This is a genomic window from Streptomyces sp. NPDC107498 (genome assembly GCF_055582805.1).
This window is the reverse complement of the sequence record NZ_JBVJPE010000025.1, coordinates 57,220-101,086: the sequence shown is the minus strand read 5'-3', so window position 1 is coordinate 101,086 and position 43,867 is coordinate 57,220. Positions and strand designations below refer to the sequence as shown.

Here is a 43,867-nt window from a genome sequence, read left to right as displayed (position 1 = left end):
CGCCCGGTTACATTCCGAACCCGGAAGCTAAGCCTTTCAGCGCCGATGGTACTGCAGGGGGGACCCTGTGGGAGAGTAGGACACCGCCGAACAATCATTGTGGGAAAGCCCCGCACCTCATGGTGCGGGGCTTTTCTGCGTTTACGGCACGAACGGATCTCCTTTCGGAGACCACGTTGTCGCCGGGTTCAGAGGCGGCCTGCTGCCTTCAGGGCGAGGTAGGCGTCCGCCAGGGCGGGGGCGAGGGTCTCGGGAGTGACGTCGACGACCGTGACGCCGTGGCGCTGGAGCTGGTCCGCAGTACGAGTGCGCTGGGACTGGGTCTGAGTGGCGGCCGCGGCCTCGTAGACGGCTTCGATTGCGCCGCGTCCCTCGGCCATGCGCGTCACATGGGGATCGGCGACGGAGGCCACCAGGACCGTGTGGCGCTGGGTGAGCTGGGGGAGGACCGGGAGGAGGCCCTCCTCGATCGGGGCGGCGTCGAGACCGGTCAGGAGAACGATCAGCGAGCGGCGGGGAGCGCGCGCCAGGGCCGTCGCGGCGAGACCGCGGGCGTCGGTCTCCACGAGTTCGGGTTCCAGCGGGGCGAGGGCGTTGACCACGGCCGGCAGGACGTCGCCGGCGGAGCGGCCCTGGACCTGGGCACGGAGGCGGCGGTCGTAGGCCAGGAGGTCCACGCGGTCGCCGGCTCGGGAGGCCAGAGCGGTGAGGAGGAGGGCCGCGTCCATGGAGGCGTCCAGGCGGGGGACGTCGCCGACGCGGCCGGCCGAGGTGCGGCCGGTGTCGAGGACGATCAGGATGTGGCGGTCGCGCTCGGGTCGCCAGGTGCGGACCGCGACGGTGGTCTGACGGGCCGTGGCCCGCCAGTCGATCGAGCGGGTGTCGTCGCCGGGGACGTACTCGCGGAGGCTGTCGAACTCCGTGCCCTCGCCGCGGGTGAGCACGCTGGTGCGGCCGTCGAGCTCGCGGAGCCTGGCCAGGCGCGACGGCAGGTGCTTGCGGCTGGTGAAGGGCGGCAGGACGCGGACGGTCCAGGGGACCTCGTGGTGGCCCTGGCGGGCCGCGAGGCCCAGGGGGCCGAACGAGCGGACCGTGACCCGTTCCGCGTGGCGGTCGCCGCGGCGGGTCGGTCGCAGGCTGGTGGTGAGACGACGGCGTTCCCCGGCGGGGACGGTCAGCCGACGGCGTGAGGAGGCCTGTTCGGTGCCGGGGAGCCAGCTGCTGGGCGGCCAGGCGTCGCGGACCTGGGCGCGGAGACGGCGGCGGGACGGGTTGGTGACGGTGAGCTGGACCTCTGCCTCGTCACCGAGTCGAACGGATGTATCACCACTTCGGGTGAATTGGAGCGTTCGTACTGGCGTGGCCAAGGCGTAGTCGCACAGAATTGCGAGGGAGAGGGGCGCGTTCACCGCGAGCATCCCCGCCCAGCTGGGGGCGAGGATGCCGACGGGGAGCGATCCGAGGGCGGCGAGCAGCGCGGTTCGTCCGGTGAGGGCCATGGGGCGCCGTTCTCAGCGGGGGACGGGGACGTGGGCGAGGATCGAGTTGAGGACGGAGTCGGGGGTGACCCCCTCCATCTCGGCCTCGGGCCGCAGGTGGAGGCGATGACGCAGGGTGGGGAGAGCGAGGGCCTTCACATCGTCCGGGGTGACGTAGTCCCGGCCGGTGAGCCAGGCCCAGGCGCGGGCGGTGGAGAGCAGGGCGGTGGCGCCTCGGGGGGAGACCCCGAGCGTGAGCGAGGGGGATTCACGCGTGGCACGACAGATATCGACGACATAGCCGGCGATCTCGGTGGAGACCGAGACCTTGGCGACGGCGGCCCGGGCCGCTTCGAGCTCGGCGGGGCCCGCGACGGGACGGACGCCGGCGGCCTTCAGGTCGCGGGGGTCGAAGCCCTCGGCGTGACGGGTGAGGACGTGGATCTCGTCCGCGCGTGAGGGCAGCGGGACCGTCAGCTTGAGGAGGAACCGGTCCAGTTGGGCCTCGGGGAGCGGGTAGGTGCCCTCGTACTCGACGGGGTTCTGGGTCGCGGCGACCAGGAACGGTTCGGGGAGGAGGCGCGGGGTGCCGTCGACCGTGACCTGTCGCTCCTCCATCGCCTCCAGAAGGGAGGACTGGGTCTTCGGGGGCGTGCGGTTGATCTCGTCGGCGAGCAGCAGGTTGGTGAAGACCGGACCGGGCTGGAAGGAGAACTCGGCGGTGCGGGCGTCGTAGACCAGGGAGCCCGTGACGTCGCTCGGCATCAGGTCGGGGGTGAACTGGACGCGCTTGGTGTCGAGTTCGAGTGCAGCCGCCAGCGAGCGGACCAGGAGGGTCTTGGCGACTCCGGGGACGCCTTCGAGGAGGACGTGTCCCCGGCAGAGCAGGGCGACGACGAGACCGGTGACGGCGGGGTCCTGGCCGACCACGGCTTTCGCGATCTCGGTGCGCAGGGCCTCCAGGGAGGCGCGGGCGCTGTCCGAGTCCGTGACGGTCTCGGAGGTCGGGGCGCTCATGAGGTGCGTACCTCTCTTTCGAGGGCGTCGAGTTGGTCCGCCAGGCGGATGAGGGCGGCGTCGTCGGCGGGAGCCGGGCCGAAGAGGAGGTTCCTGGGGTCCGCGGTCGTCTCGGGGAGGCGGACGGAGAGGGCAGGGAGGAGACGGTCGGGGGAGTGGGCGTCCTGGACGGGGACGCCGAGCAGCGGGGCGAGCCGGGCGCGGGTCGCGGTGCGCAGGACGGAGGCGGCGCGGTCGCGGGCGTTCGCCTTGCGGTAGAGGCGGGCGCGGCCCTCGGTGGCCTCGGAGGCGCGGAGGGCGACGGGGAGGCGCTCGGTGACCAGGGGGCCGAGGCGGCGGCCGCGCCAGAGGGCGGCCAGCAGGGCCGCGAGGGCGAGTTGCAGGGCGCCCCACAGCCAGCCGGAGGGGATGAGCGCGAAGAAGTTGCCCGTGGTGTCGTCGGCGGGTGTGTCGGTGGGGGCCGAGGTGTCGGAGAGGGAGGGGAGGTACCAGACGAGATGGGGTTCGGAGCCGAGGAGTTGCAGGGCCAGCGAGGCGTTGCCCCGTTGGTCGAGACGGGAGTTGTAGAGGATGTCGGGCGAGCCGAGGAGGACGGTGTCGGTGGTGCCCGTGCCGCTGCCCGTGTCGGGGAGGAGGAGCAGGGTGGGCAGGCCGTCGGAGCGGTAGCAGGCCTCGGCGGGGGTGCCGGGGGAGGTCTCGTAGCGCTCGCCGCCGAGGTCGACGCTGCCGGCGCGGGTGGCGGCCGGCAGGGCGCAGCCGGGGGCGCGCTCCTCCACCGGGGCGCTCGGGGCGCTGGTGATTCCGGGGGCCAGGGTGGTGAGGGAGGTGCGGCCCGCGCCGACGAGGACCGTGCGGGCGGCGGTGCCGGTCATGGTCGAGTGGAGGATGGACTGCTGGGCGTGCGTCAGCAGGTCGGGGGTGGTGACCAGGAGGGTGGTTCCGGTGTGCGTGGCCGCCGTGGCCTCGGCCAGGGTGGTGGCGAGGGTGACGGTGACGCCGCGGGCCTCGAGGAGTTCGGCGACGGCGCGGCTGCCGTGGGGGTCGGCGGAGCGTGGGTCGAGGGCGCCGTGGGCGTCGGTGGACCGGACCGTCGCGAGGGCGAGGCCGCCGGTCAGGATCAGGGCGAGCACGAGGACCGCGCCGCGGGCGCGGGTCCACACCTGGCGGGCGGAGGGGGCCGTCGAGGTGGTGCCGGTGACCGGGCGGCTCATGCGGGCGTCCCCGTGGAAGCGGTGTCGAGGGTGGGGCGGGTCCGTTCCAGGGCGGTGTCCAGTGCCTCGACGCGGCGGTACGCGGGTTCGTCGGCGGTGCGGCCGCCGTATGTGACGTCGTCGAAGGTGCGGGCCGCGAGGCGCAGATCGTCCGCGTGGGCGGGGAGGGAGCGGCCGGCTTCGGCGGCGGCCTCGTCGGCGGTGCGGCCGGGGCGGGGTTCGAGGAGGGCGCGTTCTTCGAGGGAGCGGACGACGGCCCGCATCCGTTCCTGGACGGCTTCGTTCCAGCGGCCGGCGGAGGCGTGGCGCGCGGCGGCCGTCCGGTGGTCCCGGGCGGTGCGGGGGCCGTCGACGAAGAGGGAGTCGCCGGTGGCGCCGGGGGTCCGGTGCGGGGTGCCGAGGCGCCACCAGAGGGCGGCGGCCAGGACGGCCACCACCAGGACGATGACGACGAGGCCGAGGACGCCGCCCGGGGTGGCCCCCGAGGCGGCGCCGAAGAGGTCGTCCAGCCACTCCCAGAAGCGGTTGAGGCCGCGCTGGAGGAGGTTCGGGTCGTTCTCGTGGTACCTCGGATCGGACAGCTCCCGCTCCGCCGCCTCGCGGGCGGGGACGCGGGAGATGTCGACCGGTGTGTCGCCGTCGGCGCGCAGCCGTGCCGGTGCCGCGGCCGTTCCCCCCGTGAACGTCACCGCATCAGCCCCCGACGGCGTGGGTGCCCGGCGCGGGGTCGTAGCCGGGGAGGCCCGCGGCCCGGGCCAGTTCGAGGTCCAGGGCTTCGCGGCGGATGCGCTGGTCCACGTAGAGGAGGACGGTCACGCCGGCCGAGATCGGGTAGGTGATCGCGCTGGTGATCACGCCGCCGATCCCCGTGATGATCAGGAACGGCCAGCCGAACGCGGTGGTGGTGCCGGACAGCAGGCCGGAGAAGCCCTGGCCGTCGACCGCGATGCCGATGATGGTGAACGGGATCGCGATGATCATGGCGAAGAGGAAGATCAGCAGCTGCGTCAGCATGATGATGCCGAAGATCCGCCACCACGAGCCCCGCACCAGCTTCGCCGAGCGCTTCAGGGCCGGGACGACGCCCCGGCGCTCCAGCATCAGGGCGGGGGAGGACAGGCTGAAGCGGATCATCAGCCAGACGACGGCCACGACGGCGCCCAGGCCGCCGAGGAAGGTCAGGGCCACGCCCGGGGCGCCGCCGATCAGGAGACCGGGGAGCAGTCCGAGGGTCACGAGGGCGGCGGCCATCGCCGCGAGGAGCAGGGTCAGGCCGAGGAGCTGGAGCAGGCGCGGGCGGGCCTCCTGCCAGGCGGAGCCCAGCGAGACCGGGCGGCCGAGGACCGCGCGGCTGATGACGACGGTCAGCAGGGCGGCGCTCACGAGCGACGCCATCATCGTCACGAGGAGCGAGGGGCCCAGGGCGATCAGGGAGGCCTGGGCGGAGTCGACGGACTGCTGCAGCTGCTCGGCGGGCGTGGCGTCGACATTGACCTCGGGGGGCGTCGGCACGAGGTACCGCTGGGCCACGATGTTGGCGATCTGCGAGATCACCGCGACCGTGACGGTGATGGTGAGGACCGTGCGCCAGTAGGTGCGGAGGGTCTTCACCGCGCCGTCGAGGATCTCGCCCATGCCCAGCGGGCGCAGCGGGACGACTCCGGGCTTCGCTGCCGGAGGCCTGCCCCAGTGGACGCCGGGCGGCGGGGCTCCCCAGTTCTGGGCGGGCGCCGGGGGCGGGGTCCGGTCGGTCGGGGGGGACCACTGGCCGGCGGGCGGCTGGTCCTTGGACCACTGGGGGGCAGAGCCGTTCGCGTCGGTCGAGGAGGGAGGGCCGGTGACCCCCGAGCCGTCCTGGCCGTCGGAGGGGGCGGATCCGGGCGAGGTCCAGCCCGGAGTGTCGTTCACGGTCGTCCACCTCGGAGGAATGGTCGCGGCGCCGGATCGGCGAACCGGCTCGGTCACGGCGGCCGACACCTGACACGGCGGCGGGCCGGGTGCCATCGTGCCACGCGGGGCCCGCCCATGGGCCGGAGCCCGCATCTCCTTCGTACCTTTGTCCGGACCTTCGCGGTGCGAGTGGCAGGGGGCACACGCTGCGGACGCCCGATCGGGTCGCGCGAACCGTGCGTCGGCGGAGCGTGCGGGCCGCTCCTCCACGGGGGCGCGGCTCGGGCAGGGGGGCTGGTTTCGGCGGCTAGACCTCGTAGCGCCTCAGGGCTCGTGCGGTGGGTTCGCCGGTGCGGTGCGGTGCGGTGCGCGTACGCGGTGCGGGCCTTGATCTCGCGCAGGGTGGTGGGTCGCCGGCCGGGGCCTCCGCAGCAGCTCTTGTGGAAGCCGATCCCCGCGTGCAGGAGGACCGACAGCACTCGCCAGGCGTCCTTGTCGCGTCGTCGGGGCGGCGCGAACGCCGAACCGGCGTGGATCATCGCCCGCGCACAGCGTGGACAGCGCCGTTCACGATCGGGACCGTGGAACTGCTTGTACGAGGCCCGGCACGGCAGGCACACGTAGGAGGTCTTGCCGTGGCTCATGGGGGCAGGGTAGGAGCTCGCTCGGCCGGGCTGCCAGGAAATTTTCTCCGCTGATGCGGGACGGCCTCCCCATGGGCCGCGCGGGGCGGCACGGGGTACGGTTCTGCGCGACCAGGGGGGACACGGGGGTGACATCCATGACCGACATCAACACCCATGAACACGGGCAGTCACCGACGGTTGATCAAGGACGTCGCCGCAGGTCAGTGAGGTATCTCACCAGCCGCCTCAGGACTGATACGGAAATGGGATGATGTCGATATGAAGGGACGCGTTCTTGTCGTCGACGACGACACCGCACTGGCCGAGATGCTCGGCATCGTGCTGCGGGGTGAAGGGTTCGAGCCGTCGTTCGTCGCGGACGGTGACAAGGCGCTTGCCGCTTTCAGGGAGGTCAAGCCCGATCTGGTGCTGCTGGACCTGATGCTGCCCGGGAGGGACGGCATCGAGGTGTGCCGGCTCATCCGCGCCGAGTCCGGTGTGCCGATCGTCATGCTCACGGCCAAGAGCGACACCGTCGACGTGGTCGTGGGCCTGGAGTCCGGCGCCGACGACTACATCGTGAAGCCGTTCAAGCCGAAGGAGCTCGTCGCCCGTATCCGGGCGCGGCTGCGGAGGTCCGAGGAACCGGCTCCCGAGCAGCTGACCATCGGGGACCTGGTCATCGACGTGGCCGGGCACTCCGTGAAGCGGGACGGGCAGTCCATCGCCCTGACCCCGCTGGAGTTCGACCTGCTGGTCGCGCTCGCGCGCAAGCCGTGGCAGGTCTTCACCCGTGAGGTCCTCCTCGAGCAGGTCTGGGGCTACCGGCACGCGGCCGACACCCGGCTGGTGAACGTGCACGTCCAGCGGCTGCGCTCGAAGGTCGAGAAGGACCCCGAGCGCCCGGAGATCGTGGTGACCGTCCGCGGTGTCGGTTACAAGGCGGGGCCGAGCTGACGTGAGCACGGGCAGTACTGCTCCGAAGCCCGGGGATCCGGGGGTCCGTACGGGGCGGACTGCCGGACCGGGGCGGGGGGGCTCGCGATTCGGCCGTCTGCTGCGCGCCGGGGGGCTCCTCCGGGACGGTGCGCGGGGCGGACCGGTCCTCCGGCTCTTCGCGCGCTGGGTCCGCCGGCCGCTGCTGCCCGCCGTGCGGCTGTGGCGGCGGAACATCCAGCTGCGGATCGTCGCGGGCACCCTGCTCATGTCCCTCGGAGTGGTGCTGCTGCTCGGCATCGTCGTCATCGGGCAGGTCCGCAACGGCCTGCTCGAGGCCAAGGAGAGGGCCGCCCAGAGCCAGGCCGCCGGAGGGTTCTCCGCCGCCCAGGACCGGGCGGCGACCACCCCCTCGGTGCCCGGACAGCAGGACGGCGGTCGGGCCGGCGCCTCCGTGAACTGGCGCTCCACGCTGGTCGAGCAGCTCGCCAGCGGTGGGCAGAGCGCGTTCAACGTGGTCGCGCTCTCCCTCGACACCGGTGACACCGCGAGCCGGGGCGCGCGTGCCTCCGGCGAGGTCGACCCGACCACGAGCATCCCGGCGGACCTGCGGCACTGGGTCGCGCAGGGCACCGGGACGTACCAGAAGTTCACGCGGATCCACTACACCAGCGGCAAGGCGTCCGAGTCGGGCCTGGTGATCGGCAAGCGGCTGAACGACGCCGACGGCGACCAGTACGAGCTGTACTACCTCTTCCCGCTGAACCAGGAGGAGGACTCCCTCACCCTGGTCAAGGGGACCCTGGCAACCGCCGGACTCTTCGTCGTCGTGCTGCTCGGCGCCATCGCCTGGCTCATGGTCCGCCAGGTCGTCACGCCCGTGCGGATGGCCGCCGGGATCGCCGAACGGCTCTCCGCCGGCCGCCTCCAGGAGCGCATGAAGGTCACCGGCGAGGACGACATCGCGCGCCTCGGCGAGGCCTTCAACAAGATGGCCTCCAACCTCCAGCTCAAGATCCAGCAGCTGGAGGAGCTGTCACGGATGCAGCGGCGGTTCGTCTCCGACGTCTCGCACGAGCTGCGGACCCCGCTGACCACGGTCCGGATGGCCGCCGACGTCATCCACGAGGCCCGCGTCGACTTCGACCCGATCACCGCCCGCTCCGCCGAACTCCTCGGCGACCAGCTCGACCGCTTCGAGTCGCTGCTCTCCGACCTCCTGGAGATCAGCCGCTTCGACGCGGGCGCGGCCGCCCTGGAGGCCGAGCCGATAGACCTGCGCCAGGTCGTCCGCCGGGTCATCGGCGGCGCCGAACCCCTCGCCGAGCGCAAGGGCACCCGGATCGTGGTCCTCGGCGACCAGCAGCCCGTGGTGGCCGAGGCGGACGCCCGCCGCGTCGAGCGGGTGCTGCGCAACCTCGTCGTCAACGCCGTCGAGCACGGCGAGGGCCGTGACGTGGTCGTGAAGCTCGCCGCCGCCGGCGGGGCCGTCGCCGTCGCCGTCCGCGACTACGGCGTCGGACTCAAGCCGGGCGAGGCCACCCGGGTCTTCAACCGCTTCTGGCGCGCCGACCCCGCACGCGCGCGCACCACCGGCGGCACGGGTCTCGGCCTGTCGATCGCCGTCGAGGACGCGCGCCTGCACGGCGGCTGGCTCCAGGCCTGGGGCGAGCCGGGGGGCGGTTCGCAGTTCCGGCTCACCCTGCCGCGTACCGCGGACGAGCCGCTGCGGGGATCCCCGATCCCGCTGGAGCCCGAGGACTCCCGGCGCAGCCGCGAGCAGGCGGCCGCCGGACGCGACCAGGAGAGCGGCCGGCTCATGTCGGTGCCGGCGCAGCCCGTGGGCGACCGGTCGGCGCTCGCCGTACCGCCGAGGCTGCCCGCGCAGCCGCGCGCGACCGTCGATCCGACGGCGCTGCCCGGCAGCGGCGCACGGGTCGTGGCGCGCGGGGCGACGGACGGCGACGGCGGTACGGGCCCGGCGGCGGCCGGGGGGAACGGGCATCTGGAGCAGGAGGACGGGACACGTGGGCGCTGACTCCCGAGCGGAGCACGCGGGGCGGGGACGGGGTGCACGCGCGGTGGTCCTCGCCGCGTGCGGCGGGCTCCTGGTGACCGGGTGCGCGACGATGCCCGACAGCGGGGACGTGCAGGCGGTGAAGGGCTCCAACACGGGTGACTCGCAGGTGCGGGTCTACGCCGTCGCCCCCCGGGAGAACGCGGACCCGGACGAGATCGTCGACGGCTTCCTGGAAGCCATGACCAGTGACGACTCCGGTTTCGCCACCGCCCGCAAGTACCTCACGAAGAAGGCCGCGCAGAGCTGGAGGCCGGAGCAGAGCATCACCGTGCTCACCACCGCGCCCGACCGCGAGCCGACCGCCCGCAACGCCGACCCCGACAACCAGGGGCGTGCCTTCCCGCTCTCCGGCCGCAAGATCGCGACCGTGGACGCCCGCCACGCCTACCAGCCGAACAGCCCCACGGAGTACCTGCAGTCGATCCACGTCGTGCAGCAGCCGTCGGCGAACGGCAAGGGCAAGGAGTGGCGCATCGACAGCCTCCCGCCCGGCCTGGTCCTCGGTGAGGCGGACTTCCTCCGCAACTACCGTTCGGTCAACAAGTACTACTTCGCCTCCGGGGAGGACTGGGTCGTCGCCGACCCGGTCTACATCCGGCAGCGCCAGGACCCCGTCACCCGGATGGACCCGGTGACGCAGACGGTCAAGGCGCTGCTCGAGGGTCCGACGAACTGGCTGAAGCCCGCCGTCGACTCGCAGTTCCCCTCCGGTACGGAGCTGAAGACCGGCGTCACCACCCTGACCACGGACGACCAGTCCACGCTGAGGGTGCCGCTCAACGGCAGGGCGGACCGGGCCGGCGGCGAGGCGTGCCGGCGGATGGCGGCGCAGCTGCTGTTCACGCTGGGCGACCTGACCTCCGTACGGGTCGAGCAGGTGGAGCTCCTGGGGTCGGCCGGGCAGTCGCTGTGCCGGCTGGGCAAGGGGCAGGCGGCCGAGTTCGCGGCGGTGCGGGACGCCGACCGCGAGGAGCACCCGTACTTCGTCGACGAGCACGGCAAGCTGATGATGCTCCTGGTCGGCGGCAAGGAGGCGAACGCGCCGATGGAGGTGCCGGGGCCGTTCGGCAAGGGCACGGTGCCGCTCCGTTCGGTCGCCGTCGACCGGGGCGAGACCCGGGCCGCCGGGGTCGGGCAGACCGGCCGCGAGCTGTTCGTCTCCTCCATGACGACGGAGCAGGACGCGCTGTCGCCGGTCCTGACCAGCAAGGCCGCCCGGCCGGACGACCGGCTGTCCGGGCCCAGCTGGGACGGCAGGGGCGATCTGTGGGTGGCCGACCGGAACCCCGCCGCGCCCCGGCTGTGGATGGTCCCGGGCGGCTCCGGGCACCCGGTCGAGGTCCGCACGCCGTGGCTCGGTGACGACGTCCGCATCGAGTCCCTGCGGGTCTCCGCCGACGGCGTACGGATCGCGCTCGTGGTCACGCGGGGCGAGGACACGACCCTGCAGATCGGCCGGATCGAGCGACAGACGACGGGCGGGGAGCCGGTCGTCTCGGTCGTGGGCCTGCAGTCCGCCGCACCCCGGATGGAGTCGGTCACGGCCGTCTCCTGGGCCGGGCCCAGCCGGCTCGTCGTGGTCGGCAAGGAGGCGGGCGGCGTCCAGCAGATCCGCTACCTCCAGACCGACGGCTCGACCTCGACGACCTCGGTGCTCCCCGGCCTGAACGGGGTGAGCTCGGTGACCGCCCCGCACGAGGGCACGGTGCCGGTGGTGGCCGATTCCGACGACGGGATCGTGCGGCTGGCGCCGGGGACGAACTGGCAACCGGTGGCGAAGAAGGGGTTCTTGCCGGTCTACCCCGGCTAGGACGACCTCCGCGGGGCGCCACCGGCTCCGGCCGCGGGGCCCGGGGTTGCTCGCTCAGGTTCGGCCGCCGGGGCCCGGGGCGCTTGCCGAGGGCTGCTCGCGGGGCCGTACCTGACGTACTCGGGGCGTGGCGGACGGGTTTTCCACAGGGGTGGCCGGGAGGCGCCCGGAGGCGCACAGTGGAGCCATGCGGGGGTGGTGGCGCGAGATCGCCGGACTGGTGCTGCCGGTCGCCTGCGGAGGCTGCGGCAGACCGCGGACCGAGCTGTGCGCGGCGTGCGCGGACGCGCTCGCGGGGACACCGCCGCGCCGGGTGAGGCCCGCGCCCGAGCCCGCCGGACTGCCCGTGGTCCACGCCGCCGCGCCGTACGCCGACTCCGTACGGGAGCTGCTCCTCGCCCACAAGGAGCGCGGGGCCCTCGGGCTCGCCGGCCCCCTCGGCGGCGCCCTCGCCGGGGCCGTGGAGGCCGCTGCCCGGCCCGGGACGGGGGCCGCGGACGGGCCGCTGCTCCTCGTGCCCGTGCCCTCCTCGCGGCGTTCCGTACGGGCGCGTGGCCACGATCCGACGCGGCGGATCGCGCGGGCGGCGGCGGTCCGGCTGCGGCGGTCGGGGAGGCCGGCGCGGGTCGTGCCCGTGCTCCGGCAGCGGCGGTACGTGGCGGACCAGGCCGGGCTCGGGGCGCGCGGGCGCCTCGCCAACCTGACGGGGGCGCTGGAGGTCGTGCCGGGCGGCGCGCGGCTCCTGGCGGAGGGAAGGGTCGTCCTCGTGGACGACCTGATGACCACGGGCGCCTCGCTCGCGGAGGCGGCGCGCGCCCTCGGAGCCGTACGCCTTCCGTTCATTCCCGGAATACCGCACGGCTTACCGGCCGGTTCGGCGCAGCACGAAATCGAACAGCGGGTGGCGGCTGTGATCGCATCCTCTCCCGCTTCGTTCGAAATAAACCGGAACTCGCCGGAAACTTGGATCGTTGCAGGTGGTGAGAGGTGAAAGCATCCGTACGGAGGTATGTCGCAGCAGCGGGTGCCGACACCCGTCCGAAGGGGCTATGTTCGGTTGTGAGGAATGGAAAAAAGTCATCGCCTCACTGAATACGGTTGCGCCTACAGGACAGGAGTTCAGGGCGAATTAACCTCTTGTCGACGGGGTGGGGATCTTGTCGACTGGGGAGGAGGAGGGCGAAGTCGCCAAGTCCGATCTCCGGTGACACCACCGGAGTCTGGTGCAAAGGGAGATGCCCTGCGGCCGAGGGGCCGACCAGGGCGATCCGGGAACGGAGTTCTGCGTGGACATCGTCGTCAAGGGCCGCAAGACCGAGGTGCCCGAGCGGTTCCGCAAGCACGTGGCCGAGAAGCTGAAGCTGGAGAAGATCCAGAAGCTCGACGGCAAGGTGATCAGCCTCGACGTCGAGGTGTCCAAGGAACACAACCCGCGGCAGGCCGACAGGTCTGACCGCGTGGAGATCACCCTCCACTCCCGAGGCCCGGTGATCCGGGCGGAAGCGGCGGCAGGCGACCCGTACGCAGCGCTCGACCTCGCCAGCGACAAGCTCGAGGCGCGACTGCGCAAGCAGCACGACAAGCGATACACCCGGCGTGGCAACGGCCGGCTGTCCGCGGCGGAGGTCGGGGACGTGGTGCCCGGCGCCGCCCAGCTCAACGGGGACGGCCAACTGGCCGTCGACGAGGCCGAGAAGGTGCCCACCACGATGATGGGCTCCATCGAGGTCCAGGGCGAAGGCCCGCTCGTGGTCCGCGAGAAGACCCACCGGGCCGCACCGATGACGCTCGACCAGGCGCTCTACGAGATGGAGTTGGTCGGGCACGACTTCTACCTCTTCGTCGACTCCGACACCAAGCAGCCGAGCGTCGTCTACCGGCGACACGCCTACGACTACGGCGTCATCCACGTGGAGAGCGACCCGCTCGCCGAGGGCGGCGGCGCCGGCGGTGCGCTCGGCGGCTGACCCGCCGTACCGGGCCGCCTCCGAACAGGTGTCCTTCTCGGTGCCCCTGGAGCGCGATGCGCGCCCCCAGGGGCACCCCCGTGCGTCCGCGGAGCACCCCCGTCGTCGTCCGGGCATGAAATCATGGCGTGCACGCCAACCGGTGCCGATCGCGTACGGGTTGGAGGACCGGAAACGAATTCAGGCCACGGCCTTCAGGGGGAGGAACGATGGCGGACAGCTTCGGACCGGTGCTCAGCGAGCGCGAGCACGGTGGCGCGGTACCGGAGGGATCGGAATCGGACGGCGGGGCATTCCGCAAGGAGCCGATCCGGGTCCTCGTCGTGGACGACCACGCCCTCTTCCGTCGCGGTCTCGAGATCGTCCTCGCCCAGGAAGAGGACATCCAGGTGGTCGGCGAGGCGGGTGACGGCGCCGAGGCCGTCGACAAGGCCGCAGATCTGCTTCCCGACATCGTCCTGATGGACGTGCGGATGCCCCGGCGCGGCGGCATCGAGGCGTGCACCTCCATCAAGGAGGTGGCCCCCAGCGCGAAGATCATCATGCTGACGATCAGCGACGAGGAGGCCGACCTCTACGAGGCGATCAAGGCGGGGGCCACGGGCTACCTCCTCAAGGAGATCTCCACCGACGAGGTCGCCACCGCGATCCGCGCGGTCGCCGACGGACAGTCGCAGATCAGCCCGTCGATGGCCTCCAAGCTCCTCACCGAGTTCAAGTCGATGATCCAGCGCACCGACGAGCGCCGGCTCGTGCCCGCGCCCCGGCTGACCGACCGCGAGCTGGAGGTCCTCAAGCTCGTCGCGACCGGCATGAACAACCGGGACATCGCCAAGGAGCTGTTCATCTCGGAGAACACGGTGAAGAACCACGTCCGGAACATCCTGGAGAAGCTCCAGCTGCACTCCCGGATGGAGGCCGTGGTCTACGCGATGCGGGAGAAGATCCTCGAGATCCGCTAGCCCCGCCCCCGCCGGCCCCGACCCCGGCCCCCGCCGGCCCCGGCTCCCGCTAGCCCAGGGCCGCCACCAGGTCCTTCGCCAGCTCCGGGCGGTCCACCCGCTCCACCGTCACCGCGTCGCAGCCCACCCACTCGGCCGCCTCGCGCAGCGCCCGCGCCACCGCCGGCACGGCCTTGGGGCCGTCGAGCGTCACCTGCCGGGCGACGAGCGTCCGGCCCTCCCGCGCCGGGTCCACCCGGCCGACCAGCCGGCCCCCGGCGAGCACCGGCATCGCGAAGTAGCCGTGGATCCGCTTCTGCTTCGGCACGTACGCCTCCAGGCGGTGCGTGAAGCCGAAGATCCGCTCCGTGCGGGCCCGCTCCCAGATCAGCGAGTCGAAGGGCGAGAGCAGCGTCGTGCGGTGCCGACCGCGCGGCTCGGCGGAGAGCGCCGCCGGGTCCGCCCAGGCGGGCTTCCCCCAGCCCGCCACCGTCACCGGCACCAGACCCGACGCCTCGACCACCGCGTCGAACTGCTCGCCCTTGATCCGGTGGTAGTCCGCGATGTCCGCGCGCGTGCCCACGCCGAGGGCCTCGCCCGCCTGCCGCACCAGACGCCGCACGCACTCGGCGTCGTCGAGCTCGTCGTGGAGCAGCGCCTGCGGGATCGCCCGCTCGGCCAGGTCGTAGACCCGCTTCCAGCCGCGCCGCTCCGTGACCACGACCTCGCCGTACATCAGGGCCCGCTCGACGGCGATCTTGCTGTCGGACCAGTCCCACCACTCGCCCTTGTTCTTCGCGCCGCCCAGCTCGGTCGCCGTCAGCGGGCCCTGGTCCCGCAGCTGGTCGATCACCTTCTCGTACGCCCCGGACGACAGCTCGTGCGCCCAGTGCGGGCGGTTGCGGTAGGCACGCCGGCGGAAGGCGAAGTGCGGCCACTCCTCGACGGGCAGGACGCAGGCGGCGTGCGACCAGTACTCGAAGGCGTGGGCCCCCGTCCAGTACGCCTCCTCCACGGTCGCGCGGCCCACGGCGCCCAGCCGTGCGTACGGGATGAGCTCGTGGGAGCGGGCGAGGACCGAGATGGTGTCGAGCTGGACCTGCCCGAGCGACCGGAGGACCCCGCGCACTCCGGCCCTGCGGTCCGGTGCGCCCAGGAAGCCCTGGGCGCGCAGGGCGATCCTGCGGGCTTCGTCGGCGGACAGTTCGGCGGCGGGGCGCGGCGCAGTCGTCATGGACCGCACCCTAGGCCCCGGCACCGACAGTCACACCGCCCCGGCCGGACGCCCGGGGGCAGGGAGGTACGGCAGGGGGCTCGGCAGGCCGAAGTCGGAGGGGAGCAGGGCGCCGACCCAGGCGTCCCGGAGGGTGCCCTTGTTGGAGACGCCGGCGCGCTGGACGCCCTCGACGACGAAGCCGACCCGCTCGGCCACCGCGCGCGACCCGACGTTGCCGACCTCGGCGCGCCAGACCAGGCGGGTGCAGCCGAGCCCGGTGAAGGCCCAGTGGGCCAGGGCGCGCACGGCCTCCGTCATGTGGCCGTGGCCGCGGGCCCCGGCGGCGAGCCAGAAGCCGACCTCCCAGACGCCGGCACCCCGGTCGTGCAACGAGACGGCGGCGATCAGCGGGCCCCCGGCGAGCGGCTCCACGGCGAAGGAGTACTCCTTGTCCCCCCGCCAGCCGTCCGGGACCAGCTGGTTCAGGAAGAACTCCGCGTCCTCGCGCTCGTACGGGGAGGGGACGGTCGTCCAGCGCTGGATGGCGGGGTCCTGGCAGAGGGCGTACACGGTGTCGACGTCCTCGGGCACGAAGGTCCGCAGACGCAGCCGGTCGGTGGTGAGGGTGATGGGTTCCATGCCGGGATTGTGGTGAGCGCGCGGACCGGAAGCGAACACTTTTCGGGTGGGGCGGCACCTTCCGCCCACCTCGTGCGTTCTCTTTACGGGCGGACGTACGGCTCCGGCACTGCGGGCCTCCCTGTGCGAGGGCGGTCTCGCTTACGATGGCCGTTGCGGTGGGGACCACCTGCCGTGCCCGCGCTCGCGTCCATCACAAGACCCAGTGCCAGGCCCGACCGGCAAGGAGACCAGCCTCAGTGTCCGTCTTCAACAAGCTCATGCGTGCAGGCGAAGGCAAGATCCTGCGCAAACTGCACCGCATCGCGGACCAGGTCAACTCCATCGAAGAGGACTTCGTCAACCTCTCCGACGCCGACCTGCGGGCGCTCACCGAGGAGTACAAGCAGCGGTACGCCGACGGCGAGAGCCTCGACGACCTGATGCCCGAGGCCTTCGCGACCGTCCGCGAGGCCGCCAAGCGCGTCCTCGGCCAGCGCCACTACGACGTCCAGCTGATGGGCGGCGCCGCCCTCCACCTCGGTTACGTCGCCGAGATGAAGACCGGTGAGGGCAAGACCCTCGTCGGCACCCTCCCGGCGTACCTCAACGCGCTCTCCGGCAAGGGCGTCCACCTGATCACGGTCAACGACTACCTGGCCGAGCGCGACTCCGAGATGATGGGCCGCGTCCACAAGTTCCTCGGCCTGTCCGTCGGCTGCATCCTGGCCAACATGACGCCGGCCCAGCGCCGTGAGCAGTACGCCTGCGACATCACGTACGGCACGAACAACGAGTTCGGCTTCGACTACCTGCGCGACAACATGGCGTGGTCCAAGGACGAGCTCGTCCAGCGCGGCCACAACTACGCCTGTGTCGACGAGGTCGACTCCATCCTCGTCGACGAGGCCCGTACGCCGCTGATCATCTCCGGCCCCGCCGACCAGGCGACCAAGTGGTACGGCGACTTCGCCAAGCTGGTCACCCGGCTGAGCAAGGGCGAGCCCGGCAACCCGCTCAAGGGCATCGAGGAGACCGGCGACTACGAGGTCGACGAGAAGAAGCGCACCGTCGCCATCCACGAGGCGGGCGTCGCCAAGGTCGAGGACTGGCTGGGCATCGACAACCTCTACGAGTCGGTGAACACCCCGCTCGTCGGTTACCTGAACAACGCCATCAAGGCGAAGGAACTGTTCAAGAAGGACAAGGACTACGTCGTCATGGACGGCGAAGTCATGATCGTCGACGAGCACACCGGCCGTATCCTCGCCGGCCGCCGCTACAACGAGGGCATGCACCAGGCGATCGAGGCGAAGGAGGGGGTGCAGATCAAGGACGAGAACCAGACGCTCGCCACGATCACCCTCCAGAACTTCTTCCGCCTCTACGACAAGCTCTCCGGCATGACCGGTACGGCCATGACCGAGGCGGCCGAGTTCCACCAGATCTACAAGCTCGGCGTCGTTCCGATCCCGACGAACAAGCCGATGCAGCGCAAGGACCAGTCCGACCTGATCTACCGGACCGAGGTCGCCAAGTTCGCCGCCGTCGTCGACGACATCGCGGAGAAGCACGAGAAGGGCCAGCCGGTCCTCGTCGGCACGACCTCCGTCGAGAAGTCCGAGTACCTCTCGCAGCAGCTCGCCAAGCGCGGCATCCCGCACGAGGTCCTCAACGCCAAGCACCACGAGCGCGAGGCCACGATCGTCGCCCAGGCCGGCCGCCGCGGCGCCGTCACCGTCGCCACCAACATGGCCGGTCGCGGTACGGACATCAAGCTCGGCGGCAACCCGGACGACCTCGCCGAGGCCGAGCTGCGCCAGGCGGGCCTGGACCCGGTCGAGCACGTCGAGGAGTGGGCCGCGGCCCTGCCCGGCGCCCTGGAGCGCGCCGAGAAGGCCGTGAAGGCGGAGTTCGAGGAGGTCAAGGAGCTCGGCGGGCTGTACGTCCTGGGCACCGAGCGCCACGAGTCGCGCCGCATCGACAACCAGCTGCGCGGTCGCTCCGGCCGTCAGGGCGACCCCGGCGAGTCCCGCTTCTACCTCTCGCTCGGCGACGACCTGATGCGCCTGTTCAAGGCGCAGATGGTCGAGCGCGTGATGGCCATGGCCAACGTGCCGGACGACGTGCCGATCGAGAACAAGATGGTCACCCGTGCCATCGCCTCCGCCCAGTCCCAGGTCGAGACCCAGAACTTCGAGACCCGCAAGAACGTCCTGAAGTACGACGAGGTCCTCAACCGGCAGCGCGAGGTCATCTACGGCGAGCGCCGCCGCGTCCTGGAGGGCGAGGACCTGCACGAGCAGATCAAGCACTTCATGGACGACACGATCGACGACTACATCCGCCAGGAGACCGCCGAGGGCTTCGCGGAGGAGTGGGACCTCGACCGTCTGTGGAACGCCTTCAAGCAGCTCTACCCGGTGAAGGTCACCGTGGAGGAGCTGGAGGACGCGGCCGGGGACCGGGCGGGCATCACCGCCGAGTTCATCGCCGAGTCCATCAAGGACGACATCCACGAGCAGTACGAGGCGCGCGAGGGGCAGCTCGGCTCGGACATCATGCGCGAGCTGGAGCGGCGCGTGGTCCTCTCCGTCCTCGACCGCAAGTGGCGCGAGCACCTCTACGAGATGGACTACCTCCAGGAGGGCATCGGCCTGCGCGCCATGGCGCAGAAGGACCCGCTGGTCGAGTACCAGCGCGAGGGCTTCGACATGTTCACCGCCATGATGGAGGGCATCAAGGAGGAGTCCGTCGGCTACCTGTTCAACCTGGAGGTCCAGGTCGAGCAGCAGGTCGAGGAGGTCCCGGTGCAGGCGTCCGCTCCGTCGCTCGCGAAGGAGGACGCCGTTCCGGCCGCGGCCGGGCGTCCGGAGATCCGCGCGAAGGGGCTCGACGCCCCGCAGCGGCCGGACCGGCTGCACTTCTCCGCGCCGACCGTGGACGGGGACGGCGGGGTCGTCGAGGGCGACTTCGGCTCCGACGACGCGGAGGGCGACGGGATGACCCGGGCCGAGCGTCGCAAGGCGCAGAAGAACGCGGGCGGCGGGCGTCGCCGCAAGAAGTGACGTCCTGACGTCCTGAGGAGCGTGGAGGGGTCGGTCGCCGGTGGGCGGCCGGCCCCTTCGTCATGGAGGGGCCGGCCCGGGTGCTTCGGGGGTCGCCCTTGCGTCAGGTGTGCCGGGCCGTCGTGCCGAGTCCGTCCAGTTCCACGGCGGCGCAGCGCCAGCGCTGGTCCTCGCCGCGCTCCAGGCGGAACGCCATGGCCCGCACCCGGGCGCCGGTGGCGATGGTCGCGAAGGCCTCGACGACGGACTGCGGAGCGTGCACCTGGACCGAGCAGCGGCGCAGGACCGGACGGGGGCCGTGCGAGCGCAGGGGCGTCTCGGGGGCGAGCCGTACGAGCTGCTCGTACGCGTCGCCGACGGTGTGGCCGAGCATCCAGTGGACGGGGCGCTCCCCGCTCAGCACGGCGAGCAGGCGCTCGGCGAAGACGGTGTGCGGGGGGAGCGCCCGGGGCGCGGTGCGGGAGGGGCCGCCTTGCGCGGGCGTACGGGGGCGGGGGCCGGCGGCGCCGCGCGGCCGGGTCCCGGCGGAACCGCGCGGGCGCGTGCCGGCCGGGCCGCCGGGGGCCGTGCGGGGGCGGGGGAGCGGGGAGGGCGTGGCGGTGAGCGTGGTGTTCATGACGGTCCCCTGTCGCTGCGTAACCGGGTGATACCGGTCGGTAACTTCCGTTGGGGATCTTGTACGGGCGGACTCCGGGCCCCCGCAAGGAGGCCGCCGCGGCGGGGCGGTCCCGAAACCGGATCACCTATCAGGGTGACGCGGTCGGAAATCGGCTCTCCGGCGCCCCGGCGGACGGCCCTCCCCGGTGGACGGACGGTGCGCCGGGCCCGCCACCCCGAAGGGGGACTCCGCACGTATCCTGAGGGCCTCTCCGTCTACGAAAGCGGCCTGCCATGCGCGTCTACGTCCCCCTGACCCTCCCCGGTCTCGCACAGGCGCACACGACGGGCGAGCTGGGTCCCGGTCCGCTGACCGCCTATGCCGTCACCCCCGCGCTGCGCGAGTGGTACGTCTCCGACGACATCGAGGAGTTGGAGTACGCGGCGCTCAACCGGGCCGCCTCCGCCTCCCTGCGGCTCCTCGCCGGTGACCCCGGGGCGCCCCGGCGCCGGATCGTCGTCGCCGTCGACGTGGCCGACAAGGACGCGACCGTCGACCCCGACCGCGGGCTCGACGGCGGCTCCATCGGCGAGGTCCGCGTCGCCGGAGCCGTCCCGTTGACCAAGGCCGCGGCCGTCCACGCCGACGCGGACGACGCCGAGGCGGACGTCACGGCGGCGGCGGACGCGCTGGGCGCGGCGGACCAGGGCGACGACGACGCCCGGTTCGTCGTCGACGGGGCCGAGGACCACGAGCTGCTGTGGTTCGGCGTGCAGGAGATCCCCGGACTGCTCGGCTGACCCCGCCCGCCCGGGCCCTCGCCGTTCCGGGCGGCGGGTACCGTCTCTCCATGGGGAAGCACGGAAAACACCTGGTCTGGGACTGGAACGGCACACTGCTCGACGACATCGACGCGGTGATCGGCGCGACGAACGCGGCCTTCGCCGAGCTCGGACTCGCGTCCATCACGCTCGAGCGGTACCGCGAGCTGTACACGGTGCCGGTGCCGAAGTTCTACGAGCGGCTGATGGGGCGGCTGCCGACGGACGAGGAGTGGACCGTCATGGACGGGACCTTCCACCGGCACTACTGGGCGCGGGCCGAGTCGTGCGGGCTCACCCTCGGCGCGGCGGAGCTGCTCGCGGCGCGGCAGGCGGCCGGGGCCACGCAGTCGCTGCTGTCGCTCGCGCCGCACGCGCATCTCGTGCCCCTGGTGCGGCGGTACGGGATCGCGGAGCGGTTCGTCCGTGTCGACGGCCGCCCCGACGCCTCCACCGACGGGAAGTCCGGGCACATGGTCCGCCACCTGACGGCGCTGGGGGTGGCGGCGGAGCGGGTCGTCGTCATCGGCGACGCGGCGGACGACGCGGTGGCGGCGGCGCACGTGGGGGCGCGGGCGGTGCTGTACACCGGCGGTTCGCACAGCCGGGCTTCGCTGGCGCGGGTGGGGGTGCCGGTGGTGGACTCCCTGGCCGAGGCCGTCGCCGTCGCGGAGGAGCTCGTCTAGGACGAGGTCCCCGCCCGCCCGGAGCGGGCGGGGCGGCGGGCGCGGTCCCCGCCCGCCCGGCCGCCACCACGGCTTCGGGGCGTCAGCCCTTCGCGCGGAGGACCTTCAGGAACTCGCGCATCCAGGTGGGGTGGTCCGGCCAGGCCCGGGACGAGACCAGGAGGCCGTCGACCACGGCCGCGGTGTCCTGGAAGGTCGCCCCGGCCGCCTGCATGTCGAGTTCCAGGGCCGGGTAGGCCGTGACGCGGCGGCCCTCCAGGCTGCCGACCGCCGCCGTCAGGAGCGGGCCGTGGCAGATCTGGGCCACCGGCTTGTCGGAGTCGAAGAAGGCCTTGAGGATCTTGCGGAGCTCCGGGTCGTTGCGCAGGTACTCCGGCGCCCGGCCGCCCGGGATCACCACCGCCGCGTAATCGCCCGGATCGACCTCCGAGAAGGCCAGGTCGGCGGGCCAGGTGTAGCCCGGCTTCTCCGTGTAGGTGTCGTAACCGGGCTCGAAGTCGTGGACGACGAAGCGGAGCGTCTTGCGCGCCGGGGCCGCGATGTGGACCTCGTAGCCCTCCTCCAGCAGCCGCTGGTAGGGGTACATCACCTCCAGGGACTCCGCCGCGTCACCGGTCACGATCAGGATCTTCGCCATGGCTCTCCCAGATCACAGGGGGTCGGTCCGTCGTGCTCTGTCCATGCTCGTGCCCCCACGTGTCGCTGTCCATATCGTCAAACTTCCCCCGCTCTTTTGTACGCATACGGCTCATGACGATTCGGGGGTCGAGGGCGATAGGCTTTTCCCGTGATCAGCGCGATACGCCGAGGGGGCAGCGAAGCCCCCGGCTGCCGCCCGGTCCGCGACAGCGGCCGGGTCGACCGTACGTTCGCCGATCCCCTCCGTCCGGGCGTGCCGCGTTCCGTGGCCGATAACGACCCGGGCATCTCTCATCCGGGCATAACGTCGACTTCGACCGGAATCACCGCGTCGTGGCGTTGTGCCCTTTCTTCCACCGACGTCACGCAACGGCGCGCGACAGGAGTCAGAGGACATGCAGACCAAGCTGGACGAAGCAAAGGCCGAGCTGCTCGAGAGGGCCGCTCGGGTAGCTGAGCACAGCCCTGTCGGGGGACGACTCCCGACGGGCCCGGAGGGCGCGGGGGAGCGCCCGGACCGGGACACCGTGCTCGACTACCTCCAGCGCTACTACCTGCACACGGCGCCCGAGGACCTCGCCGACCGCGACCCGGTCGACGTGTTCGGTGCCGCGCTCTCTCACTACCGGCTCGCGGAGAACCGCCCCCAGGGCACCGCGAACGTGCGCGTCCACACCCCGACGGTGGAGGAGAACGGCTGGACCAGCAGCCACTCCGTCGTCGAGGTCGTCACCGACGACATGCCCTTCCTCGTCGACTCGGTCACCAACGAGCTGTCCCGCCAGGGCCGCGGCATCCACGTCGTGATCCACCCGCAGGTCCTCGTCCGCCGTGACGTGGCCGGAAAGCTCATCGAGGTCCTGTCGACCCAGATCCAGGGCGAGCTGCCGCACGACGCGCTCGCCGAGTCCTGGATCCACGTCGAGATCGACCGCGAGACCGACCGCGCCGACCTCAAGCAGATCACCAACGACCTGCTGCGCGTCCTGTCCGACGTCCGCGAGACGGTCGAGGACTGGGAGAAGATGCGCGATGCCGCCCTGCGCATCGCCGACGGCCTCGCCGACGAGCCCACCGCCACCGACCTGCGGCCGACCGAGGTCGAGGAGGCCCGCGAGCTGCTGCGCTGGCTCGCCGACGACCACTTCACCTTCCTCGGCTACCGCGAGTACGAGCTGGTCGACGGCGACGCCCTGTCCGCCGTGCCCGGCACCGGCCTCGGCATCCTGCGCTCCGACCCGCAGCACGGCGCCGACGACCAGGGCCACCACGCCCACCCCGTCTCGCCCTCCTTCAGCCGGCTGCCCGCCGACGCCCGCGCCAAGGCGCGCGAGCACAAGCTGCTGATCCTGACGAAGGCCAACAGCCGGGCGACCGTGCACCGCCCCTCGTACCTCGACTACGTCGGCGTGAAGAAGTTCGACGCCGAGGGCAACGTCATCGGCGAGCGCCGCTTCCTCGGCCTCTTCTCGTCCGCCGCCTACACCGAGTCCGTCCGCCGGGTCCCCGTCGTCAAGCGCAAGGTCCAGGAGGTCCTGGCGGGCGCCGGCTTCTCGCCGAACAGCCACGACGGCCGCGACCTGCTCCAGATCCTGGAGACCTACCCGCGCGACGAGCTCTTCCAGACCCCGGCCGACCAGCTGCAGTCCGTCGTCACCAGCGTCCTGTACCTGCAGGAGCGGCGCCGGCTGCGGCTCTACCTGCGCCAGGACGAGTACGGCCGCTACTACTCGGCCCTCGTCTACCTGCCGCGCGACCGCTACACGACCCGCGTCCGGCTGCGGATCATCGACATCCTGAAGGAGGAGCTCGACGGCACCAGCGTCGACTTCACCGCCTGGAACACCGAGTCGATCCTCTCCCGGCTGCACTTCGTCGTCCGGGTCAAGCCCGGCACCGAGCTGGCGAAGCTCACCGACGCCGACGTCGACCGCATCGAGGCCCGGCTCGTCGAGGCCGCCCGCTCCTGGGCCGACGGCTTCGGCGAGGCGCTGAACGCCGAGTTCGGCGAGGAGCGCGCCGCCGAGCTGCTCCGCCGCTACGGCAACGCCTTCTCCGAGGGCTACAAGGCCGACCACTCGCCGCGCGCCGCCGTCGCCGACCTGGTCCGCATGGAGAACCTCGCCGCCAGCGGCAAGGACTTCGCGCTCTCCCTCTACGAGCCGGTCGCCGCCGGCCCCGGCGAGCGCCGCTTCAAGATCTACAAGACGGGCGACCAGATCTCCCTCTCCGCCGTCCTGCCGGTCCTCAACCGGCTCGGCGTCGAGGTGACCGACGAGCGTCCGTACGAGCTGCGCTGCGCCGACCGCACCCACGCCTGGATCTACGACTTCGGCCTGCGGATGCCGGCCGCCTCCGGGAACGGCGGCGACTACCTCGGCGACGACGCCCGCGAGCGCTTCCAGGAGGCCTTCGCCGCCACCTGGACCGGCCAGGCCGAGAACGACAACTTCAACTCGCTCGTCCTCTCCGCCGGGCTCACCTGGCGCGAGGCGATGGTGCTGCGCGCCTACGCCAAGTACCTGCGCCAGGCCGGGTCGACCTTCAGCCAGGACTACATGGAGGACACCCTCCGCGACAACGTCCACACCACCCGGCTGCTCGTCTCCCTCTTCGAGGCCCGGATGGCGCCGGAGCGCCAGCGCGCCGGGACCGAGCTGACCGACGGCATCCTGGAGGAGCTGGACGGCGCCCTCGACCAGGTCGCGAGCCTGGACGAGGACCGGATCCTGCGGTCCTTCCTCACCCTCATCAAGGCGACGCTGCGGACGAACTTCTTCCAGGCGGCGGCGGACGGCAAGCCGCACTCCTACGTGTCGATGAAGTTCGACCCGCAGGCCATCCCGGACCTGCCGGCGCCGCGCCCGGCCTTCGAGATCTGGGTGTACTCCCCGCGCGTCGAGGGCGTCCACCTGCGCTTCGGCAAGGTCGCCCGAGGCGGCCTGCGCTGGTCCGACCGCCGTGAGGACTTCCGCACGGAGATCCTCGGCCTGGTCAAGGCGCAGATGGTGAAGAACACCGTCATCGTGCCGGTCGGCGCCAAGGGCGGCTTCGTCGCCAAGCAGCTCCCGGACCCGTCCGTGGACCGGGACGCCTGGATGGCCGAGGGCATCGCCTCGTACAAGACCTTCATCTCGGCGCTCCTCGACATCACCGACAACCTGGTCGCGGGCGAGGTCGTGCCGCCGGTCGACGTGGTCCGCCACGACGAGGACGACACGTACCTGGTGGTCGCCGCCGACAAGGGCACCGCGACCTTCTCCGACATCGCCAACGGGGTCGCGGAGTCGTACGGCTTCTGGCTCGGCGACGCCTTCGCCTCCGGCGGCTCCGCCGGCTACGACCACAAGGGCATGGGCATCACCGCCCGCGGCGCCTGGGAGTCCGTCAAGCGGCACTTCCGCGAGCTGGGCCACGACACCCAGACCGAGGACTTCACCGTCGTCGGCGTCGGCGACATGTCCGGCGACGTCTTCGGCAACGGCATGCTGCTCTCCGAGCACATCCGCCTGGTCGCCGCCTTCGACCACCGCCACATCTTCGTCGACCCGAACCCGGACGCGGCCGTCTCGTACGCCGAGCGCCGCCGGCTCTTCGACCTGCCGCGTTCCTCGTGGGCGGACTACGACACCTCGCTGCTCTCGGCGGGCGGCGGCGTCCACCCCCGCAGCGCCAAGTCCATCCCGATCAACGCGCAGATGCGGGCCGCCCTGGGCATCGAGGACGGCGTCACCAAGATGACCCCGGCCGAGCTGATGAAGTCGATCCTGCAGTCGCCCGTCGACCTGCTGTGGAACGGCGGCATCGGCACGTACGTGAAGTCCTCGGTCGAGTCCAACGCCGACGTCGGCGACAAGGCCAACGACGCCATCCGCGTCGACGGCCAGGACGTCCGCGCCCAGGTCATCGGCGAGGGCGGCAACCTCGGCGCGACCCAGCTGGGCCGCATCGAGTTCGCCCGCTCCGGCGGACCGGAGGGCCAGGGCGGCAAGGTCAACACCGACGCCATCGACAACAGCGCCGGCGTCGACACCTCCGACCACGAGGTCAACATCAAGATCCTGCTCAACGGGCTCGTCGCCGAGGGCGACATGACCGTCAAGCAGCGCAACAAGATCCTCGCGGAGATGACGGACGAGGTCGGCCGGCTCGTCCTGCGCAACAACTACGCGCAGAACACGGCCCTGGCCAACGCCGTCGCCCAGTCGCCGTCCCTGCTCCACGCCCACCAGCGCTTCATGCGCCGCCTGGGCCGCGACGGGGCGCTCGACCGCCAGATCGAGTTCCTGCCCAACGACCGGCAGATCCGCGAGCTGCTGAACACCGGCCGGGGCCTGTCCCAGCCCGAGCTCGCCGTCCTCCTCGCGTACACCAAGATCACGGTGGCCGACGAGCTGATCGGCACGGAGCTGCCGGACGACCCCTACCTGCGCGGGCTGCTCCACGCGTACTTCCCGACGCTGCTGCGCGAGAAGTTCACCGAGGCCATCGACAACCACGCCCTGCGCCGCGAGATCGTCACGACGGTCCTGGTCAACGACACCGTCAACACCGGTGGCTCGACCTTCCTGCACCGCCTCCGCGAGGAGACCGGCGCGTCGATCGAGGAGATCGTCCGCGCGCAGACCGCCGCCCGGGTCGTCTTCCGCCTCGGCCAGGTCTGGGACGCCGTCGAGGCCCTCGACAACCAGGTGCCGGCCGACGTCCAGACCCGGATGCGGCTGCACTCCCGCCGGCTCGTCGAGCGCGGCACCCGCTGGCTGCTCAACAACCGGCCGCAGCCGCTCCAGCTCGGCGAGACCATCGAGTTCTTCGCCGACCGCGTCGAGGAGGTCTGGGCGCAGCTGCCGCAGCTGCTGCGCGGCGCGGACCTGGAGTGGTACCAGTCGATCCTGGACGAGCTGACCGAGGTCGGCGTGCCGGAGGAGCTCGCGCTGCGCGTCGCCGGCTTCTCCTCCGCCTTCCCGATCCTCGACGTCGTCGCGATCGCGGACCGGATGGGCAAGGAGCCGCTCGCGGTCGCCGAGGTCTACTACGACCTGGCCGACCGGCTGCGGATCACCGACCTGATGGACCGGATCATCGAGCTGCCGCGCAGCGACCGGTGGCAGTCGATGGCCCGTGCCTCGATCCGCGAGGACCTCTTCGCGGCGCACGCGGCGCTGACCGCCGACGTGCTGACGGCCGGCAACGGCACGACCAGCCCCGAGGAGCGGTTCAAGCAGTGGGAGGAGAAGAACGCGGCGCTCCTGGGCCGCGCGCGGACGACCCTGGACGAGATCCAGGGCTCGGACACCTTCGACCTGGCGAACCTCTCGGTGGCGATGCGGACGATGCGGACGCTGCTCCGCTCGCACAGCTAGAGCTAGAGCTGGTCGCGTAGGCGCGAGACGGGGGGCCCCGCCGGTTTTCCGGTCGGGGCCCCTCCTCATTCCGCGAGGGGCGTCGCCGTCGAGGTCCACAGGCGGCGGGCGGCGAGCAGGGCCGCCGCGAGGAGCAGGCCGTTGCGGAGCACCATGACGGCCAGGCCGGTGGTGGTGCCGTCCACCACGTCCGCGTAGAGGACGGGGTACGCGAGGGAGCTGAGGGCGGCCGTCGGGAGGAGCAGCAGGGCGACCGGGCGCATCACGGTGTCGCGCGAGGTCAGACAGACGGCGGCGAGGCCGATCAGCCAGATCATGTACTGGGGGCTGATCACCCGGCTGGTGACGGTGAAGAGCAGGACGGCGGTGAGGGCCGCGTCGAGCGGGGTGGCGGGGGTCCAGCGGCCGGCCTGGAGGCGCCACAGGAGCAGCCAGCCGAAGGCGAGGACGGTGAGCAGCAGGGCGAGGTGGCCGAGGGTGGAGACGTACGGGCCGACGTACTCGAAGGCCCCGTAGCGGAACTCGACCCTCCCCGACCAGGCGCCGGTGGCGCGGGCCACCGCGAGGGCCGTGCCGCCCAGGGACTCGATCTGGATGCCGCGGCCGCCCTGCTGGCGCAGGAAGCCCAGGGAATCGGAGAAGAGCAGCGCCAGGGTGGCGAGGAGCGCGAGGGCGGTGACGGCAGCGGCGGTCCAGGCCTCCCGGGTGGTACGGCCCCGGGGCGTGCCGATCAGGGCGAGCGCGGGCCACACCTTGACCATGGCGCCGATCCCGGCGAGCGCCCCGCCGAGCCGGTGGACGGCGGTGGAACGGGCGCCGACGGCGAGCAGGGCGAGCACGGCGAGGGCGGTGGTCTGCACGTCGTACCGGGCGAGCGGCAGGTGGAGGAGGAGGGGGAGGCCGCAGACCCAGATCCAGGCGCCGTGGGTGAGGCGGGCGCTGTCGGCGCGGGCGAGGGCGAACGTGACGACGGCGTCGGCGAGGAGGGTGAGGGCGACGAACGCCTGGAAGTAGGTGAGCCAGGGGAGGAGGCCCGGCGACATGATCACGAGCCCCGCGCCGGGCGGGTACTGCCAGGTGGCGTCGCCGGCCGGGAAGGTGCCGGCGGCGAACTGCCCGTACCAGTACTGGTAGAGGCCCACCTCGCGGCCCACCCCGCCGATGCCGAGGTCGTCGCGGACGAGCAGCAGGAGCATGCCGGCCCGGGCGAGGACCCAGACGGCGGCGAGGGCGAGGTCCGGGCCGCTGCCGACGGTGACGAAGGTGGCGGAGGTGAAGGTGTCCGAGTCGAAGGGGGACTTGGTGAGGGCGGGGGGTTCGCCCGCGGCGCGGGGCGGCGCGGGGGGCTCGCTGCCGGGGCGGGACCGGGCTTCGCCTTCGGGGCGGGACCGGGCCTCGCCTCCGGCGCGGGGCGGCGACTCAGGGCGATCGTTCGTCATCCCACCGCACTTTAGACCGCGATGTCTTGTTTGTTCGGTTACTTCGCCCTCGGCCCGGCCGTGAACTCCTCGTATGCCGCCACCACCTCCTCCGCCGGCCCGTCCATCCGCAGCGTCCCCGCCTCCAGCCACAGCGCCCGGTCGCAGGTCTGCGTGATCGTGGAGTTCGAGTGGCTGACGAGGAAGACCGTCCCCGCCTCCGCCCGCAGTTCGTCGATCCGCTCCTGGCTGCGGCGGCGGAAGCGCGCGTCGCCGGTCGACAGGGCCTCGTCGATGAGGAGCACGTCGTGGCTCTTCGCGGCGGCGATGGAGAAGCGCAGCCGCGCGCCCATCCCGGAGGAGTACGTCCGCATCGGGCGGGAGATCGCGTCGTCCTTCTCGTTGATGCCGGAGAAGTCGACGATCCCGTCGTAGCGCTCCCGGACCTCCGCGCGGCCCATGCCCATCGCGAGGCCGCCCAGGATCACGTTCCGCTCGCCGGTCAGATCGTCCATCAGGGCCGCGTTCACGCCGAGGAGGGAGGGCTGTCCCTGGGTGTAGATCCGCCCCCGGTCCACGGGCTGGAGGCCGGCGACGGCCTTCAGGAGGGTGGATTTCCCAGATCCGTTCGAACCGATCAGGCCAATCGCCTCGCCCCGGTGCGCGACGAAACTGACGCCCTTCACGGCGTGGACCCGCCGGCCGGCCGGAGCCGTGCGGCGGCGCAGCATCCGGCCGAGCGCGGCGGTGGCGTCGCCCCGGCCGCCGGGCCGCCCGCCGTGGACGGCGTACGTGATGTGGACGCCGTCGACCACGACGGTGGGGGTCCTCGTCGGTTCAGCCACGGCCGTACGTCTCCTCCGCCTTCCAGAACCAGACGAAACCGCCCGCGAAGGCCAGCAGGGCCCAGCCCGCGGCGAGCGCCCACACGTGCGGCGGCAGCTGCGCGGCCGTGAAGCTCTCGATCAGGGCGAAGCGCATGAGGTCGATGTAGACCGCGGCCGGGTTGCACTGGAGCGCGAGCACCACGGCCTCCGGGAAGCGGCCGCTGCCCGCCAGGTTCTGGATCGAGAACATGGCGCCCGAGGCGTACATCCAGGTGCGCAGCACGAACGGCATCAGCTGGCTGACGTCCGGGGTGCGGGCCGCGACCCGGGCCAGCACCAGCGCCACGCCCGTGCTGAACAGCGCCTGGAGGAACAGCGCCGGGACGGCGAGCAGCCAGCTCCAGGAGGGGAACTCGCCGAAGGCGGCCAGCAGCACGACGAGCGTGGCGAGCGAGAACAGCAGTTGCTGGAGCTGCTGGATCGCGAGCGAGATCGGCAGGCTCGCGCGCGGGAAGTGCAGGGCGCGGACCAGGCCCAGGTTGCCGCTGATCGCCCGGGTGCCGGCCAGCGCCGTGTTGGCCGTGAAGGTCCACACGAAGATGCCGGTCATCAGGAAGGGGACGTAGTCCGGCACGCCGTTCTTCGCGTTCATGATGACGCCGAAGATCAGGTAGTACACGGCCGCGTTGAGCAGCGGGGTCATCACCTGCCACACCTGGCCCAGGCGTGCCTGGCTGAACTGGGCGGTGAGGCGGGCGGTCGCGAAGGCGGTGATGAAGTCGCGGCGGGACCAGAGCTGCCGCACGTAGGCGGGGAGCGAGGGGCGGGCGCCGCTGACGCTCAGGCCGTGGCGGCGGGCGAGGGCGTCGAGGTCCTCGACGGGGGCGGCCGGTGCCTGCCGCTGCGGGACGGGTGGGGCCAGGGTCGTGGTCACGGGCGGGCGCTTTCGACGAGGGGTGCGGGGGCGCGGGATGCCGTCGGCGATGGAACGGGTCCGTATCGTCGCTACGGTGAGGTTAGGGCGCTCCCACGACGGAACGCAACCGTATCGTCGTAACGCCTCCGGGGCATCGCCGTTGGTTAGGATGCCGTTCATGACCGCCCCGACCCCCCGCCGCGCCCCCGCCGGGGCCGCCGTGCTCCGCGAGGACGTGACCGAGGCCATCCGCGCCGCCGTCTTCGAGGAGCTCGCGGCCGTCGGCTTCGCCCGGATGTCCATTGAGGGCATCGCGCGTCGCGCGGGCGTCGGCAAGACCGCCGTCTACCGGCGCTGGAAGTCCAAGCTCTCCCTCGTCCTCGACCTCGTCGGCGCCTTCGCCGCCCAGGGCCTCCCGGCGCCCGCCAGCGGCTCCCTGTACGGGGACGTGCGCGCCCTCCTCGAAGTGGCCTCGCACGCCCTGCGCCACCCGGTGGCCTCCCAGGTCATCCCGGACCTGCTCGTCGAGGCCGCCCGCCACCCCGAGATCGCCGAGACCGTCAAGGCCGTGCTGCTCGACGGGCAGCAGGGCGTCATGACCCAGATCGTCCGCGAGGCCGTCGCGCGCGGTGAACTCCCCGGGGGCACCGACGCCGGCAAGGCCCTCGACCTGGCCCTCGGCCCGCTCTACTGGCGCCTCGTCGTCGTCCGCACGCCCCTGCCGAAGGGGTACGTGGCCGAACTCGCGCGCTCGGCGGTGGCGGCGCTCAAGGCGTGAGCCCCAGGGGGCCCGCAGTCCTCGGGGGGTCCGTAGCCCTCGGAGGGTTCGTAAGCCCCCCCGGAGAAGGGCTACTTCACCGCGCCCGCCATCACCCCCGACGCGAACTGCCGCTGGAACGCGAAGAACACCACCAGCGGCACCACCATCGACACGAACGCCCCCGGCGCGAGCACGTCCACGTTGTTGCCGAACTGGCGCACCTGCTGCTGGAGCGCCACCGTGATCGGCGGCGACTGGGAGTCCGCGAAGATCAGCGCGATCAGCATGTCGTTCCACACCCACAGGAACTGGAAGATCCCCAGCGAGGCGATCGCCGGACCGCCGAGCGGCAGCACCACCCGGGTGAAGAGACGGATCTCGCCCGCCCCGTCGAGCCGCGCCGCCTCCAGGAGCTCGCGCGGGATCTCCGCGAAGAAGTTCCGCAGCAGGAAGATCGCGAACGGCAGGCCGAAGGCCGTGTGGAAGAGGACCACCCCGAGCGTCGTCTCGAAGAGCCCCACCGCGCCGAACAGCTTCGACACCGGGACCAGGGCCACCTGCACCGGGACCACGAGGAGCGCGACCACGCCCAGGAACCACCAGTCCCGGCCCGGGAACTCCAGCCACGCGAAGGCGTAACCGGCGAGCGAGCCGATGAGGAGGACCAGGAGGGTGGCCGGGACGGTGATCAGGACGGTGGAGAGCAGCGAGCCGGTGATCGTGTCGTTCGCGAGGAGACGGGCGTAGTTCTCGGTGGTCAGTTGGGCCGGGGCCGTGAACACCTGCCACCAGCCGCTCGCCGCGATGTCGGACGGCGAGCGGAGCGAGGAGAGCAGCAGGCCGACCGTCGGCATCAGCCAGAACAGGCCGGCGAGGACGAGGAAGACCCGGACGGCACCGGACGCGGCCCCGCCGGCCAGCCGGGCGGCGAGGCGGGCGGGAGCGCCGGGATCCTTCCGGACGGTCGCCCCGGGAGCGGCCGCGGTCGCCGCGGCGGACCTGGCGGGGGGCTGGGCGGGGGACTCGGCAGGGGGCGACGTCACCGGCGGGACTCCCTTCGGATGCGGCGGATGTTGACCACCATCACCGGCAGGACGAGGAGGAGCAGGACGACGGCGATGGCCGAGCCGACCCCGAGGTCCGCGTCCGTGCCGAAGGACGAGCGGTACAGCTGGAGCGCGAGCACGTTCGCGTCGTCCTGCGCGGAGCCCGGCGCGATGACGAAGACCAGGTCGAAGACCTTGAGCACGTTGATCATCAGGGTGACCAGGACGACCACGAGGACGGGCGCCAGGAGCGGCACCGTGATCCGCCGGAACACCTGCCACTCGTTCGCCCCGTCCACCCGCGCCGCCTCCAGGAGTTCGCGCGGCACGGCCGCGAGCCCGGCACCGATCAGGACCATCGCGAACCCGGCCCACATCCACACGTACGCCCCGATCACGGCCGGGGTGACGAGCGAGGGGCCCAGCCACTCCACGCCGTTGTACTGCTCCCGGAAGTTGCTCGCGGGCAGCCGCAGGACGGCTCCGTCGGCGCGGTCCGCCGGCAGGGTGAAGCTGCCGTCGGCCGCCGCCGTGGCCGTGGCGACCACCTTCCCGTCCCGCACCGCCTCGATCCGCAGCCCCTTCAGGCCCAGCTCCTTCGGGTCGACCGCGTTCGGCTTCCCGCCGCCGCCCCGCGTGAAGTCCAGCCAGGCCGTTCCGGAGACGCCGGAGGCCCCGGCGGCCGGTGCGCGCGCCGGGCGGGCGTCCCGGGGCATCTTCGCCGGCGCCACCCCGACCAGCGGCAGCAGCACCGGCACCCCCGCCCGTACCGGCTCCTTCGTGACGAACGCGCCGTCGCCGGCCGCCTCCAGCGGATGCACGGGCAGCGGCCGGGCCCGGGGGAAGCCGGAGGACTCGGCGAAGGTGTCGTGGACCCCGACCCACACGGCGTTGGCGACCCCGCGGTCCGGGTCCTGCTCGTAGACGAGCCGGAAGATGATCCCGGCGGCGAGCATCGAGATCGCCATCGGCATGAAGACGACCAGCTTGAACGCCGTGCCCCAGCGCACGCGTTCGGTCAGCACCGCGAAGACCAGACCGAGCGCGGTGGCAACCGCCGGGGCCACCACCAGCCAGATCAGGTTGTTGCGGACGGCGGTGCGGAGGGAGTCGTCGGTGACGAGCGCGAGGTAGTTGTCGAGGCCGACGAAGGACGTGTCGGAACGGTCGAAGAGCGACCGTCGGACGGAGTACCCGATCGGGTAGACGACGAGCGCGCCGAGCAGGAGCAGGGCGGGGAGCAGGAACCCCGCCGCCACCGTCCTGCTCCTGCCCCTGTTCCTGGCTACGGTGGCCGGCATGTCGGCCTCAGCCCTTCGAGGCGGCCTTGTACGCCTTCGCCGCGTCCGCCTCCAGGCGCGCCTGGGTCCCGGCGACGTCCTTCGGGTTCTTCAGGAAGTCCTGGAGCGCCTTCCACTCGCCCTTGCCCGGCGTCCCGCCGAAGGACTGCGGCATCTGGTCCGACATGTCGAAGCGGAAGTCGTCACCGGCGCCGATGAGCGCCTTGGCGATCTCGCGCTGGACGTCGTTCGGGTACGCCCCCGGGTCCAGGTTCTTGTTGGGGGAGAGGAACCCGCCCTCGGCCGCCCAGATCTCCGCCGCGTCCGGGGAGGCGAGGAAGGCGAGCAGCGCCTGCGCGCCCTTGGTGTCCTTCAGGGCCACGGCCGCGTCGCCGGCCGTCACCACCGGGGAGGTGCCTCCGTCGCCGACCTTCGGGAAGGGGAAGACCTTCGCGTCCTTCCCGATCTCCGCCTTGGTCTGCGCGATGTTGACCGCGGCGAAGTCGCCCTCGAAGACCATCGCGCCCTTGGGCTGGTCGCCGCCCGTGAAGGTCTGCGTGACCGAAGCCGGGTACTCCGTCTGCAGCGCGCCGGTCGGACCGCCCGCGATCAGGGCCGGCTTGCCGAAGAGCTCGGCGAGGGTCTTCAGGGCGGCGGTGACGGACGGGTCCGTCCACGTGATCTCGTGCTTCGCCAGCTGGTCGTACTTGGCCGGGCCGGCCTGGGAGAGGTAGACGTTCTCGAACCAGTCGGTGAGGGTCCAGCCGTCCGCGCCGCCGACCGAGACCGGGGTCACGCCGGAGGCCGAGATCGTCTCGGCGGTGCCGAGGAACTCCTTCCAGGTCTTCGGCTCGGTGGCGCCCGCGCCCTCGAAGACGGCGGTGTTGTACCAGACCAGGGACTTGTTGGCGGCCTTGAAGTAGACCCCGTACTGGGTGCCGTCCACCGCGCCGAGTTCCTGCCAGCCGCGTGAGTAGTTCGCCGTCAGCTGGGACTTGGCCTCCGGCCCGACCGGCTTCAGCCACTTCTGGGCGGCCGCCTGCTGGATCGCGCCCACCTGCGGGAGCATCGCCACGTCGGGCGGCGAACCGCCGGCGATCTTCGTGCCGAGGAAGTTCACGATCGGGTCCTGCGCGGGCACGAAGGTGACGGTCGCGCCGGTGCGCTTCTCGAACTCCTTCAGGACCTTGGTGAAGTTCTCCTGCTCGGGTCCCGTCCAGACGGCGGCGACCTCGATCTTCTCGCCCTTGAGGGAGAGTTCGTGGTCCGGTGCGGGCTCCGGGCCCTTCGCGGTGTCGTCGTCGCCGCAGCCCGCGAGGGCGAGTGCGGCCACCGCCATCAACGCGGTGAGGGTCACTGTGGCCCTGCGTGGACGAAGAGTTGTACGCATCGCTGCCCCGTCTCCCGTGCGCTTCGCTGTCCCGTGCGTTTCGCTGTTCGTCCGGACAGGTCTACGCCGGGCCGCGGGGCCCCGCAATACCGCCTCCTGTCACAAGCGTGCGATCGTGACACCCTCGTGACGTCGTGTCAGCCGTGCGTGGCCGGGGTCAGCGGGGGCACGGGGGAGGCCTCGACCGAGCGCGCCGCGCGGTCCAGCGCGCTCGCCAGGAGCGCCAGGTCCGTCGGTCCGTTGCCCAGCTCGCGGACCGGGCGGCGGGTGGGCGGGTCGCCCATCCGCTCCCACTCCAGCGGGACGACCGTCGGACGGAGCGTCGCCGTCCGGGGGATCCGGCCCGTGACGCGACCCGCCTGGAAGGGGGTCACCCGGCCGTCCGGATGCCCGAGCCGGCCCCGTCCGGCCGCCGGCACGTCCGGGCCCGCGGTCACCGGGGGCGCGTCGAGCACGATCCGCAGCCGGGCCCCGTGGGCCAGCTCCGTGTCGACGGTCCGGTCCGGGCGCGCCGAGGTCGCCACGAGGTGCACCCCGAGCCGCTCGCCGTTCCGCGCGATGGCCTCCAGGACGCGCACGACGGACCCGGCGGCGGGCCGGCCGGAGGCGCCGAGCGCGGGGGCGACCAGGGCGTCGAAGTCGTCGACGAGCACCACGAGCCGCGGCAACTGCCCGGCTCCCGCCGCCCGTCCGGCTCCCTGCTCCCCGGAGACGGGCCGCGGGACCCGCCCCGCGGAGTCCTCGGTGGCGGGGTGGGGAATGCGCCCGCTCGAGCGGCCGGTCAGGTTGTCGGGGGAGGGGTAAGAGAGGCGCCCGCTGCTCCGGGCGGTGAGGTCGTCCGCGCCGGGGTACGGGACGCGCCCGCTGGTCCGGCCCGTCACGTCGTCGGCGCCCGCGCGCTGGGTGCGGCCGCTCGGGTGCTCGGTGAGGTCGCCGTCGCCCGTGCGCAGCGTGCGGCTGCTCGGGCGGTCGTCGAGGGGCCCGCCGTCCCGCCGGGGCAGCCGCCCGCTGGGCGTGTCGGCCAGGAAGGCGTCTCCGCCGGACCGCGCCCGCGCACCGGACCGCTCGTCGAGGGCTCCGCCCCCGGCACGCGGGACGCGCCCGCTGGAACGGTCCGTGAGGTCACCGGCACGCGGGACGCGCCCGCTCGGGTGATCGCCGAGATCGCCCGCGCCGGGGTACGGGGCGCGGCCGCCGGAGCGACCGGTGGGGTCGTCGGCGGAGGGGTGCGGGACGCGCCCGCTCGTACGGCCCGTGACGTCCTCCGCCCCCGCGCGCGGCACGCGGCCGCTGCTCGGGAGCGCGCCGATCGTGCCGTCGCCCGTGCGCAGCGTGCGGCTGCTCGGGCGGCCCGCGAGGTCGCCGGCGTCCGGGACGCGGACGGTCGCCCGGGCGCCCTGGGGCACGGTCTCCGCCGCGCTCGGGGCGCGCTGCCCGATCAGCCGGTCGGCGACGGGCGTGCGGGCGCCCCGGCGGTCGGCGAAGTGCCCGTCGCCCAGGAGCTCCGCCCGGCGCTTCAGCTCCGCGCCGAGCGCCTGCGCGAACTCCCGCATCCGCACCGGGTCCGAGGCGACCAGGTGCTCGGTGACGTGCGGCAGCTCCGTACAGACCGAGAGGCCCTCGCCGCGCTCGCCGCCCGCGCCGTCCACGAGGAGCAGGCCGAGCCGGTCGGGGCGGCCGCCCGCCGCGAGCGAGGCGGCGATCGAGCGGAGCAGCTCCGTGCGCCCGCTGCCCGCCGGGCCCTCGATCAGCAGGTGCGGGCCCTCCTTGGTGAGGTCGACGGCGAGCGGTCCGCGCGGACCCGCGCCCAGGACGGCCGTGCCGTCCCCGGCGGAGGCCCAGCGGGCCATCAGGGAGGCGGGGGTGGCCCGGGCGAGGCCGAGCTCGTCGAGGAGCCGGGCCGACGGGGGCAGCGCGGCGGCCCGGGCGCCCGGCACCGCGGCCGTCTCGGGGCGCAGCGGGGCGAGGGCCCGGCCGAACCGCTCGGCCCAGGCGACGGAGACCGCGTCGACGACGCCGACGGTGCCGTGGCCCGCGAGCCGCCCGCCGGAGGTCCGGAGCAGCCGCAGCGCCGTCGCCACGTCACCGCTCAGGAGCGCCGCGGCCCCGCACTCGCGGAAGGCGAGGGACGCGGCGCACGCGGCCTCGTACGTGGCGGCCACGGGCGAGTCCGGGGTGGCGGAGGGCGCCTCGGCGAGGCACAGGAGGTGGATGCCGGCCGCCGCGCCCGCGCCCGCGAGTCGCGCGACCGTCTCGCGGAGGGCCGCGGAGCCGGGGTCACCGTCGACGATCACGACCGTCGTCGGCCCGTCGTGGCGGGCCGCGGCCTCGGCGACCGACGCGCGGTCAGCGCTGGGCCAGCCGGGGCCGAGCGGGCCGTCGTCGAGCCGTCGGGTCAGCTCGGCCGTCCGCGCGTGGGCCTGGTCGCGGTCGTACGCCAGGAGCAGCCGGCAGTCCTGGCCGTGGGCCGGCCGGACGTGCGGGAGCCAGCCGAGCCAGCCCCAGGCGCGGCGCCGCTCCTCCAGGGAGCGGTTCCGGTCGGCGCTGACGAGGACGATCTCCAGGTCGGAGGGGGAGTGCAGGGCGGCGACCTGGGCCACGACCGAACGCGCGAACCCGGCGAGCCGGTCGCCGGGGCCCGCCAGGCCGAGGGACCCGACCTCGCGCAGTCCGACGGTGACCGGCACGCCGGAGAGTTCGGCGCGGTCGGTGGTGCCGAGCCGGACCACCAGGGACTCGGGGTGGTCCGGGGTCCGCTCCCAGAGCCGGGGGCCCGGTCCGAGGGCGGTGAGCAGGACGGTGGCCGGGTCGGGCCAGGTGTCGGCGCGCGGCGCGGGACCCGGGGCGCCGTCCCGCGCGCCGGGGCCGGGCCGGATGCCCGTGTGCGTGTCCGGGAAGTCGGGGAGGCCGACGGCGGGGTCCGGGAGCTCCTCGCGGCCGCCCGCGAGACGCCGGGCCCACGCGCCGAGCCCGCGTCTGCCGCCGCCGCGCGCGGACGCGGCGGGGGCCGTCGGCGCGTCCCCCCGGTCCTGGCCCCGGTCGGCCCGCGGGGTCCTGCCGTGCGGCTCGTCCCCGCCGCGGGAGGCGGAGCCGTCGTGTCCGCCGTACAGGTCCCCCGCGGGCGCGTGGCCCCCGTCGTGGACCTCGCCGTACGCGATGCCCCGCGCGCCGCCGTGGGTGGTGTCGTCGGCCGGTCCCGTCCGGTCGGCGCGGTCCGGCGGGGGCGTCCCGGGCACGACGCGCAGGTGGCCCTCGCCGTCCGGGGCGGTCACCACCGCGTCCGTGCCGCCGGGGGCACCGCCGGGGCCCGTCAGCCGGAGGGCGGACTCGCCGAGGCGCAGCAGCGCGCCCGGGCGGAGCGGCACCGGGCGGTCGCCGACGGGCACGCCGTCGAGCGTCGTGCCGTTCGTCGAACCGCGGTCGGAGACCGTGACCCGGCCGTCCTCGCCGACGGTGACCGTGCAGTGGGAGCGGGAGACGTCGGGGTCGTCGAGGGGCACGTCGGCATCGACGGAACGGCCGATTCTGATCGCTCCGCCGTGCAGCAGGTGCACTCCGCCCGCGTCCGGACCGGCCACCACGTGCAGCCGGGCGGAGGCCGTCTCGTCGACCCGGTCGTCCGGGCCGGGGACCTGGAGGGAGAGGACCGCACCGTCGACCAGCGGGGGCTCGCCGAGGACGCAGCGCCGGCCGTCGAGCCGTTCCGCGCCCGCGTAGAGCACGGTCGTGCCCGAGGCGGAGGTGTCGGGGCCGGTGACGGCGGCGGCGAGGTTCGAGGCCACGGCGGCGAGAGCCGTCCCGGCGGGGGCCGTGACGAGCACGTCGCAGGCGCGCCCGGCGCCGTGGCCGGCGTACGGCGCGAGGACGGTCAGCCGGATCTGCATCGCCGTCAGCGGTCCCTTCTGCGCGAGCCGGCTCGGCAGGGGGGAACCGCCCTGTGTCTCCCCCCGCCCGGCACGGACGCGTCGCCCGGTACAGGTCGGCACGGCGCGGGGGCTCCCGACCCCGTCGACGCGACGTGCTGGAGGCATCCTCGCACCTGCCACCGACGACACGCCCGAGGGTCGGTCACAAGTGATCTTGAATGGTCGGCCGCGGGCGAGAAATGGCCCGGTTGGGCATGCCTTCGGACCATGCACGGCAACCGTCGCCCGCCGTGGAGCGTCTTCTTCCGGACAAGTTCCGTTCGCTCCGGCCCCCGGCGGAACCCTGACACGACAGCGGGACCGGCCTGTGGACGACCGGTCGGTGACCCGTTCGGCGGCACTAAAGTGGGTCGGACACCCGGACGGGTCACAACAGAGGACAGGAACCCCGGGGACACTTCGGAGACCACCCCAGGACCACGATCAGCAGGGAGCGCGTGACGTGCGGCCTATCGGCAGCAAGTACCTGCTCGAGGAGCCGCTCGGCCGCGGCGCCACGGGCACCGTCTGGCGAGCCCGCCAGCGGGAGACGGCGGGCGCCGAGGCGGCCGTGGCCGGCCAGCCCGGCGAGACCGTCGCGATCAAGGTCCTCAAGGAGGAGCTGGCCAACGACGCGGACATCGTGATGCGCTTCCTGCGCGAGCGGTCCGTGCTGCTCCGGCTGACCCATCCGAACATCGTGCGCACCCGCGACCTGGTCGTCGAGGGCGATGTCCTCGCCCTCGTCATGGACCTCGTCGAGGGCCCCGACCTGCACCGGTACATCAGGGAGAGCGGCCCGCTCACCCCGGTCGCCGCCGCCCTCCTCACCGCCCAGATCGCCGACGCGCTCGCCGCCAGCCACGCCGACGGCGTCGTCCACCGCGACCTCAAGCCGGCCAACGTCCTGCTCGCCGAGCAGGGCGGCCAGATGCACCCGATGCTGACGGACTTCGGCATCGCGCGCCTCGCGGACTCCCCGGGCCTGACCCGCACCCACGAGTTCGTCGGCACGCCCGCGTACGTGGCGCCCGAGTCCGCCGAGGGCCGCCCGCAGACCTCCGCCGTCGACATCTACGGCGCCGGCATCCTCCTCTACGAGCTGGTCACCGGCCGGCCCCCGTTCGCGGGCGGCACCGCCCTGGAGGTCCTCCACCGCCACCTCAGCGAGGAGCCGCGCCGCCCCTCGACCGTCCCCGGGCCCCTGTGGACGGTCATAGAGCGCTGCCTCAGCAAGGACCCGGACCGGCGGCCGAGCGCCGTGAACCTCGCCCGGGGCCTGCGCGCGGTCGCCGCGGGCATCGGCGTGCACGCCACGCCCGCCCAGATCGAGGCGGCCGAGGGCGTGGGCGCGCTTCTCGCCCCGGACCCGGCGCCCGCGCCGGTCCCGGGCACCCCGGAGGCGCACGCCCCGGGCGCCGCCGACCCCACCCAGGTGCTGCCCACCGGCGCCGGGGCGCCTTCGCAGTACGACCCCGCCGCCGCGACCAGCGTCATGCCGACCAGCGGCCCGGCGGGCGCCGCCGACCCGACGGCCGTCATGCCCCCCGTGCCGCCGCAGCCGCCCCAGTCCGGTCAGCCGGAGGACCCGCACCCCTGGCAGAGCCAGCTGCGGCAGGTCCGCGACCGCAACGAGCAGACGCAGGTCCAGTACCTCGACCCGAGCGAGGACCCCCTGCGCCGCCGCCCGCAGCGCCGGCCCCAGCAGCCGCCGCAGGACGCCGGTGCGTACGGCCGCCAGCAGCACGGGCAGCAGCCGCCCCAGCCGTACCAGCAGCAGCGCCCGGCCCCGCAGCGCCCCGCGCCCCAACAGCAGCCGCAGCAGTACGCGCCCCCGCCGCCCCCGCAGCACTACGCCCCGCCCCAGCAGCAGTACGCCCCGCCGCAGCCGCCGCCCCAGGCCCCCGCGCCCCGCGAGCCGCGCCCGCCGCGCGGGCGCAGCGCGAATCCGGTGCGGATCCCCGGCCTCGGCTGCCTCAAGGGCTGCCTGATCATGATCGTCCTGTTCGTGGTCGCCGGCTGGCTCATCTGGGAGCTCACCCCGCTCCAGGACTGGGTCGCCCAGGGCAAGGGCTACTGGGAGGCCATCGGCGACGGCATCTCGTCGTTCACCACCTGGTTCTCCGAGCTGTTCGACAGCGCGAACGCGAGCACCGGAACGGGTGCTACCGGCGGTACGGGGCAGTAGCGCTGTCGATTTGTCGACTTCCGAGGGGTGATTTCCCCTCGGAAGTCGAGACCGGCGGCCGTGGACGCGTAGCTTTGTCGAGAACCGCAGCCGCTGAGGGAGCAGTCTTGGCACGGAACATCGGCAGCCGCTACACCGCCCACCAGATCCTCGGGCGGGGCAGCGCCGGAACGGTGTGGCTCGGCGAGGGACCCGAGGGGCCCGTCGCCGTCAAACTGCTGCGCGAGGACCTGGCCTCCGACCAGGAACTCGTCAGCCGCTTCGTCCAGGAGCGGACCGCACTGCTCGGCCTCGACCACCCCCGGGTCGTCAAGGTCCGCGACCTCGTCGTCGACGGCACCGACCTCGCCCTCGTCATGGACCTCGTCCGCGGCACCGACCTGCGCACCCGGCTCGACCGGGAGCGACGGCTCGCGCCCGAGGCCGCCGTCGCGATCGTCGCCGACGTCGCCGAGGCCCTCGCCGCCGCGCACGCCGCCGGCGTCGTCCACCGGGACGTCAAGCCGGAGAACATCCTGCTCGACATGGAGGGCCCGCTCGGTCCCGGCGGCGCCCACCCCGCCCTCCTCACCGACTTCGGCGTCGCCAAGCTGATCGACACCCCCGGCCGCACCAAGGCCACCCGGATCATCGGCACCCCCGACTACCTCGCCCCCGAGATCGTCGAAGGCCTCCCGCCGCGCGCCGCCGTCGACATCTACGCCCTCGCGACCGTCCTGTACGAGCTGCTCGCCGGCTTCACCCCGTTCGGCGGCGGCCACCCCGGCGCGGTCCTGCGCCGCCACGTCACCGAGACCGTCGTCCCGCTGCCCGGCATCCCCGAGGAGCTGTGGCAGACGATCGTCCAGTGCCTCGCCAAGGCCCCCGCCTCCCGGCTGCGCGCCTCCGAGCTCGCCGCCCGCCTGGGGGACGTCCTGCCGCTGCTCAAGGGCATCCCCCCGCTGGACGTCGACGAGCCCGGCACGGAGCCGGCCCCGGAGCCGTACGAGGAGGACGCGTACGCCACCGGCACGGGCACGGGCGAGCCGGCCCCCCGCCGCGCCGCCGTCCCGCTCGTCCCCGGCGCCTCCGCCGACTCCAACCGCGACACCCACACCTCCATGCGGGTCCCGGCCCCCGACGAGCTCTCCGGCGGCCCCCTCGGCACCGCCCGCGCCCCCCGGCCCTCCGGCGCCCGCCGCCCCGGTTCGGCCCGCCACAAGGCGGGCGCGGTCCGCAAGAGGAGGATCACCCTCGGCGTCGTGGCCGTCGTGGTCGCGGGCGCGCTCGGTGCCGGCGGCTACCTGGCGGCCTCCGGCGACGGGGAGACCCCGCCGCAGGACTCCAGGCAGTCCTCCCGGCCGTAGCGCCCGGCAGGCCCTCGACCGCGGGTGTCGGCCGCAGGTTCGGCTCCAGGCCCGGAGCCGTTACGCTGGACGCGTGGCAGTCGTCGATGTATCCGAAGAGCTGAAGTCCCTCTCCTCGACCATGGGGTCGATCGAGGCCGTCCTGGACCTCGAGAAGCTGAGGGCCGACATCGCCGTGCTCGAAGAGCAGGCCGCGGCCCCGTCCCTGTGGGACGACCCGGAGGCGGCGCAGAAGATCACGAGCAAGCTTTCGCACCTCCAGGCCGAGGTCCGCAAGGCCGAGACCCTGCGGGGCCGGATCGACGACCTCGCGGTGCTCTTCGAGCTCGCCGAGGAGATGGACGACCCGGACACCCTCGCCGAGGCCGAGACGGAGCTGACCTCCGTCCGCAAGGCCCTCGACGAGATGGAGGTCCGCACCCTCCTCTCCGGCGAGTACGACGAGCGCGAGGCCCTGGTGAACATCCGGGCCGAGGCCGGCGGCGTCGACGCCTCCGACTTCGCCGAGCGGCTCCAGCGCATGTACCTGCGCTGGGCGGAGCGCCACGGCTACTCGACGGAGATCTACGAGACCTCGTACGCGGAAGAGGCGGGCATCAAGTCCACCACCTTCGTGGTCAAGGCCCCGTACGCCTACGGCACGCTCTCCGTCGAGCAGGGCACCCACCGGCTCGTCCGCATCTCGCCCTTCGACAACCAGGGCCGCCGCCAGACCTCCTTCGCCGGCGTCGAGGTCCTGCCGGTCGTCGAGTCCTCGGACCACGTCGAGATCGACGAGTCGGACCTGCGCGTCGACGTGTACCGCGCCTCCGGCCCCGGCGGCCAGGGCGTCAACACGACCGACTCGGCCGTGCGCATCACGCACCTCCCGACCGGCATCGTCGTCTCCTGCCAGAACGAGCGCTCCCAGATCCAGAACAAGGCGAGCGCCATGAACGTCCTCCAGGCCAAGCTCCTGGAGCGCCAGCGCCAGGAGGAGCGCGCCAAGATGGACGCCCTCAAGGACAGCGGCAGCTCCTGGGGCAACCAGATGCGTTCGTACGTGCTCCACCCGTACCAGATGGTCAAGGACCTCCGTACGGAGTTCGAGGTCGGCAACCCGCAGTCCGTCCTGGACGGCGAGATCGACGGCTTCCTGGAGGCGGGCATCCGCTGGCGCAAGCAGCAGGACAAGTAGCCCCTCCGTGGTTCCGGCCGGGCCCCGCACCTCTCGGTGCGGGGCCCGGTGCCGTTCCGCACCCTCCCGCGGATTCGCTGACGCAAGCGACGGCGAGGCCACCGGGGCGCTTTGTCGACAAGGGAACTGGCGTCGCCGGGCCCGGAGTTCAGGGTTTACGTCACAGTTGCATCGTCGCATGTCGGTCACCTGGTGATCTTTCGGGCATCGCACGCGCAACGACCTTGACGCCTCATCGGAAACTCGGAAGGGTGGCGCACTGGCATGCGCTTTTCTGGGACGCGTGTGATCGGGGGCCGGTCCAGTCGTGACACCGCCCCTGCCGCGCCGGACCCGAGCGCTGCCCCATGACGAGATGAGCTACTGGGGGTAGCAGCCAGATGACCAACAAGACGCGAGTCCGCCTGGTGCGGGTCGCGGCCAGTGCCGTGATCGTCGCCGGTGCGTCCCTGACCGCGGCCGGTGCCGCGCAGGCCGTCGGCGGGTTCGGAACCGAGCAGACCCAGGATGTGACCGTCGGCATCCAGAGCGACGGCGGAGACGACGCCGGCAACACGATCCTCGGCGGGATCTCCGGGGGCGACGATTCCTCGTCGACCTCGGGTGACCAGTCGTCCTCGACGTCGGGCGATCAGTCGTCGTCCACCTC

Annotated in this window: 30 protein-coding genes, 1 rRNA gene and 2 pseudogenes; 16 read left to right on the top strand and 17 right to left on the bottom strand. The window is 73.0% G+C overall.

The window, feature by feature from the left end:
* Positions 1 to 92 (top strand): 5S ribosomal RNA (gene rrf, locus ACZ66Z_RS31825); the annotation flags it as partial.
* A 96-nt stretch (positions 93 to 188) separates the two neighbouring features.
* Here the strand turns inward: rrf and ACZ66Z_RS31820 are convergent.
* The 6 genes and pseudogenes from ACZ66Z_RS31820 to ACZ66Z_RS31795 all read right to left on the bottom strand — a co-directional run bounded on the left by ACZ66Z_RS31820 (position 189) and on the right by ACZ66Z_RS31795 (position 6,240).
* Positions 189 to 1,499 carry a DUF58 domain-containing protein gene (locus tag ACZ66Z_RS31820; protein ID WP_469939011.1) on the bottom strand — a complete coding sequence of 437 codons (1,311 nt, stop codon included), beginning with the start codon at positions 1,497 to 1,499 and terminating at the stop codon, positions 189 to 191.
* Positions 1,500 to 1,511: 12 nt separating this feature from the next.
* Entirely contained in the window at positions 1,512 to 2,495 is a 984-nt protein-coding gene (locus tag ACZ66Z_RS31815; protein WP_469939009.1) for an AAA family ATPase, read from the bottom strand.
* Positions 2,492 to 3,706, bottom strand: coding sequence for a DUF4350 domain-containing protein (locus tag ACZ66Z_RS31810; protein ID WP_469939008.1), 1,215 nt, complete (start codon positions 3,704 to 3,706; stop codon positions 2,492 to 2,494). Before ACZ66Z_RS31810 ends, ACZ66Z_RS31815 begins: the two co-directional genes overlap by 4 nt.
* Positions 3,703 to 4,395 (bottom strand): DUF4129 domain-containing protein, encoded by a 693-nt coding sequence (locus ACZ66Z_RS31805; RefSeq protein WP_469939007.1) that lies wholly within the window; start codon positions 4,393 to 4,395, stop codon positions 3,703 to 3,705. Before ACZ66Z_RS31805 ends, ACZ66Z_RS31810 begins: the two co-directional genes overlap by 4 nt.
* 4 nt (positions 4,396 to 4,399) lie before the next feature.
* The gene (locus ACZ66Z_RS31800) at positions 4,400 to 5,614 is read right to left on the bottom strand and encodes a DUF7847 domain-containing protein (RefSeq protein ID WP_469939005.1); all 1,215 of its coding nucleotides are present in this window, start codon (positions 5,612 to 5,614) and stop codon (positions 4,400 to 4,402) included.
* Between the two features lie 289 nt (positions 5,615 to 5,903).
* Positions 5,904 to 6,240, bottom strand: a pseudogene (locus tag ACZ66Z_RS31795) (deoxyxylulose-5-phosphate synthase).
* Positions 6,241 to 6,501: 261 nt separating this feature from the next.
* Between ACZ66Z_RS31795 and mtrA the strand changes: the two are divergent.
* The 6 genes from mtrA to ACZ66Z_RS31765 all read left to right on the top strand — a co-directional run bounded on the left by mtrA (position 6,502) and on the right by ACZ66Z_RS31765 (position 13,977).
* The gene (gene mtrA, locus ACZ66Z_RS31790; protein WP_031076503.1) at positions 6,502 to 7,179 is read left to right on the top strand and encodes a two-component system response regulator MtrA; all 678 of its coding nucleotides are present in this window, start codon (positions 6,502 to 6,504) and stop codon (positions 7,177 to 7,179) included.
* Position 7,180: 1 nt separating this feature from the next.
* Positions 7,181 to 9,196 (top strand): MtrAB system histidine kinase MtrB, encoded by a 2,016-nt coding sequence (mtrB, locus tag ACZ66Z_RS31785; RefSeq protein ID WP_469939004.1) that lies wholly within the window; start codon positions 7,181 to 7,183, stop codon positions 9,194 to 9,196.
* A gap of 91 nt (positions 9,197 to 9,287) precedes the next feature.
* A complete protein-coding gene (locus ACZ66Z_RS31780) occupies positions 9,288 to 11,048 on the top strand; it encodes an LpqB family beta-propeller domain-containing protein (protein ID WP_469939002.1) in 1,761 nt (586 codons plus the stop codon).
* 187 nt (positions 11,049 to 11,235) lie between these two features.
* The gene (locus ACZ66Z_RS31775) at positions 11,236 to 12,039 is read left to right on the top strand and encodes a ComF family protein (RefSeq protein ID WP_469939000.1); all 804 of its coding nucleotides are present in this window, start codon (positions 11,236 to 11,238) and stop codon (positions 12,037 to 12,039) included.
* 295 nt (positions 12,040 to 12,334) lie between these two features.
* Positions 12,335 to 13,015, top strand: coding sequence for a ribosome hibernation-promoting factor, HPF/YfiA family (gene hpf / locus ACZ66Z_RS31770; RefSeq protein ID WP_469938998.1), 681 nt, complete (start codon positions 12,335 to 12,337; stop codon positions 13,013 to 13,015).
* A gap of 209 nt (positions 13,016 to 13,224) precedes the next feature.
* On the top strand, positions 13,225 to 13,977 hold the full coding sequence (locus tag ACZ66Z_RS31765) for a response regulator (protein ID WP_469938997.1): 753 nt from the start codon (positions 13,225 to 13,227) through the stop codon (positions 13,975 to 13,977).
* A gap of 49 nt (positions 13,978 to 14,026) precedes the next feature.
* On the opposite strand, the gene ACZ66Z_RS31760 is transcribed toward ACZ66Z_RS31765, so the two are convergent.
* Positions 14,027 to 15,190 carry a winged helix-turn-helix domain-containing protein gene (locus ACZ66Z_RS31760; protein ID WP_469938995.1) on the bottom strand — a complete coding sequence of 388 codons (1,164 nt, stop codon included), beginning with the start codon at positions 15,188 to 15,190 and terminating at the stop codon, positions 14,027 to 14,029.
* A gap of 30 nt (positions 15,191 to 15,220) precedes the next feature.
* A complete protein-coding gene (locus tag ACZ66Z_RS31755; protein WP_469938993.1) occupies positions 15,221 to 15,811 on the bottom strand; it encodes a GNAT family N-acetyltransferase in 591 nt (196 codons plus the stop codon).
* Positions 15,812 to 16,050: 239 nt separating this feature from the next.
* Here ACZ66Z_RS31755 and secA point away from each other — a divergent pair, with 239 nt between their 5' ends.
* A complete protein-coding gene (gene secA, locus ACZ66Z_RS31750; RefSeq protein WP_469938991.1) occupies positions 16,051 to 18,858 on the top strand; it encodes a preprotein translocase subunit SecA in 2,808 nt (935 codons plus the stop codon).
* Between the two features lie 103 nt (positions 18,859 to 18,961).
* On the opposite strand, the gene ACZ66Z_RS31745 is transcribed toward secA, so the two are convergent.
* Positions 18,962 to 19,474: an Rv3235 family protein gene (locus tag ACZ66Z_RS31745; RefSeq protein ID WP_469938989.1), complete on the bottom strand. Its 513-nt coding sequence runs from the start codon at positions 19,472 to 19,474 to the stop codon at positions 18,962 to 18,964.
* A gap of 275 nt (positions 19,475 to 19,749) precedes the next feature.
* Here ACZ66Z_RS31745 and ACZ66Z_RS31740 point away from each other — a divergent pair, with 275 nt between their 5' ends.
* A complete protein-coding gene (locus ACZ66Z_RS31740) occupies positions 19,750 to 20,256 on the top strand; it encodes a DUF6912 family protein (protein WP_469938988.1) in 507 nt (168 codons plus the stop codon).
* A 50-nt stretch (positions 20,257 to 20,306) separates the two neighbouring features.
* Positions 20,307 to 20,963, top strand: coding sequence for an HAD family hydrolase (locus tag ACZ66Z_RS31735; RefSeq protein WP_469938987.1), 657 nt, complete (start codon positions 20,307 to 20,309; stop codon positions 20,961 to 20,963).
* A gap of 82 nt (positions 20,964 to 21,045) precedes the next feature.
* Here ACZ66Z_RS31735 and ACZ66Z_RS31730 read toward each other — a convergent pair whose 3' ends face one another.
* Complete coding sequence (locus ACZ66Z_RS31730; protein ID WP_469938986.1) at positions 21,046 to 21,600, bottom strand: DJ-1/PfpI family protein; 555 nt, start codon at positions 21,598 to 21,600, stop codon at positions 21,046 to 21,048.
* Between the two features lie 397 nt (positions 21,601 to 21,997).
* On the opposite strand from ACZ66Z_RS31730, the gene ACZ66Z_RS31725 reads away from it, so the two are divergent.
* A complete protein-coding gene (locus tag ACZ66Z_RS31725; RefSeq protein ID WP_469938985.1) occupies positions 21,998 to 26,965 on the top strand; it encodes an NAD-glutamate dehydrogenase in 4,968 nt (1,655 codons plus the stop codon).
* Between the two features lie 65 nt (positions 26,966 to 27,030).
* On the opposite strand, the gene ACZ66Z_RS31720 is transcribed toward ACZ66Z_RS31725, so the two are convergent.
* From ACZ66Z_RS31720 to ACZ66Z_RS31710, 3 genes are read right to left on the bottom strand one after another with little or no spacing between them, the layout of a single operon-like run.
* Positions 27,031 to 28,404 carry a glycosyltransferase 87 family protein gene (locus ACZ66Z_RS31720; protein WP_469938984.1) on the bottom strand — a complete coding sequence of 458 codons (1,374 nt, stop codon included), beginning with the start codon at positions 28,402 to 28,404 and terminating at the stop codon, positions 27,031 to 27,033.
* 38 nt (positions 28,405 to 28,442) lie between these two features.
* Positions 28,443 to 29,228, bottom strand: a complete 786-nt coding sequence (locus ACZ66Z_RS31715; protein ID WP_469938983.1) for an ABC transporter ATP-binding protein — start codon at positions 29,226 to 29,228, stop codon at positions 28,443 to 28,445.
* The gene (locus ACZ66Z_RS31710; protein ID WP_469938982.1) at positions 29,221 to 30,144 is read right to left on the bottom strand and encodes an ABC transporter permease; all 924 of its coding nucleotides are present in this window, start codon (positions 30,142 to 30,144) and stop codon (positions 29,221 to 29,223) included. The genes ACZ66Z_RS31715 and ACZ66Z_RS31710 overlap by 8 nt, the downstream gene beginning before the upstream one ends.
* A 160-nt stretch (positions 30,145 to 30,304) precedes the next feature.
* Between ACZ66Z_RS31710 and ACZ66Z_RS31705 the strand changes: the two genes are divergently transcribed.
* On the top strand, positions 30,305 to 30,904 hold the full coding sequence (locus ACZ66Z_RS31705) for a TetR/AcrR family transcriptional regulator (protein ID WP_469938981.1): 600 nt from the start codon (positions 30,305 to 30,307) through the stop codon (positions 30,902 to 30,904).
* A gap of 71 nt (positions 30,905 to 30,975) precedes the next feature.
* Here the strand turns inward: ACZ66Z_RS31705 and ACZ66Z_RS31700 are convergent, their stop codons facing one another.
* The 4 genes from ACZ66Z_RS31700 to ACZ66Z_RS31685 form a co-directional block, all read right to left on the bottom strand.
* Positions 30,976 to 31,806 carry a carbohydrate ABC transporter permease gene (locus ACZ66Z_RS31700; protein WP_469939013.1) on the bottom strand — a complete coding sequence of 277 codons (831 nt, stop codon included), beginning with the start codon at positions 31,804 to 31,806 and terminating at the stop codon, positions 30,976 to 30,978.
* A 119-nt stretch (positions 31,807 to 31,925) separates the two neighbouring features.
* Complete coding sequence (locus tag ACZ66Z_RS31695; protein ID WP_469938980.1) at positions 31,926 to 33,233, bottom strand: carbohydrate ABC transporter permease; 1,308 nt, start codon at positions 33,231 to 33,233, stop codon at positions 31,926 to 31,928.
* Between the two features lie 7 nt (positions 33,234 to 33,240).
* Entirely contained in the window at positions 33,241 to 34,602 is a 1,362-nt protein-coding gene (locus ACZ66Z_RS31690; RefSeq protein ID WP_469938979.1) for an ABC transporter substrate-binding protein, read from the bottom strand.
* Positions 34,603 to 34,739: 137 nt separating this feature from the next.
* Entirely contained in the window at positions 34,740 to 38,486 is a 3,747-nt protein-coding gene (locus ACZ66Z_RS31685; RefSeq protein WP_469938977.1) for an FtsK/SpoIIIE domain-containing protein, read from the bottom strand.
* 484 nt (positions 38,487 to 38,970) lie between these two features.
* Here ACZ66Z_RS31685 and ACZ66Z_RS31680 point away from each other — a divergent pair, with 484 nt between their 5' ends.
* From ACZ66Z_RS31680 to ACZ66Z_RS31665, 4 genes and pseudogenes are all read left to right on the top strand, one after another.
* Entirely contained in the window at positions 38,971 to 40,695 is a 1,725-nt protein-coding gene (locus ACZ66Z_RS31680; protein WP_469938976.1) for a serine/threonine-protein kinase, read from the top strand.
* A gap of 107 nt (positions 40,696 to 40,802) precedes the next feature.
* A complete protein-coding gene (locus ACZ66Z_RS31675; RefSeq protein ID WP_469938974.1) occupies positions 40,803 to 42,041 on the top strand; it encodes a serine/threonine-protein kinase in 1,239 nt (412 codons plus the stop codon).
* A 73-nt stretch (positions 42,042 to 42,114) separates the two neighbouring features.
* Positions 42,115 to 43,218 (top strand): peptide chain release factor 2, encoded by a 1,104-nt coding sequence (gene prfB, locus ACZ66Z_RS31670; RefSeq protein WP_469938973.1) that lies wholly within the window; start codon positions 42,115 to 42,117, stop codon positions 43,216 to 43,218.
* A gap of 380 nt (positions 43,219 to 43,598) precedes the next feature.
* Positions 43,599 to 43,867, top strand: a pseudogene (locus ACZ66Z_RS31665) (hypothetical protein); the annotation flags it as partial.

Excerpts from the sequence above, each read along its gene's own strand:
- ACZ66Z_RS31820 (WP_469939011.1), bottom strand. The coding sequence starts at position 1,499 with ATGGCCCTCACCGGACGAACCGCGCTGCTCGCCGCCCTCGGATCGCTC.
- ACZ66Z_RS31815 (WP_469939009.1), bottom strand. The coding sequence starts at position 2,495 with ATGAGCGCCCCGACCTCCGAGACCGTCACGGACTCGGACAGCGCCCGC.
- ACZ66Z_RS31810 (WP_469939008.1), bottom strand. The coding sequence starts at position 3,706 with ATGAGCCGCCCGGTCACCGGCACCACCTCGACGGCCCCCTCCGCCCGC.
- mtrA (WP_031076503.1), top strand. The coding sequence starts at position 6,502 with ATGAAGGGACGCGTTCTTGTCGTCGACGACGACACCGCACTGGCCGAG.
- ACZ66Z_RS31780 (WP_469939002.1), top strand. The coding sequence starts at position 9,288 with ATGCCCGACAGCGGGGACGTGCAGGCGGTGAAGGGCTCCAACACGGGT.
- ACZ66Z_RS31775 (WP_469939000.1), top strand. The coding sequence starts at position 11,236 with ATGCGGGGGTGGTGGCGCGAGATCGCCGGACTGGTGCTGCCGGTCGCC.
- ACZ66Z_RS31765 (WP_469938997.1), top strand. The coding sequence starts at position 13,225 with ATGGCGGACAGCTTCGGACCGGTGCTCAGCGAGCGCGAGCACGGTGGC.
- ACZ66Z_RS31760 (WP_469938995.1), bottom strand. The coding sequence starts at position 15,190 with ATGACGACTGCGCCGCGCCCCGCCGCCGAACTGTCCGCCGACGAAGCC.
- ACZ66Z_RS31755 (WP_469938993.1), bottom strand. The coding sequence starts at position 15,811 with ATGGAACCCATCACCCTCACCACCGACCGGCTGCGTCTGCGGACCTTC.
- ACZ66Z_RS31745 (WP_469938989.1), bottom strand. The coding sequence starts at position 19,474 with ATGAACACCACGCTCACCGCCACGCCCTCCCCGCTCCCCCGCCCCCGC.
- ACZ66Z_RS31740 (WP_469938988.1), top strand. The coding sequence starts at position 19,750 with ATGCGCGTCTACGTCCCCCTGACCCTCCCCGGTCTCGCACAGGCGCAC.
- ACZ66Z_RS31735 (WP_469938987.1), top strand. The coding sequence starts at position 20,307 with ATGGGGAAGCACGGAAAACACCTGGTCTGGGACTGGAACGGCACACTG.
- ACZ66Z_RS31730 (WP_469938986.1), bottom strand. The coding sequence starts at position 21,600 with ATGGCGAAGATCCTGATCGTGACCGGTGACGCGGCGGAGTCCCTGGAG.
- ACZ66Z_RS31725 (WP_469938985.1), top strand. The coding sequence starts at position 21,998 with ATGCAGACCAAGCTGGACGAAGCAAAGGCCGAGCTGCTCGAGAGGGCC.
- ACZ66Z_RS31720 (WP_469938984.1), bottom strand. The coding sequence starts at position 28,404 with ATGACGAACGATCGCCCTGAGTCGCCGCCCCGCGCCGGAGGCGAGGCC.
- ACZ66Z_RS31705 (WP_469938981.1), top strand. The coding sequence starts at position 30,305 with ATGACCGCCCCGACCCCCCGCCGCGCCCCCGCCGGGGCCGCCGTGCTC.
- ACZ66Z_RS31695 (WP_469938980.1), bottom strand. The coding sequence starts at position 33,233 with ATGCCGGCCACCGTAGCCAGGAACAGGGGCAGGAGCAGGACGGTGGCG.
- ACZ66Z_RS31690 (WP_469938979.1), bottom strand. The coding sequence starts at position 34,602 with ATGCGTACAACTCTTCGTCCACGCAGGGCCACAGTGACCCTCACCGCG.
- ACZ66Z_RS31685 (WP_469938977.1), bottom strand. The coding sequence starts at position 38,486 with ATGCAGATCCGGCTGACCGTCCTCGCGCCGTACGCCGGCCACGGCGCC.